This is a genomic window from Flavobacterium poyangense, from assembly GCF_011751075.1.
Taxonomy (GTDB): domain Bacteria; phylum Bacteroidota; class Bacteroidia; order Flavobacteriales; family Flavobacteriaceae; genus Flavobacterium; species Flavobacterium poyangense.
Genome location: NZ_JAALLN010000024.1, coordinates 1 through 57,671, shown reverse-complemented (window position 1 = coordinate 57,671; position 57,671 = coordinate 1). Strand labels below are relative to the sequence as shown.

The following is a 57,671-nucleotide window of genomic DNA, read 5'->3' as shown; positions in this document are numbered from 1 at the left end:
CAGGTGCTATTGGTTGCAATAGGTGCTCTTTTTGGGCAATTCCGTTTCTTTTGGAATTTCGAAAAGAAAATGCTCAAAAATATGGGATTGGGCTTTTTGTTTAAAGATTAAACAGTCGCTACTTCTTTTTCTGAATGTAATAGGTATAAATCCACGTAAGTGTAAACGACGGAATAATATCTGTACCCGGTAAAATCTCTTCCAAAAACGCAAAAAAACCAGCCACTTTCCCTACCCTGCCTTTGTACATATACGTCATTAAAAAACCGGCTAGCGGCGCCCAGATAACATCGGTAAATTCTGCCAGAATCGGTACGAAAAAAGAAAGCATCCCGATCGTATCAAAAAGCAGCCCCAGAAGCAGTTTTCTCTGTTTTTCTTCTTTTATAATAATTTCTTCCGTTTTCATTTCCTTTTATTTTTTTCTTGTTACTGCAAATAGTACACCAAAATCTCCGTCAATGTGAATACGCTTTTCAAATGCGGCCCCAAATCTCACATCTCACATCTCACAACTTAAAATTACTTAATAAATATAAAAAAAACTTCAATAACTCTTCATAAATCATTCTTCATAAAATTCTGTTACAACCCATTTTAATATCGACAGAATCTTTGTTTCTTTGTAGAAACAGTTTCTTAATGATACACGCAAAAAACATACATAAATTCTACGATCAGCTTGAGGTTTTAAAAGGAGTTGATTTGCATATAAAAAAAGGAGAGATTGTTTCTATTGTCGGAGCATCAGGAGCCGGAAAAACGACACTTTTGCAAATTTTAGGAACACTTGACAAACCTTCTAAATCAAAAACTGAAACTTCATTAACCATAAATGGAGAAAATATTTTAGGCCTTAACGATAAAGCATTGTCTAAATTCAGAAATTTGAACTTGGGTTTTATTTTTCAGTTTCACCAGCTTTTACCTGAATTTACAGCATTAGAAAACGTGTGTATTCCCGCTTACATTGCAGGTAAAAAGCCTTCAGAAACAGAAGCAGAAGCCAAAAAACTATTAGATTATTTGGGACTATCGCACCGAATCAACCATAAACCAAACGAACTATCCGGAGGAGAACAACAGCGTGTAGCCGTTGCCAGAGCCTTAATAAACAAACCCGATGTAATTTTTGCTGATGAACCATCAGGAAATCTGGACACCCATTCTGCCGAAAATTTACATCAATTGTTTTTTCAGCTTCGTGATGAATTTGGTCAGACTTTCGTAATCGTTACCCACAACGAAGAGTTAGCCAATATGGCAGACAGAAAACTGATAATGGTTGACGGTTTGATTAGCAATTAGAAGTTAATCAATTCGCTTTACTATTGTCTTCCTGTCAACAGGATTTTACGCATTTCAAGAATTTTCATTTCAATGATGAACCAAAAAGAGCTCAAAGAATTTCTCGACGAAAAAGTCATTCAATACAACAATCTCGATTTTATCGAAAGTGACCCGGTACAGATTCCGCATTTATTCACTCAAAAAGAAGATATCGAAATTGCCGGTTTCCTGAGTGCTACTATCGCCTGGGGAAATCGCAAAATGATTATCAAAAACTCACATACCATGATGGAATTAATGGGGAATACGCCCTATGATTTTGTCATGTCACATACTGAAGAAGATTTAGAAAGATTAGAGAATTTTGTACATCGTACATTCAATGGAAAAGACTTGACCGGTTTTATAAAAGGATTGCAAAACATTTATAAAAACCACAACGGACTTGAAGCTGTTTTTGCTAAAAATCAGGAAAAAGACAATCTACAGAAAAGTATTCATGAGTTTAAAAAAGTCTTTTTTGAAATTGATCATTTGCCACGAACACAAAAACACATTTCAGATCCTTTAAACAATTCGGCAGCAAAAAGAATTAACATGTACCTGCGTTGGATGGTACGTCAGGATACAAAAGGTGTTGATCTGGGCATCTGGAAAAGCATTTCACCAGCCGCTTTATCCTGTCCGTTAGATGTGCATTCGGGCAATGTTGCCCGAAAATTGGGTATTCTAACCCGAAAACAAAACGATGGTAAGGCTTTAACCGAATTAGATTTTAAACTCAGAAAAATGGATGCTTCAGACCCCGTAAAATATGATTTTGCTCTCTTCGGATTGGGGGTTTTTGAAGGGTTTTAAGATAATTAAGTATTAATATAAAAATCTCAACTAACTCTGTGTTTATTTAACCGCGAAGTTCGCGAAGCTGCAGGAGATAACTTTAACGATAAAGCTTTGCGAACTCCTATGCTTGTCAAGATTTTTTTTCACGCAGATTTAGCAGATTTATTTAGATTATTTTACAAAGACAACAAAACAAAAATATCAGCTAAATCTGCTAAATCTGCGTGAAAAAAACTTTTCTTTGCGGTTAAGAAAAGAAAAAGTCTTACACCAACTCTTATCTTAAAAGATTATTTCAAAACAGAATCACAAATTTCATTCAGCAAGTTTTGTCTCATTTTGGAGTTTCTTTGATTCAGTAGTATGATAATACCCCAATTCTCAGCTCTGTTGTAAGCTATAATCGAAGATTGTCCCATAGAATCTCCTGTTTTGATATAAAGTGTCTTTTTTTCGTCTGTACCGATATTTATTCCTAAGCCTAATTCTCTTTTTTCATCTTTATAGTAAATCTTTTCTGTAATTAAAGCTGCTTTACCAATTGTAGTTTCTTTATTTAAAACTGCTTTTAAATATGTAACCATATCAGAAGCACTTGATTTTATTAATCCGGCAGGTGCTGTAACATTCCATTTAAAGAATTCCTGACTACCACCATTTGGGTTATGACCTGTCGTTCTGTTTTTTACATTAAAATCTTTAGTTAATGTATTGGTCAGCTGTAAAGGCTCTATTATTTTATTTCTTAAGATTTCATCGTAGCTCTTACCATATACCTTTTCCAGTATTTGTCCAAGCAAAGTAATGCCGATTGTCGAATAACGGTATTTACCATAATCAGTTAATTCATTACAATTGTTAACTAATGTTGCCAATGTTTTTTCAGTCACACTGTTTATGGGCTGTTGAGGATCTAATTCGATTAACTTTGCAAAATCAATATCGGGTAAACCTGACTGATGTGATGCTAAATCAGAAATTTTGATTTTGTTTTTAAGATTTTTACTTAATACGTATTCTTTAGGAAGATAGCTGTCGATAAAATCGTCTACTTTAATTTTATGATCATTGGCTGCCTGTGCAATTAAGTTTGAGGTTACAATTTTAGTGATCGATGCAATTTCGAAGATGGAATTTTTGTTTATTTCAATTTGACTTTCTTCGTTTAAATTGCCATAAGCCGTATAGTATTCTTCATTGTTTTTGATAAGACCAACGCTAATACCAACATTTGGATTCTTCTTGTAATTATCTTTTATTATCGAATCAATCTTTCTGGAAATGTCTTGTCCGAAAGAAAAGTTGCTAACTAATACTACTACTGCTAAAAATTTTACTGTGGTTTTCATTGTATCGTGTTTTTGATTAAAAATTTATTTCGATACAAAAATGTGATGAATACGAACGCTATGCGACCGAATAAAAATACTCGAACGCATTTGTCAAAAAAAATAAGTACGAATAAATTAAAAACACTAGTACGAGTAATTACAAAGCACTGTTTTGCAAATTTTTACGATAGGCAGTTGGCGTATTACCCGTATGTTTTTTGAAGGCAGTATTAAAAGATGATTTTGAATTAAAACCTACATCATACAGAATTTCTAAAATAGTTACCTTATTTTTTGTAGTATCTTTTAGAATATCCATAGCATTCTCTATCCGATAAGAGTTCACAAAATCGTAAAAATGCTGATCTAACTTATGATTAATTAAAAGAGATAAGTCCCGAACAGGAATTTTAATTCCCACAGAAATATCCTGAATAGTTATCGAAGGATTAAGAAATGGTTTTTCATCAGTCATAAATTTCTTTAATTTTATCAACTCTTCGCTATATTCTTTTTCATTGACATCAACTTGTTCACTCTTCTTTTCTTCTAAAATAATATCGGAAACCAATTTTAGTTTTGAATCAATACTTCTAAACAAACCGGGATTGTTTAATGCTTTAAACAGATACCAACAAGTGATAGGTACCTGAAATACCAGAATACTAATTTTTATTCCTTCGGAGATATTTGGATAGTCTGAAAACTTCAAGATGTTTTTTACGAAAACAATTAAATACAAAGTGGCCAGTACCATTGTAAACTGAAACAACCAATTATACAATTTAATACTAGTACCCGCGTAATTTTCAAGATATAGTTTTTTTGCCTTCCGTAACAGAGTAAAAACGGCAATAAAATAGCCCACTGCCTGAAGTTGAAAAAGAATATGATTAAACTGAAGCTCTATACTAGTTTGACGATTAGTTAGTAGATTAATTTTAGCATCAAGATCTACCGCATAAAAGCGAGGCACTAAAACCAGATTCGCAATTAAAAACGGAAGCAGATGCAGTAAATGTTTTGGTTTAATCTTAAAATCCGAATAACAAACAGATAATACATAGAGGTAAAAAACAGGTATTTGCAAAAAACAAAGTAAATTTCTTAGCATTTCAAAATTTGAAACTCCACTAATTATTAAATCAAACAAGGTTCCACTGGTATCAATTGCGGTTAATAACAGAAAAAAGGCAAAAAGAGAATTACTTACTTTGTGTTTTGTTTTTACCGTTACGAGAAAAAACGCCAGAAATAATAGAATAAACAAAGAAATTACAGTTAAAATAGTTAATACATTAATCTTATCCATTTATTATTTTCTTTTGGTTTTGTTACGATTTATAATTAATTAGCAATACTTTACAACCTAGGAAACACAGGAACTTTATTACCTGAATATTACAAAGCCGTTGCTTTCAAACTTACAAAAAACTTTTATATAAAGTATATCAAAGCGCTTCTATCAAGTTGAAATGACACGCTTAAGGAAATTTGTAGCGATTTGTCTTTCCGGTACGAGGAATCGCACCAGTAATTCGACAAAGATTGGTGATTCACTTCTCGGAGTTTCGTGTGTGACTTCTCCTGCGTCGAAGTAACAGAAGTAGAGGGGTTGGGTTACTAAAAACAGTAAGTCTCACAAATCTGCGCACAGTATGTCATTCCGAAGAATGAGGAATCACACACGCAACTCGTCAAAGATTGGCAAAATTCTGCATAGAACTTCCATGACGATTCTTTATTCTTTATTCTTCAGGATTGACATTATTGTGTAAATATCTGTCTATACTTAAAATACATTAATTTCTACTTAAATTAAACGTGACAGGTTTTAAAAACCTGTCACGTTTGTTGTTTAGGATTATCTATTATTTTAATTTGTTTTTTCAACTCAGGAGATATAATCGATAGTGGGGAAATGAAGTAAATCACTTTAGAAACCCCAACCAGAATGTCGCCAACCTTTGTCTAAGTTGAGATGTGATTTCTCCTTCGCCGAAATTAACACGTTGGAAGAATTAAGTGGTGAATTTGGATTTACATAGCTACTTTAGTTTTTAATTTTTGCATTATTCATTGTTATAATACTCCCTAATATTGCTCTTCTGTTATTATTTCAAAAACATTTTCTTCTGAATTAATTTTTATGAGTGGAAAACTTGGATCATTTTCCCCTGTCAAAATAATTTGTTTTTTCAAAGTTGAACTTACTTTCGTCATAAAGGATAGAATACTTTCAAAGTCTTCATTAGTTTTGATCTCACTTGGTACAATATCAAATTCAATTTCATCAATAAAAAAAAAGTAACAGTTTATTTTTACATTGCCAATTTCGATTGAAACCGTCGAAAATTCAACTTCCCCAGTCTCGTCTTCTAAAAATTTATAAGCTTTCTCTTTGTTAATTTTCTTTCCAAAAAAAGAACTCAAATTATATTCAAAATTTAGCAAATCAATTAATTTCCCCCAATCATCTAAAGAAGTATTATGAACATAAATATCTCTTAATGTGCCGTCAGACTTAAAAATCCAATTAATATTTTCCCAAATATAATTCATATCATTTCTTATAATATTGATTGACAATAGCTTCTTATACAAATCAGTAGTACTCTAATCTAAAGAGATACTTTTTTTCTTCGAGCACTACATATTTTAAGCCAATTTCTATCTTCCTTAAATTTTATTCGACCAAAAATATTCAAAAAATAATGCAACACGGCAAGATGAAACTTTATTTCTTAAATACTTTTAATAATTCAAATACTACCTACAATTATGACTTACTAATACATTAAAGATTTCTTTATCTAAGTTGGTTGATTTGTTTTGATCAATTGAATTAATCGCTTGGTTTGTCATTCCGAAGAAGGAGGAATCACACAAGAAACTCCATACAGAATTTTGCCAATCTTTGTCGAATTACTCGTGTGATTTCTCCTGCGTCGAAATGACACGCTGGAAGAATTAAGTAGTGATTTGTTCCTTCTGTCGCTTGTAACCCGAGTGATAATGAATAGACGAAAATAAATGACACGCTTGGGCAAAAACAAGCCTTCCCCTCCCTAAAATAGCGTATTACACCCTTTACTCTTTATGTTTTTGAAAACCCTAATCACTGAAAATCAAACAATTAAATAGCTGAATTTCTCGAATCATTTGATAATCTAACAATCAAACCGTTATTTTAACGTACATTTGCACAAAATTTAATGTAAATGAGCACTTTCGAACAATTCAATCTTCCAAAATCACTTCAAAAAGCAATAGACGAATTAGGTTTCGTGAAGCCTACTCCTATTCAGGAAAAAACGTTCTCTGTGATTATGTCAGGTCGCGATATGATGGGAATTGCGCAAACAGGTACCGGTAAAACATTTGCTTACTTGTTGCCTCTTTTAAAATTATATAAATTTACCCCAACCAATACGCCAAAGATCGTAGTACTGGTTCCAACCCGTGAACTTGTTGTTCAGGTGGTAGAAGAAATAGAGAAATTAACCAAATACATGTCGGTTAAAACACTTGGAATTTTTGGTGGTGTAAACATTAACACACAGAAAAAAGCCGTTTACGAAGGAGTTGATATTTTAGTTGGAACTCCGGGTAGAACAATGGATTTGGCTTTGGACGCTGTTGTACGTTTTGATGAAACTCAGAAATTAGTTATTGACGAGTTTGACGAAATGCTGAATTTAGGTTTCCGTACACAATTGACCGCTCTTTTGGCGATGATGAAAACCAAACGTCAGAATATTTTATTCTCTGCAACCATGACCGACGAAGTTGATGCTGTTTTGAATGACTTTTTTGACTTTCCGGAAGAGGTTACATTAGCCGCTTCAGGAACTCCCCTTGAAAAAATCACACAGATTACTTATAATGTTCCTAACTTTAATACCAAAGTTAACTTACTGAAACACTTATTAGAAACAGACGAAAGCATGGAACGTGTTTTGGTTTTTGTGAATAATAAAAAGATTTCGGACATGCTTCACACTCGAATTGAAGAACATTTCGAAGGTCAGTTTGGAGTAATTCACTCAAACAAATCTCAAAATTACCGTTTGAGTACCATGGCAGAGTTTCAGGAAGGAAATCTACGCGGATTGATCACCACAGATATCATGGCAAGAGGTTTGGATATCTCAAACATCTCGCATGTTATCAACTTTGAACTTCCGGAATTTCCAGAATTGTACATGCACAGAATTGGTCGTACAGGTCGTGCTGATGCAACCGGGACCGCTATCAGTTTCATATCGCCTCGCGAAGAAGAATTTAAAGTAGAAGCGGAAATTCTAATGAATCAGGAGCTTGAAATTGCTGATTTCCCTGAAGAAGTTGAGATATCTGAGAAATTAATCGAACCTGAAAAAGACCGTCAGCCAATTAAATTCTTAACGAAAAAACCAAAACTTACAGGAGATGGTGCTTTTCATGAAAAAATCAAGAAAAATAAAAAAGTAAATCTTGGAGGTCCTTCAAAAACCAAAAAGAAAACACATGGTTCGGTTAATAGAAACATGTTGAAGACTAGAGACAAAAAGAGAAAAGATCAGAATAAATAGATTTCTTTTTTTTTGAGATACAAAGGCTCAAAGGTGCAGAGGTTCAAAGGTCTTTATAAACTTGGCACACTGTATCTTTGAGCTTTTTTACATTATAAGTTTGAAACTTTTTTACTTAGAAACTCAGAACTTCTATCGAACAGCAAAGTCCTTCGACTTCGCTCAGGAGAACACTCTTTTGACTTCGCTCAGAGTGACAAACCAGATTATTCCGGAAGACTCGTGATTTATTTGAAAAATTAGAAAAAACTTAAGGCCTTTACTACTTAGAAACTCAGAACCTTTGTTCCTTTGTTCCTTTGTTCCTTTGTTCCTTTGTTCCTTTGTTCCTTTGTTCCTTTGAACCTCCAAAAACCTAGATCTTTGTAAAAAGCAACCCAACCGGTGAACACAATTCGATTTTCTTTCCGGTGGCTGTAAGTTTTCCTGTTGCTTTATCTCTTTTAAAAACAACTATATCATTTGTATACTGATGCCCTGCCAAAAGATAATTTCCTGTTGGATCAATAGCAAAATCTCTTGGTCCTTTTCCTAAAGTGCTTACTTGTTCTACTTTTTCAAGGCCTCCGTTTTTAAGAATCTTGTAAACTATGATTGCATTTACGTCTACACGGTCTGATACATATAAAAATTTTCCGTCAGGCGAAATTTTTATGGCTGCTGCTCCGGTACCACCTTTGAAGTCCTTTGCCAGAATACTTGTTTCTGCAATTACTTTTAAACTTCCATTTTTATTATAAGATAAAGTAGTCAGCGTTCCGTCTAATTCCTGAACCAAATAAACCAATTTACCGTCTTTACTAAAAGTTAAATGTCTTGGGCCACTTCCGGCTTTCACATTGACACTTCCTTTTAAAGTTAATATTTTGTTCTTAGAATCTGGATTGTACTGATAAACGAAAACTTTATCCAGGCCTAAATCAGCAGACAAAACATATTTTTTATCAGGAGAAAAACAAACCATATGCACATGCGCCTTTTCCTGACGTGCAACATTGATTCCCTTTCCTTCGTGTTGAATTACTTGTTGCCCTTCGGTAATACTTCCGTCAGGTTTTTTTTTGAACACTGTGATATTTCCACCAGAATAATTCGCAGTAATTACGTTTTTAGCATCTGTAATTAAGTGGCAAGGATCTGCTCCTAACGCATCGCTTTTATTGATAAAATTAACTTTTCCGCTCGCTGAATCATAACCAAAAGCACTCACCGTACTTTGAGTTCCATTTTCGTTTACGGCATAAATAAACTTATTATCCGCCGAAACTGACAAATAACTTGGACTCAAAACATTCTCTGAAGACCCCTTTAACTTAAAATTTCCCGAATCTGCATTAAATTCGTAAACATAAATTCCGTTACTCGGACAAGTATTAGTGTAGGTTCCTACCAATAAATTAAATTTATTCTGAGCCTGTGAACTTGTAAAAACCAACACTGCCCAAAACAACATATATACTCTTTTCATTTTTTATTTTTTTGAATCCGGCTAAAATACTCAATATTCCCAACAGACCATTTTATTTTTATTACAAATGAATTTTTAAAAGTTACATTTTTCACAGAATCTCTATTTTTTAAAACCATATAAGTTATATAAGTAAATTTAAGTTTTACGTAGCTGCCTTTTAACACACAGCAATTACATGAACTTATATAACTTATATGGTTAAAATAAAAAAACAAATTTGTATTTTTGACCAGCATCTTCACGAAAAATCAAACGTAGTGAAGTAAATCGAAGCCAGAATGCATTTTAAACACCCTGAAATTCTATACTTTCTGTTTCTGTTGATTGTTCCAATTTTGGTACATTTATTTCAATTACGACGTTTTAAAACCTCTTATTTTACTAACGTTCGCTTCTTAAAAGAACTTTCTATACAAACCCGAAAAAGTTCGAAAATCAAAAAAAGATTATTACTAGCAACCCGATTGTTACTGTTGGCTTTTGCCATTTTTGCTTTTGCTCAGCCTTTTTTTGAAGCAAAAGACAGTAAAAATGCAACAAACGAAATGTATATTGTTTTGGACAATTCTTTTAGTATGCAGGCCAAAGGAAAAAAAGGAGAACTATTGAAGCGTGCGGTTCAGGAATTACTTGAAAACACGCCAGAAACAGCGCAATTTTCGCTACTCACCAATACCGAAAACTTTTGGAATACCGACATTAAATCATCTAAAAGTGCTTTACAAAATTTAAACTACAGCGCCACTCCGTTTGAACTTTCTTCTATACTGGCCAAAATAAAAGCACACAAATCTGCTCATAAAAAAGATATCGTCATTATTACAGATGCTGTTGGTTTGGCAGAAAAAGAGGTAAAAAATATTGATTTTGAAGAAAAACCATACTTCATAATTCCGGAAGCTGAACAAAAAAATAATGTCGCAATTGACAGCGTTTTTATCAATCAGACTTTAGAAAATTTTTACGAAATTGGCGTGAACCTCTCGGCTTACGGTGAGGATTTTAAGCCTGTTTCAATGGCTTTGTACAATCAGAATAAATTAATTGCCAAAACAATTATCAATTTTGACAACAAGAAAAAGAAAATCAATTTTACGATTCCAAAAGAGGCATTTCATGGTTATGTTACGATTGAAGATAATGGTTTGACGTATGACAACAAGCTTTATTTTAGCATTTCGAAAGCAAAAAAGACTAACGTAATTAGCATTGGTACAGCCGAAAAAAGCAACTTTTTATCCCGAATATATACCTCGCAAGAGTTCAATTACAACAATTACACTATTGGTAGTTTAGATTACAATAGCCTGGAAAAACAAAATACTATTATTCTAAACGAACTAGAAGAAATACCGCAAGCGCTGCAAACCACTTTAAAAGCATTTGTATCAAAAGGCGGTAATCTGGTAATCATTCCATCTGAAAAAACGTCTGTTACGAATTTGAATTCTTTTTTAAACAATTTTGGAAAAATTCAATTCAAAAATTTACAGAACACGAGTAAATTAATTACCAAAATAAACTTTGATCATCCTTTATTCTCGGGTGTTTTTGAAAATAAAATTAGTAATTTTCAATATCCGAAAACAGCTAAATCATTTGATATCTCGAGCCCATATCCGGCCGTTTTATCTTATGAAGACCAAAGTATATTTTTAACCATGGTTCAAAATCCGGTTTCGGGAGTTTCTGTTTTTTCAGCTCCGATTAATACGGAAAATTCAAACTTCCAGCAATCACCGTTGATTGTACCACTTTTTTACAAAATGGGGCAAAACAATCAAAAGACTGGAGTTAATGCCTTGACTATTGGTAATAATCAGCCCTATTTTGTAGATGTGCTATTGACAAAAGATGCGATTTTGGAAGTAAAAGGAAATGATGATTCTTTTATACCGATTCAACAGGTATTAAACAACAAAGTAAAATTAGTCTTCAATGATTTCCCTGAAACGGCCGGAAATTATAGCATTTTTGATAAAAAAAACTGGGTAGAAAACCTGAGTTTCAACTACAATCGAAGCGAAAGTGATTTAAGTCAGGTCCATACCAATCTGGTTTCCGATTATAAAACTGCCGATACGATTTCGACTATTTTTAACACCCTACAAACTGAGCGAACGGACAGCCAACTTTGGAAATGGTTTGTTATCTTTGCACTGTTATTTTTAGCATTAGAAATGGCCATTATCAAATTTGTGAAGTAATTCAGTATGTGATTTCTCCTTCGTCGAAATGACAGCTGCTAATACTATACTGCATTACTGCATGGAATATTGGATGCGATTTCTCCTTCGTCGAAATAACAAACAACACGATTAAAAAACAGCTCAGTACAAAATAAATTTATCTACATATGAAAATAATCATCAGAAGCGCCAAAATTATCGACTCTAAAAGTCCGTTTCACAACAAGACCGTTGATCTTTTAATTGCAGATGGTATTATAGAAAAAATAGGAACTTCAATTCCTGAGACTGCGGACGCCAAAGAAGTACAATTTGACAATCTGCACCTTTCGCAAGGCTGGTTCGACAGCAGTGTTTCTTTTGGAGAACCCGGTTACGAAGACAGAGAAACCATCGCAAACGGACTAACTGTTGCTGCCAAAAGTGGTTTTACAGGCGTTGCCTTACAACCGAACTCCTTCCCTATTATCGACAATCAATCGCAAATTAATTTTGTAAAAAGTAAAGCCATTGGTTTTGCTACAGAGCTTTTCCCAATCGGCGCTTTAACCAAAGCAAGCGAAGGAAAAGATATGGCAGAATTATTCGATATGAAAAAATCAGGTGCTGTAGCTTTTGGCGATTACAACAAAAGTCTGGACAATGCCAATTTGCTAAAAATCGCTTTACAATACGTACAGGATTTTGATGGTTTGGTACTGGCCTATTCCCAAGATGTTAACCTCAAAGGAAATGGTGTAGTAAACGAAGGAATCGTTTCAACAAAATTAGGTTTGAAAGGAATCCCAAATTTAGCCGAAGAATTACAAATTTCAAGAAATCTGTTTTTACTGGAGTATACCGGAGGAAAATTACATATCCCTACCGTTTCTACAGCAAAATCAGCTGCGATGATCAAAGAAGCAAAAGCAAAAGGACTTAATGTAACTTGTAGTGCCGCTGTTCATCATTTGGTTTTAAACGATGAAAAACTGGAAGGTTTTGACACACGTTATAAAGTAACTCCACCATTAAGGGCTGAAAGCGACAGAGCAGCTCTCGTAAATGCAGTTCTTGACGGAACTATCGATATGATTACTTCCGATCATAATCCGATTGATATTGAATTTAAGAAAATGGAATTCGATACAGCTAAAAACGGTACAATCGGACTTGAAAGTGCTTTTGGAGCCTTACTGACTGTTTTACCTCTTGAAATTATAGTTGAAAGGCTAACCCTTGGAAAAGCCGTTTTCGGAATTGATAACGAGGTCATTGCCGAAGGTTCTAAAGCTAATTTTACTTTTTTCACACCAGAAGGCCGTTCCACTTTCACAAAAGAAAACATCCTTTCAAAGTCTAAGAACTCTGCATTCTTAGGAACTGAAATAAAAGGAACCGTGTACGGTGTTTTAAATCAAAATCAACTTGTTATCACAAAATAATTACAATGAATAATTCAATCGAAGAGGGAAAAACAGCCGCAATTACCAGCTATATTTTAATCATTGGGGTGCTAATTGCCATGTCTATGAACTCGGAAAATAAAAATAGTTTTGCTTCGTTTCATATTCGTCAGGCTTTGGGATTGTCTTTGACCTTTATCTCTTTAGGAACGATCATCAGTAACTTTGACAGCTTTTTTATCACTTTCCCGATGTGGATTTGTATTTCTGTTCTGTGGGGTTATGGTATTTTTAGTGCTATCCAGGGACATACAAGGCCAATTCCTTTAGTTGGAGAACTTTTTCAAAAATGGTTTAAGTCTATTTCTTAGTTAAATTCCAAATTTTTAAAAATCCAAATTCCAATTGCTGTGGCAATTACAAATTATAATACTTTGTCGGACTCACTGAAGCTGATAACTAAAACTGAGACTGAGAGCCGAAACTGAAAACTTACACAAAAATGAATCTATCCCTAGAATACAAAATACAAGAACCAAAAGTTATTTTAGAAAAAAATCCGGTTTTACTTTTATTACACGGTTATGGCAGTAACGAAGCTGATTTATTTTCGTTTGCCACAGAACTTCCGGATCATTATTACATTATTTCTGCCAGAGCACCTTACGATATACAATATGGTGCCTATGCCTGGTATGCGATTAATTTTGATGCTGATCAGAACAAATTTTCTGATAACGAACAAGCCAAAACTTCACGTGATATCATCGCAATTTTCGTTGATGAGTTAATAGCTAACTATCCAATTGATGCCAATGATGTTACTTTAGTAGGGTTTAGCCAAGGTTCTATTTTGAGTTATGCGGTGGCACTATCGTATCCGGAAAAAATTCAAAAAGTAGTTGCGATGAGCGGTTATTTTAATTTCGAAATTATTAAAGAAGGTTTTGAGAAAAACGATTTCAAAAATCTAAAAATATTTGCTTCTCATGGCACCGTAGATCAGGTCATTCCGATTGACTGGGCCAGAAAAACACCTGCTGTTTTAGAAAAATTACAAATTCCTGCTGTTTATAAAGAATATCCTGTTGGACATGGTGTGGCTCCTCAGAATTTCTTTGATTTTAAGAATTGGTTGGCGATTGAGTAGTTTTTAGTGCCAATCGCAGTCACAATCTAAGAAAATAACTTAGTTGATTTTACAATTAACTATGAAAAACAACTGTTTTAAAAATTGCCCCTAATTTACCTCGAATGAATAAAAAATTACTCTTATTATTTTTCTTTAGTGTCCAAATTGGTTTTTCACAACAAATAGAATTTGGAGCAAATGTCAGTTATGGCTTTAGCAATATTGCCAATTCAAGAACAACTGAAGGGCGAGCCGTAATCGGAAATGCATTATGGAACATCAAAGAAGGTTTTTCTGTACTGTACTATTTTGGTGATCCTCATAAAAAAGTAACAAATGGTATTCACTTTGAATATGTAAATAGCACAAGAGGTTCTAAAAGCGATTCTTTTTCCAGAGCAAAATATACCATCAACTCGAAATCATTCAACCTGAATTATAGAAGAGCAGGTAGTCTCGGCAACAATTTTGGTATTTATGCAGATTTAGGTTTTGGCTATAATATCCTTGACAACACCAACAGCTACAAAGGCGAAGTAGATGAAACCGTAGCCTTTCCAAGAATCAAGGAAAATCTAATTATAAAAAATAATGAATTTACTTTTATATTTGCAATTGGAGCTGACAAACTAATCCTAAAGGACAATTTTGCTGTTTTTATTGAAATAAATGGTGAAGGTGGAATAACAACAATTAATAGCAATTCAGGATCTTATAGAACACAATCTCTTGGGTTTTCAACTGGAATACGATATATATTAAAAACAAAAAAGCAGCAATAAGGTAATAATGAGTTAATTTATATAAGAATATTTTTTTTGATACTCAGTCAAAACTTAAATTATTAAATCTATATGGTAACTACAAAACTCGAAAACCCCGCATTAATCTTAATCGACATTCAAAAAGGATTCGAAGATATCGCCTACTGGGGAGGAGACCGAAATAATGTTACTGCAGAACAAAAAGCCGGAGAACTTCTGGAAATCTGGAGAGGCAAAAATTTGCCGATTTTTCATGTACAGCATTGTTCTTCTAATCCGAATTCCATTTTGAATGCGACACATCCGGGCAATGATTTTCAGGATGTTGTAAAACCAATTGAGGGCGAAACCATCATCAAAAAAAATGTAAACAGTGCTTTTATCGGAACGAACTTAAAAGAGTTACTCGATACTGCAAAAATTACAAATCTTGTTATTGTAGGATTAACAACAGATCATTGTGTTTCAACTACCACAAGAATGGCCGGAAACTTTGGTTATACTGTGTACTTAGCTTCTGATGCAACAGCAACCTTCAATAAAAAAGGTATTAACGGAGAAGACTTCTCTGCAGAAATCATTCATCAAACCGCATTAGCAAGTTTAAACGAAGAATTCGCTCAAGTTGTAACGAGCGACTTTATTAAGCAATTAGTAAATTAAATCTAAAATCAGGATTAAGATATACCGTTTTTCTTAACCGCAAAGAGCACAAAGGATTACGCAAAGGTCGCTAAGCCCTGCGAACTTTGCGTAATTCTTTGCGGCCCTTGCGGTTAAACTTTTCTAACCACATCTAGTACTCAAGCTAAAGCAAGAGGCTATTCAAAATAAAAAGTGAGATGTAACTTGGTTCACCCATTTCACATCTCACTTTTTACATCTTCACACTCCAAAAATTGGAATTTGGAATTTGGAATTTCAAAAATTGGAATTTCCCAACCCTATATTCCAGTATAAATTATCTTTCCTGCTTTTTTCAAAACATATCCTTTCCAAGGTATTAATTCGTAATCGTCTTTTACCCACGAATCCCCTTCTGATTTTCTTTCTAAAATAATGGCCTCTTTTTGCGTATCCAGAAAAAGTTCTGCTTTATTCCCTTCAAAAATCACATAAGCCACTGTAGAATATGTTTTTCCGTCTTCGGCGTGGGCCAGCTGCGTTCCAATTTCAAAAAGTCGGACACATTCTTTCTTTACAATTGACCAGGTGTAACCGGCAGAACCTTTGCACCCATGTTCATCACTATCACCACCAACCACTTTAGGTTTTGCTTCTTCCTGTACCGTTTTGGATTCCTGAGAAACTTTCTTATTGCAAGAAAAAGAAAGTCCGATAATAATTGCTAGCAAAAATAGTTTTTTCATAATTTCGTTACTTTAAATTACTGAATTACAAAAGAGTATCTCTCTTTATTTTTGATACAACAAAGACTGATTTATTTCAAAAGTAATACTTTCATCAGTATTAACAAAGTATTTTAATAAGACTTCACCCCACAATTCACCATTACTGTAATCAGCAATAATCCATCTGTGGTTCAGGATCTTTATTTTATTGATAACAAACTTTTTTCCATCAATCATATCCTGTCCCGTATACGGATTTCCGTTTGGATTCGAATTTAAGTCCAATAATTTTTCAGTCACAACCGGAATCAATTTTTCGTACTGAATAATTTTTCCTCCTGTAGCACTGTTATCAAAATAGTTTTGTGCATTTTCATTATTTTCTAAAGAAAAATAATCTGACTCTGCCAGTTTTGTTGAAACCAAACTTATGCTGTCTCTAAGTTTCTTGGTCGTTTTCTCGTATCTTTCCTGCTCAAATTTAACTTCGCGACTATAAAACATATAGGTAAAAACATTCATTAATATCGCAAGGATAAAAAGGTAAAGCATCAGGGATTTTTTCATTTTATAATATAATTAAATTGTAATTTCTAAATTATCGTAAGCCAGAAAAACGTTTTTAGGCAACTGTTTTTGCACTTCTTCGTGAAAGCCCAAAACATGGCTGATATGCGTTAAATAAGCTACTTCAGGTTTTACTAAGTCAATAAAATCTAAAGCTTCCTGCAAGTTAAAATGCGTATCATGTGGCTCGACGCGCAACGCATTCACCACCAAAACTTTCAGATTTTTTAGTTTTTCAACTTCGATATCTTCTACAGTCTTAACATCCGTCAGATAAGCAAAATCATCTATTCGATAGCCAAAAACCTGTAAATCACCGTGCATTACATTTATCGGGATTGCCATTTTATCTCCTACAGCAAAAGGTTCGTTGTTTTTTACTTCGATGGTTCTAACGCTTGGAGCCCCGGGATATTTATTTACGGTTTCAAAAACATATTCAAAACGACGTCTTAAATTGTCGATTACGCGCTGATGTGCATAAACAGGAATTTCACCCTGTCTGAAATTAAACGGTCGAATGTCGTCTAATCCGGCAGTGTGATCTGCATGTTCGTGTGTAAATAAAATGGCATCGAGCTTTCTGCATCCGCAAGTAAGCATTTGTTGCCTAAAATCAGGTCCACAATCTACAACGTACGAATGTTCGCCCCAAGTGATCCAAATAGACACGCGAAGTCTTTTATCCTTAGCATCAGTGCTTTTACAAACTGGATGATCGACCCCAATGATTGGGATGCCTTGAGAAGTGCCGGTTCCTAAAAAATTGATCTTCAATTGAACTTATTTTTTTTACAAAAATAGGATTATTTCTCTTTCATTAGAAGCCTAATTTGCTAACTTTGTAACAAATCTATTTAAAATAAAATGGGTACAGAAATAAAACTCAAAGGTGACAAGGTCATCGAACAGATTCCTTCTATAAAAGACAAAGCTTTACGCATTAATTTAAACGAGAATATTTACGGGACATTTGCTGAAATCGGTGCTGGACAAGAAACCGTTAGACACTTTTTCAGATCCGGAGGTTCATCGGGAACAATTGCAAAAGCAATGTCTGCCTATGACAAAGATTTTAGTGATGCTGTTTACGGAATTGAAAGTGACGGAAGATATGTTACCGAAAACCGTCTAAAAAAAATGCTGACTTTTGAAGGAGAGCTTATTGAAGAACGTTTGAGCCGTGAAAAACACCCAAACAAACTTTTCTTTAGTTACGCAAATACCGTTGCAACTATTGATTTTGCCAAGCAATTTAAAGGTCATGGTTGGGTTGGAATCCGATACCAAATTGAACCGGACGAAGCTTACAACGAAATTATTCTACACATTCGTTTTAAAGAAACCGATGCAAGACTACAACAGGAAACACTTGGAATTTTAGGGGTAAACTTAATTTACGGTGCTTTCTACAAATACAACGATCCAAAACGATTACTTCGCTACTTATACGATCACTTAGACAAAGACCAACTTGAAATTGATACGATTAACTTCTCAGGACCTCGTTTTGCAGATGTTGACAATCGTTTAATGAGTTTACAATTGGTTAAAAACGGAATGACTGATGCCGTAATGTTTAACCCGGAAGGAAAAAACATTTTACCGGCTGCAATTTTATACAAAAAGAACCTTTTAGCTTTAAGAGGAAGTTTCCGTCCGGTTACGAAAGTAAATATGGACATGTATGAGAAGTCATTAAAAATGTTCCTCGAAGAAAATAAAGTCGATAAAGACAATACTTTAGTAGTTTTTGAAATTACGCTTTCGAATTTGCGTTCAGATGGTGAAATTGACGAACGTGACTTTATGGACAGAGCCGAATTACTTTGTTCTTTAGGTCAAACCGTTATGATTTCGAATTTCCAGGAATATTACAAAGTAGTTGAATACTTTGCTAACTATACCAAAGCCCGTATGGGATTAGCAATGGGAGTTAACAATTTAGTTGATATTTTTGATGAGAAATATTACCGTCATTTAAGTGGAGGAATCCTTGAAGCGTTTGGAAAATTATTCTACCGCGATATGAAAGTTTTCTTGTATCCGATGTTAGATGAAAACGGCGTTCTGATGAATTCAACCAACTTAAAAGTACACCCAAGAATGAAAGAACTGTACAAGTTCTTTAAATTTAACGGAAAAGTGGTTGATGTTGTTGATTACGACCCACACAATCTGGAAGTTTTCTCCCGTGCGGTTCTGAAAATGATCAATCAGGGAAAAACCGGCTGGGAACATATGTTACCTCCGGGTATCGCAGAAATTATAAAAGAACATCATCTTTTTGGTTATCATCCCGAGAAGGAGTTAAACAAAACGAACTAAATAAAAATCCCCGTAAAAAGAATTTCTTTACGGGGATTTATTTTTTTGTTTCAGGTTTCAAGTTTTTAGAGATTTCCGTTTATTTTAAAGATAAATCTTCGAAACTTGCGATTAGTTTTTCACGCAGATTTTGCAGATTTAGCTGATTCTTTTTTTTAATAATGTAATCCGCTAAATCTGCAAAATCTGCGTGAGAAAAAAACTTTGCGAACCTTGCGTAAATCTTTGCGATCTTAGCGGTTAACCAACAAAAACTATTTCAAAATCTGCGCTGCGTGTTCTTTCGTTTTAACTTTTTCGATTACTTCGTCAATGATTCCGTTTTCATCGATTACAAAAGTAGTTCTGTGGATTCCGTCATATTCTCTTCCCATAAACTTTTTTGGACCCCAAACTCCAAAAGCATTGATTACAGACTTATCTTCATCGGCAATTAATGGAAAAGGAAATTCGTATTTATCTTTAAACTTCGCTTGTGCTTTCTGACTATCAGCACTTACACCCAGAAGTTCATAATTATTAGCTTTAAAACGCTCGAAGTTATCTCTTAAATCACAAGCTTCAGCCGTACAACCCGGCGTACTGGCTTTTGGATAAAAGAAAACTACTAATTTTTTACCTGCGTAATCCGCTAGTTTATGTGTTTTTCCTTCCTGATCTGTTCCTGAAAATTGAGGTGCTTTATCTCCTTTTTGTAATGTTGTCATATCTTATTTTTTGTGAAATGTGATTTGTGAAATGTAAAATGTGAGATGTGATTTGTAAGATGTGAGAGTCGGATTCTTAAATTTTTAATTTTAAACTTCTCACATTTTACAAATCACATTTCACAAATAACACTTCACTAGCAAAATTATGCTATTTTTACGGAACTAAAAATACGGAAATGAATAAAGAAGCTCGCGTACAATTTGTTATAAATACGTTAAAAGAACTCTACCCCACTATACCTATTCCTCTTGACCACAAAGATCCTTATACTTTATTGATTGCCGTTTTATTGTCGGCACAATGCACTGATGTACGTGTCAATCAAATTACTCCATTGCTTTTTGCCAAAGCAGACAATCCGTACGATATGATTAAGATGTCGGTGGAAGAAATTAAAGAAATCATTCGCCCTTGCGGGTTATCACCGATGAAATCAAAAGGAATTCATGGCTTATCGCATATATTGATTGACAAACATGACGGAAAAGTTCCGCAAAGTTTTGAAGCACTTGAAGAATTACCGGCCGTAGGTCATAAAACAGCAAGTGTGGTAATGTCTCAGGCTTTTGGAGTTCCCGCTTTTCCGGTTGACACCCACATACACCGACTGATGTACCGATGGAACCTTACCAACGGAAAAAATGTCGTACAAACTGAAAAAGACGCCAAAAGATTATTCCCAAAGGAGTTGTGGAACGACCTGCATCTTCAGATGATTTGGTACGGACGTGAGTATTCACCGGCACGTGGATGGAGTTTAGAAAAAGACATTATCACCAGAACGGTTGGGAAAAAGTCTATTATAGAGGAGATGAACAAAGTCTAGTTTTAACCGCGAAGGCCACAAAGGTTTACGCAAAGTTCACTAAGTTTTTTTATCTGAATGAACAATTCTTTTCATACCCAAAAAACAAAATTCCAAATTCCTCTTAAAAATTGGAATTTGGAATTTTTGATTTTTTGGAATTTGGGATTTATAAAATTTTAAATTTTAAAACTCCCCTACATGCCTCCTTTCAACAAATCATACTCATTTGTCATATCAAGCGATTTATAAACCCCTAAAAGCGTTTTTGTAACTGACGCATTTTTAGGCTCAATAAGAAGCGCTTTTTTAAGATATGGTATTGCACTTTTAACTATATCTTCTTTTTTAGCATTTAACTTGTCATACTTTTGCATTTCTGAAGGACTGGTCCCTAAGGCCGCAATTTCGTCTGCTAAAATCTTTTTCTGCTCCAATTTTAAGTAGGCAAGATTAATATAGGCATCGATACAATTAGGATCCAAATCTAAAATACCATTGTACGTCATTTCCGCTTTTGCAAAATCTTTTTTCTCCAGATAGGCATAAGCCAGGTTTTTATTAACCTCTATCTTTTTTGAAGGAACGGACTCTGTTCTTGGCTTTTCGTAAAGTCCGGACTGAATAGCTGATTCTCTTGCTTTCGGAGAAATAAAACTATCCTCTTCTTTTGTTTTTTTGTTCGTAGCATAATAAAGAATTCCTTTTCCTGAAAACTTAATCTTTTTTAATTGCTCGTAATATTTTATTGCCGAATCAAAATCTTCTCCGTTTATAGAAGCCGCTGCCGCATTATACAAGTTCAATGTATCTTTTTTATCAAACAAGTAAACTTCATAACTTTTTTTGGCGCTTTCTTTAAAATTACCGGCTTTAAAATCATTCATCGCGCCGTTAACGAGATTAGATTTCATTTGTTTCAATGCGGTATTCGCTTTTATACTGGATTTATATTTTCCGGATTCATTTTCATACAGAAGAACATCCTGATAAGCTTGTGAAGCTAAGGTGAAATTATTAGCTGCATCTATATTTTTAGTAGCTAAATCCTTTAATACATTACCTTTTAAAAAATAAAAATCAGATTTATCTTCATCGGATGCATTAAGAATAAGATACTCTGTTTTATTCAATATCGTAATCGCATTTTGAGAGTTGCCTTTTTCAAAAACGGATTGAGCTTCTTTTATTTGCGCATTTTGAGAATACACACCGGCATTTACCAGTAGTATGGATACTATAATAAATTTTATTTTCATTTGAGATTAAGTTTGATTTTTAAAAATAGATTTTGGGCCATATTTCGCGACCAATTTTTAGCAGTATGCCAGATTTAAAAGTTGTCTTCAAAATATTTAAATAAAATATTTTGCAAGCTTCCGAACAAAACAAGATCGCTTCATACCCGGTAACTTTCTTTTAAAAAAATTGTGTCTTCCTTTTAATATCCGCTCGTGGATTTAAAAGTGTATCAAACTAAACAAATTAATTAGGGTAGTTTTTTATCATGCTGAATAGTTTAGGGGTTAAACATCTTTTATCACTTCTTAATCATAATTACAGAAAAAATATCATTTTAACAATATTTAAGCTATAAACATTTTTTAATCAATAAATTTTTAAAGAGAATATATTTTTAACTAAAATAAAATTAAAAACTGAATGCACAAATAAAATACCGGCAATTTTTTAACTAAAATATAACATTTAGTATAAAGAAAGTTATAACCTACAAAAAACAACTAATTAAGAAAGTTTTTAACTGCAAAACAAATCGCTTGCATTGCATTTGTAATGCGATATGATTTTTATTCTTCAAAGTAGAATAAATTCAAAAATAGAAGAACTCATTGCCAACCCTTCGACTTCGTTCAGGAGGCACTTCGACTTCGCTCAGTGTGATACTTTGGATTTGTTAGGAAGGCAAAGAATATTAGCAAACTTACGATTCCCAAAAAACCTGAAACCTGAAACCTGAAACCTGAAACTTGAAACTATAAACAAAAAAAAACTCACTATCTGTACTTACATACCTATAGTGAGCTTTCAACCAAAACGACCAGTTGGTTTTTCTTTTAAAATGTGTATCCGATCAAAGTATCGGACTGTTTAATTCGCTATTATCTCAAAACTTTTGCCTTCTACTTTCACAACAGTAAGAGCTTGTGAATAGCTTAACAAAAAAGAAACAACTTCTTTTTTAGGTTTTAGGTCTTTAGAAGCTAACGCTTTTTTAGAGTAAATTTTCGCCATACTATAAGAATCATTTGTTTTATAGTATAACGGGCTAATACTCAAAATAGTATTAGTTGGTTAAAATAATTTGATGTTTGTCAATTATTTTTCTCAAATTCATTAATGCATAACGCATTCTTCCTAATGCGGTATTGATGCTTACGCCGGTAAGTTCTGAAATTTCCTTAAAACTCATGTCCTGGTACATACGCATTACCAAAACTTCTTTTTGATCTTCCGGAAGTTCTTCGATTATCTTTTTCAAATCAACCTCTACCTGATCAAAAATCATTTTATTTTCAATTGTTAATGAATTGTCAGACATCACAGAAAAAATAGAAAACTCTTCTGTTTCTCTGTACATTGGCATTTTTTTGGTTTTACGAAAATGATCTACAATTAAGTTATGCGAAATACGCATCACCCAAGGCAAGAATTTTCCCTCTTCGTTATAGGAATTGCTTTTAAGGGTTTTGATTACCTTAATAAATGTATCTTGAAAAATGTCGTTTGAAATATCTCTATCAGCAATCTTCGAATATATAAAACCATATATCTTAGACTCATGTCTTTTTATTAATGTCGCCAAGGCGTTTTCATTGCCTTCGATATAATTTTTTACTAATAGACCGTCTGGAATATGCAGATCAACCATAATACTACTTTTTTAGTTTCTGTTTAAAATTTGGAGTAATTTTTTCTAAAAAGTAATTTTATGTAATAGGCGGATCTTTTTTTGAGTTATGTTAATATTTTGTTCAAATTTAACAAATAATTATTCTAAAAAGCAAATTCGAACAACAAATTATTGATAATAAAAAGGTCATTATTGCAAATTAAAATTAAATTTTCTCTGCAAAGTACTTAAAATCACCAAATAACAGGGCTCTTTTTAACATTTAAAAAACCAAAAAAATACAACCTAAGACACTCATTTCAAACAAGTTAACTTTTAACTTTTTGTACTATTAATAGTACTTCTGCTTCTATTAACAAACACTGTAATTCCTTTTAAACACACCCGCATCCTTAATCTCAGTCCTTTCAAACTTGTCCCCGATGACTAAATTGAAAATGGCACAAAAAGTCTTTTCAAAGAACTCTGTATTTTCATTTTTCTCCTTAGGTACAAAAATCATAAACTCAAAGTAATGTCTGCAAAAAGCATGAAAGAAGCTCTAAATTGTTAAAATTTGGATCAATTTCCCTAGCAAAACTCAAATCAAAATTGATTACTTTTGTAAAAATTGACTTTTTTTATGCAAATCGACCTTTCTACACTCGACCCGAAACATAATATTATTATTAAAGGTGCACAAGTACATAACTTAAAAAATGTAGATGTAGCTATTCCAAGAAACAAACTTGTTGTTATTACAGGACTTTCAGGATCCGGAAAATCAAGTTTAGCTTTTGATACTTTATATGCCGAAGGGCAGCGTCGTTATGTAGAGAGTTTATCTTCTTATGCACGTCAGTTTTTGGGTCGTTTGGACAAACCGAAAGTCGAATATATTAAAGGTATTGCGCCTGCAATTGCGATTGAGCAAAAGGTAAACACTACCAATGCCCGATCAACTGTAGGAACATCGACAGAGATTTACGATTATATGAAACTGCTGTATGCCCGAATTGGTCGTACTTACTCTCCGGTCTCCGGTCAGGAAGTAAAGAAAAATACGGTAACAGATGTGGTTTCAGACGTAAAAACACTGGAATTAGACAGCAAATGGCTTTTATTAGCCCCAATTCATCTGGAAGAAGGAAGGCAATTGGAAGATAAACTAAAAGTGCTTCTTCAACAAGGTTTTGCCCGTATTCTGGTCAATAATGAAATGGTTCGTCTGGATGAGTTTGCCGAGGCAGAGCTACATCAGTTCGACAATAAAGATGTGCTGCTTATCATAGACAGAATCGTTGTAAAAGAGGAAGAAGAATTCTACAATCGTTTGGCAGATGCTATACAAACCGCTTTTTTTGAAGGGAAAGGTATTTGTTATCTACAGGAATTAAACTCAGACCGACGCTTTTCTTATTCTAATAATTTTGAATTGGATGGCATTACGTTTTTAGAACCGAATGTTCATTTATTCAGTTTCAACAACCCTTATGGTGCTTGTCCGGTATGTGAAGGTTATGGAAATATTATCGGAATAGATGCTGATCTGGTTGTTCCTAATACTTCTTTATCAATTTTCGAAAGCGCCATTTATCCCTGGAGGGGCGATAGCATGAGCTGGTACAAAGACGAACTGGTTAAACATGCTTATAAATTTGATCTTCCTATTCACAAACCCTATTTTGAGCTTTCGGAAGAGCAAAAAGAGTTGATCTGGACCGGAAATCAGTATTTTCAGGGACTAAATGATTTCTTTAAAGAGTTAGAAGAGAAAAATTATAAAATTCAGAATCGCGTAATGTTATCCCGCTATCGCGGAAAAACAAAATGCCATGTTTGTCGTGGTAAACGTCTGCGTGAAGAAGCATCTTATGTAAAAATAAACGGAAAAACAGTTTCTGACTTAGTCGACTTACCGATTAAACATTTGGTTACTTTTTTCAAAAATATTGAGCTAAACGTTTACGAACAGCAAATTGCAAAACGTTTGATGATCGAAATCAATAATCGTTTATCCTTTCTAACCGAAGTGGGTCTGGATTATCTTACTTTAAACAGAAACTCGGCAACACTTTCGGGAGGAGAATCACAACGAATTAATTTAGCTACCTCTCTTGGGAGCAGTTTGGTTGGATCTATGTACATTTTAGATGAGCCAAGTATTGGTTTGCATCCAAAAGATTCAGAGCGCTTAATAAAAGTCCTGCTTTCACTTCGTGATCTGGGCAATACCGTTATTGTAGTGGAACATGATGAAGATATCATGAAAGCGGCCGATATGATTATCGATATCGGTCCTGAAGCCGGTACTTTTGGCGGGCATCTTGTAGCGCAAGGCACTTATCCCGAAATTCTGCAATCAGAATCTCTGACGGCAAAGTACTTAAATGGTGATCTTGAAATTACAGTTCCGCAAAAAAGACGAAAATTTAAAAATCATATCGATATCATCGGCGCCAGAGAAAACAACTTAAAAAATATCAATGTTACCTTTCCTCTGGATGTTTTAACGGTCGTTACCGGTGTTTCCGGAAGTGGAAAAAGTACGTTAATAAAGAAAATTTTGTTTCCGGCCATGCAGAAAACGCTCGAGAGCGCATCTGAAAAAGCGGGACAGTTTACTGAACTAAAAGGCTCTTTTTCTCAAATAAAACATATTGAGTATGTCGATCAGAACCCGATTGGGAGAAGTTCGAGATCAAATCCTGTTACTTATATCAAAGCCTATGATGATATTCGTGATTTGTATGCCAAAGAAAAACTGTCTAAAATAAGAGGTTATCAGGCAAAACATTTCTCCTTTAATGTTGATGGCGGACGATGTGAAACCTGCAAAGGAGAAGGCTCCATTAATGTTGAAATGGTCTTTATGGCCGATGTGCAGCTACCCTGCGAAACTTGTGGTGGCAAACGCTTTAAAAAAGAAGTCTTAGAAATTACTTTCGACGACAAAAACATCAACGATATTCTTACTATGACGATCGATGATGCCATTGCCTTTTTTGAAAGAAACAAACAAACTAAGATTACTCAAAAATTACAACCGCTTCAGGACGTAGGTTTAGGTTATGTACAACTAGGACAATCTTCTTCTACTCTTTCGGGAGGAGAAGCACAACGTATTAAACTAGCTTCCTTTTTGGTAAAAGGCGCTACAAAAGACAAAGCTTTATTTGTATTTGATGAACCAACGACCGGTTTACATTTTCACGATATTAAAAAATTACTCGCCTCGTTTGAAGCGCTAATAGAAAAAGGACATTCAATAATCGTTATTGAACACAATCTGGATCTTATCAAATGTGCGGACTGGATCATTGACTTAGGCCCCGAAGGAGGAGAAAACGGTGGTCATTTACTGGCCGTAGGAACTCCCGAGGATATTGTAAAGGTAAAAGAATCCGTGACGGGAGTTTATTTGAAAGACAAGTTGTAGTTTTTCATCAGTTTTATGTGATTTAGATAGGCAACATGCTGTGTGAATCTCCCAATGTCATATCGAATGAGGAATCACTAACATTTTGCTGTCATTCTGAAGAATGAGGAATCGCACTAGTAATTCGACAAAGATTGGCAACGTGCTGTGTGGTCTCTTACTGTCATTCCGAATGAGGAATCACGAACGTTTTGCTGTCTTCCGAAGAATGAGAAATCACACTAGTAATTCGACAAAGATTGGCAACGTGCTGTGTGGATCTCCTAGTTTGATTTCTCCTTCGTCGAAATGACATAAAAAAATCACTTATATGGAGACCATTTCTGTCCCAAAATATTTTGATCCCGATAACACAAAACAAAAAAAAGACCAGAAATATAATTTCTGGTCTTTTTTTTACTACTAGCAACTATGCTACTTTAAGCGACTAAACATTTTTCTTCAAAGGGAAATCCATCTTCATCTATAGCAACTAATATTTTTTTCTGTTTTGAAGCCTCGAGCGTAAGGTAAAGCCATGCAAATGACCATAACCCCAAAGTCAGACAAAAAATCGTAAAATTCAAACCGTGATTGACTACTTTTCCACCTTTTGAAAGTACTGCAAAAAGCTGTTCATCATTTCTTTCTTCTAACGTAAATCCTTTATGAACCTTATTCGATATCATATTAGAAAATACCTGCAAGCTTTGTTCCTGACTAAGTTGATTGTGTTTCATAATTACCAAATTAAATTAATCCCAATACTACCGCTCTCATTGTTAATTTTTCTTAATTACTATAAATTACTCCGATCTAACAAAACACCATTAATTTATATTTATTGCATTTTATTAGATATTTTTAACCATACGAATTAAACTGCTATTAAATTCTCACCTAAAGTTAGTTTTTAATAAGCGAATAACAAAACAAAAAACTGTTAAAATTTCAACACTTTCATCTGCTTATCAGCAACTTAACTTTTATTTTTCACATTAAAAGACGGCGTCTCATAATCCGATTTTAAATAATTCTCGGGAATTGTTGTTGTGTTTCCGTCCCTTAACGCTTTATAGTGTGGAGACATGATCTCTATACCGGCAGCATTAAAAGAGTCCTGAATATTTTGATGCAACGAAGAATAAATCCGTGGTTGGTTTGTAGGTTCTTTAGTATAAACGTTTATTTGATAGGAAACGTAAAAATCATCCAGACTGGTTTGCAATACAAAAGGAGCCGGAGTTTGTTCTGTCATCTCTGTTTTTAGGGCTGCTTCAATCAAAGCTTTATGAATATCTTTCCACGGTACATCATAGCCAATTGTCACAGTGGTATGAATCAAAAGACCATTTGAAGCATTTTTTGTGTTCGCCGAGAAATTAGTTGATGTACTCGATAATACTGTCGCATTCGGAATCGTAATATCTTCAAACTTCGGTGTTCTTACCCGGGTAACCAAAGCTGTTTTTTCGATTACTTCGCCGCTTACATCACCAATCTTAATAAAATCACCAATTTTAAATGGACGCATATACGTAATAACCAGTCCTGCTACCATATTGGCAATTGCATTTGAAGATCCCAATGAAAACAAAACCCCCACAAATACCGAAACTCCTTTGAAAATTGGAGAATCTGAACCCGGCAGATACGGAAAAATAATAACCAGCATAAATGCCATCATTAAAAACCGAATAATATTAAAGGTCGGCATTGCCCAATCACTGTAAAAACCATCTATTTTTATGTTTTCCTTTTTTATCTCATCAAAAAAGAATTTTATAATTTTCAGCGCGTATTTAAATATGACAACAATAACTATAATGGCAAATAAACTTGGCAAAAAGCCCAGAAACCCCAAAAAAGCAAGTTTGGCAGGAGAAAGCACCCAACGAAGTAATGTAGTTGTATAATCTTCTGTAGCCGGAAAAATACTAAACAACAACGGCAAAGAGAAATAAACAATCAAAATCAGCGCGATAACCTTGATGAATCCGTAAAGACGCATCATGACGAATTGCTGCTTTTGAGGCGAAAGCATCGTAATATTATTATAAACAAATCCTTTAAAGTATCTGTCGCTGTTTTTTAAAATATAAAGTTTTATTCTATTAAAAATCTTACCGGCAAAAAACAGTATAAATCCAACAATCAGAATAAGCAGTACCGTATATCCTAATCTTTTAGGCAGTTGAGAATGATTTTCATTCTGATTAAGAATCGCTTTTTTAATTAAGCTTAAGTTACGCTTTGCAATATACGCCGTCGATTGTTTTTCGACCTTGGCATCAATATCTAAAATAGACATAATGACGATATCCCCCTTGTACATGATATCCTGAGTAATGTCTGAAGGGACAATCCTGATCGAATCGGCTTCAAAAAAAGCCTCTTCATAAAGTTTCTTTATTTTTTCCGTTATAGCATTTGCACGATTCTCGGCAGAAAAGGATCCCACTTTATTATAAACATAGAAAAGTGTGTCCTTAAAAGGGCTTACAGGATAACCTTTTAATTTAACTGAATCAATAGCTTTTATCGGTTCTTGTTGCTCCTTTTTCTGAGCAATACCAACAGAAGAAAAGAGCGCAGTATAGAGTACTAAAAAACAAACTAATCTCTTCTTCATATCCTATTGAAAATAAATTGATTATCCTTTTAACAAATATAAAAACAATTAAGATTACTTTAACATTTCTTTTTTACTTTCTCTAGAATGACACTTAAATTTTAATTCCGATTTTCTTTGAAAGATTCTTAATAACCTGATTGATTTCGGGTGAGATATTAAACTTATAATTGAAGTACACGTAAAAAACAGTCACTATAATGGATTTCAATGTAATACTAATAAGCGGATAAAAAGGAAATTCCCAAAAATAAAACACTAAAAACAAGGCAAATGTTATTAAAATACAATGTATGGTTTGTTTGGTAAACGGATACAAATGAAGTCTCTTAACCACAAATTGCAATTTAGCCAGACTGTACAGAGTAATAGATAATAAAGTAGCGAACGCTGAACCGAATATTCCCCAATACGGAATAAAAATCATGTTTAAAACGAAGGTCAAAAGCACTAGAAGGAGCCCTAAATATAACACCATTCGGTAGTATTTGGTGTTAAAAATAATTGCATTATTATTTCCTAAAATCAAATCAAAATACTTCGATAACCCGATCATAAATACAACCGGAATTCCTTCGCTGTATTCTTTAGGAACCAATTCGTATAACTGGTTGATGTTTACAAAAATACAAAGCATTACAAAACCACCAACAAACTGTAGGTTTATAGAGGTTTTTTTGTACAAACCATTCAACTCATCATGTTTGTTTTCATGCATTAATTTCGCTGTAATTGGGTACACAATCTGATGCATCGCACGACTTGGAACAGAGATTACCAAAGCGATATAAGTCGCAACAGAGTAATAGGCTATATTCTCAATTTTCATATATTGATTCAGCATCAATTTATCTCCATCTAAAAGCAAATTTGCTACACTTCCCGATAAAATAATAAAGAAAGTATATTCCATTACGCTTTTTACATTCTCGGGAATTGTAATCTGAAAATTAGGTTTTTTAATGTAAAAGGCATAAAACATAGTAACCAGAAAGGCTATAAAATAAATTACTGCCGTCACGTAAACAAATTGTACTAAGGTGATCCAATTAAAATACAAACCAACCAGCGCAAAAGTAGACAACAATCTTATCCCTACTTCTTTAATAAAATTGCCAAAGACCGAATGCATATGCACCCTTGCCCAGGCATAAAAAATTTCAAAATACGCCATACAAATCCCGATAAAGGGAATTAAAAGCATAAATTCCTTTACAACAGGGTTTTCTTTAGAAACAAAAGCCGTAATATCGTCAAAGAAAAGCAAACCAATAATTCCTAACGGAATACACATCAAGATAGGAAATAATGCCGTAAAGGAGAGAAACTGTTCTCTTTCTTCTTCTGTTTTATACTGCGAATAAAATTTAACTAATGTATTTTGCATTCCGATAGCAAACAATGGCATGATTACATTAGCGGCAGAAAGTACATAATTGGTTAAAGCATAATAAGTAGCTCCTAAAAAAACAGGATATAAATAAAGCGTGTTGATAGCTCCAATACCGAAGCCTATATAAGTAATTATGGTGTTTTTGAAAGACTGATTTAAGACAATGCCCATTTGTAATTTTAGATTGTAGAGTTCCGGTCGTTGATTAATTATTCGCTAATCAACTGTACTAGCTGTTTGGTCAGGTTTTTTCTGGAATATTGTTGTAAACCAACGCCATTTGCTTGTAATTTCCCTTCCAAATATTGATTATAAAAGTCCAAAATTACACTTTTTAGTTTCGTTTTTTCAGAATAATCAAAAAATACGCCTGTATTTGTTTCCTTTATAATGTCTGAGAAATCAGAACCCTGCGGCCCTATTGCAATGATCGGCCTGTTTGATACCATATATTCAAACAATTTACCCGGGATAATACTTCTGGTATCTTCAGAATTAATTTCTATCAGAAGCAAAACCTGTGATTTTTTCTGATGTGCAATAGCTTCGTTATGGGAAACATATCCTAAAAGATTTAGATAAGCTCCCAAATTAAACTCCTTAATTGCATCGAGTACTTCCTGACTTACAGCGCCTATTAATTTTAATTCTAAATGTGATTTAAAATCCGGAACTTCCTCGAGCAATTCAGTCAGACTTTCCCATAAAAAACGGGGGTTTCGATCTGACAAAAACGATCCAATATGCGCCAAAGTAAACTTGGTATCTAAAGTTTGTTTTTCAACATTTTCGATATCGTAACCATTTGTGATTACCGAAATAGGTTTATTAGTGATGGCCTGAAATTCGGTTTTGGTCGTTTTACTAGTTACAATAATCGTATCGGCCGAATTAAGCACTTTATGCTCTAATTTTTTATGCTTTTTTGCCGCATAAGCAGACAAACGCAATGCTTTATGGTATCCAATTGTAGTCCATGGATCGCGAAAATCAGCAAACCATTTTACATTTAGTTTCTCTTTTAATTCCAAGCCGATTAAATGCAAACTATGCGGTGGACCGGAAGTTACAATGGTATCTATATTATTTTCCTTAATATATTTTTCAAGATAAGAAACAGAAGGTTTCACCCATAAAACACGGGCATCTGGAATAAAAAGATTCCCTCTGACCCACAGAAAAAGTTTATCCAGAAAAGTTTGCTTTTTCTTCTGTGGAAAGATTCCTGAACTGATTTTCTTTGTTTTATTTTTAGAAAAAAGAGCCGCCAATTGGTAAGGCTCCATAATTTTATTTTTAAGAACAATTACCTGATCTGAAACTTCACTAACCAAACCTTCATCAACTATCGGGTAGGTTGGGTTCTCCGGAACATAAACGATAGGCTGAACATTAAATTCTGGCAAATATTTCACAAATTTCAACCAGCGTTGCACACCAGGTCCTCCGGCAGGTGGAAAATAATAGGTAATGATTAAGAGTTTTTTAGATTCTGGTTTCAATTTATTTCTTATTCTTTTTATTCAATTCTTCTATATCCAACTGATCTTTTAATCGGTTAGTTGCCCTTTTTGCAATCATTAAATTATCGTAGTCAATAAAATAGACCGGTATTCCTTGTAAAAAAGCTATAGTAGCGTTTTCATACAAATCCCCAAATTTCACCTCTTCCAAGCCTTTAACTGAAGTCATTACATCTAATCTCAAATCGTAAGAAATAGTAAAATCCGTATATCCTGCTACAAACTGCATCGTTTCAATTTGAGGAAAATCGCCTATTCCGATTTCTTTAAAAGCTGCACGAAGATTTAATCTATTTTCAATAGAATCTTCAATCATTATATCAATATCTCCTGTATTTCTTGTATATCCGTAAATATTAACGGCCAAACCTCCAATAGTAATGTAGCGAACATTCTTTTCATTGAAAATTTTCCAAATATTTAGAATTTCTTGGAGCATTATTTTTTCTTAATAATTTTTGGAGCATGTTTTAAGGCATACGAAAGTTCTACTAAAGCCATAAAACGCTCTATTCTTTCCGTATACAACTTCTGCAATTCAGTATCAGCTGCAGTAGAATTCACTTGAGGCAATTGCTTTTTCGTTACATCAGTAGTTTTCATATAATTTTACTTTGTATGTAAAATTACTCTTTTCCTTTCATAATAAATCCCTCCAATCAATAATAGCAACATTCCGATTGAGCTTATTAAGGTAATTGTACTTCCGGTTTTTACAACCTGAGGTTCAAATTTAAACTCTATAGTATGTTTTCCACCCGGAATTTCCATGGCTCTTAAAACATAATCTACAGGGAAATGATCTGTCAATTGTCCGTCGATATAAGCATTCCAACCATTTTTATAATACATTTCAGAGAAAACAGCCAAACCGTCTTTTTTGTTATCTGATTGGTACTTAATATAATTTGGCTTGTATACTACTGCTTTAATCGTTCCTGTCGTGTCCCATTGCTTTTTTAAACGCGCGCTTCTGAATTTACCTTCGTGCTCACGAACATTAAAAACAGCTACTCTTTTGGTATCGATATCGTCTAATGCTTTCATAACATCATCCGGTTTATTTACAAGTCTTACAGAGCTTACAAACCAGGCATTACCATTAGTATTAGGATTTACTGTCGGGAATTCCTTTCCTTCTTTATCGGTCTGGATAATATATTTTACATTTAGCATATCCAGAACTTCCATATTGTTTTTCGCGATTTGATAATCAAACAACTGTTGAATTCTTCTTGGTTTTGCGGCATGATACCCACCCAATGAATGGTGAAAGTAAGAAGCACGGGCACTTGACATGTTTCCGTTTACTTCAAAAACCCTATAATGTGTTGTATCTTTTAAAATCTGAGCATCAGAAGGCGTTTCCTGGAACGGAGCTGCAATTTCTACCGGACTAACAAAATCTTTTGCTGAAACGTATTTTTTATCGACAAAGAACAAATCAAAAATCATTAAAATACCCACAACAATTAAAGTTGTATTTTGCGAGAATTTGTTTTTAATAAACAACCACAGAATTCCAAAAGTCACTACGATAAAAAAGCCTGATCGCAATAAATCTGCTGAATACAAACTCATTCTGTCTTCTTTTAGCGCCTCAACGAAATCCGGTCCGTAGCTTTCTAAGAAATAACTATCACTACTTCCTGAAAAATGAAACATGCTTTTAGCAAATACTAAAATCAACAAAATTCCAAGACCAAAAACTCCGGTTTGCACCAATGCTTTCTGTTGTAGTTTTGGTTCTTCTTTAGCTTTAAAAAACGATTGTAATCCCATAACAGCCAAAACAGGGAAACACAATTCAAGTATTACCTGAATAGACGAAACGGCTCTGAATTTATCGTACATAGGAACGTAATCGATAAAAAAGTCTGTTAATAAAGCAAAGTTTTTTCCCCATGAAAGCACTAAAGAAAACAATGCTCCCGTAAGAAAAACGTATTTAATTTTTCTGTCATCAATAAACAATGCCAAAACCGCCAAAAAGAAAACTACAACCCCAATATAAGCAGGAGCGGCAACAATTGGCTGATCTCCCCAATAGGTTGGCATACCGGATACAAAATCCTGCGCTTGTTCTGATGGAACTCCTTTTTCGAGCATAAAAGAATACATACGGCTGTCAGTACCCACGTTTTCATGGTTTGAACCTCCAAAAAGTCTTGGCGCAATCAAGTTCAGACTCTCTGCAATTCCGTAACTGTATTCTGTGATATACTCACGGCTTAATGCATTTTCATTGGTTTTTCTTGTTCCGTCCGGATTAAAAGTCAATTCACTATTGCTACGTGTACTAAATTTAGCATATTCACTGGTTGCCAACAAATTGGTCGCATTGGCCCCAATAGCAAAAATACCTGCAACCAGCAAAACACCAAATGAAATTAAAAGAGGCTTGTATTCTTTATTTTTAATGAAATTAAATCCATAATACCCCGAAAGGATCAGTAGAAAAATCAGTAAATAATAGGTCATCTGAAAGTGATTGGCATTAACCTCCAACGCCACTGCAAACATGGTGAGCAAACCTCCCCAAATGTATTTTTTCTGAAAAACCAGTATAAATCCGGCAATAACCAATGGCATATAGGCAATAGCATGTGCTTTTGCATTGTGCCCCACTCCTAAAATAATAATTAAATAAGTCGAGAAACCAAATGCCAATGCACCGATAAAAGCTTTTAAAGGATCGGTTTTTAAGACCAATAGCAGTCCGTAAAAACCTAAAAAGTATAAAAACAGATAATCGGCAGGACGTGGTAAGAAACGCAATGCATCGTCTAATTTCCCAACATAATCGTTAGGATAATTTGCTCCCAGCTGATAGGTTGGCATCCCGCCAAAAGCAGAATTCGTCCAATAGGGCTCAGCATGTTCTGTAGCTCTAAAATCATTTTGCTCCTTTGCCATTCCGGTATATTGAGCAATATCAGATTGGAAAATTTGTTTCCCCTGCAGAACCGGGTAAAAATAAATTAAGGAAACGAGAATAAAGCCCAATACAACAAGGGCGTGCGGATAGAACTTATTTACTATTTTCAATTTAGGCAAGTTTGGTTAAATGATGAATCCAGTTTTTTCAGGACACAAACTTAATCTATTTCTTCGTAATCAACATACTCTCCCACTTTTTTGGTTTCGCGGGGATTTTTCGCATTCGCAGTATCAACAATTATCTCATCTGTATTGCGTTGCGTGTTTTGCCATGAATTGCTCTGGCTATATTGTTGTTGTCTCTGAAAATTCTCTCCTGCTTTTTCTACAGCCTTTTTAACCAACACAGGCAAAAAGATTCTAGCTAAAAATTTAAAAATATAATAAAAAGCCAAGATGTAAAAAATAGCTTTTATTAAACCTGAAAAAGATGCTTCTTGCATAATTGTTTATTTTTTTTTCAAAATTAAGAAATCTGTCGTTTAAAATTAAAATATCAATCTTAAATAAATAATAAAATATGTACATTTGAAATGCGTTATTACTTTTTAATCAAAAATTACGTTTATGTTAAAAGTTAAAAACTTATTTCTTACTGCTATTTTTTTTACACCACAATTGTTTTTCGCACAATATACTGATATCATTAATTCTAACCGCCCGGGTGAGACCATGTCTGCCTTCGCTGTTGGAAAATCTGTTATTCAGGCCGAAATTGGCTTTTACGGAATAAAAGAAAAGCATGATTTATTAAATTATGACGCAAATGGTTTTGGTACCGATTTAACATTCCGCTATGGTGCATTTCTGGAAAAACTGGAATTTGTACTTGATTTACAGTACCAAATGGAAGCTTATAATTCGCCATACAACAACCATAAAAGAAATAACTTCAGACAAACTGTTTTAGGAGCGAAATATCTAATTTATGATCCTTTTAAAAACTACGAAAAAACAAAAAACATATACAGCTACAAAGCCAATCATAGCTTTAACTGGCATCAACTAATACCGGCAGTATCTCTTTTTGCAGGAGCTAATTTTGTTGGCTCAAACAATCCGTACTCTTTTTCTCCTGAATCCAGCATTTCTCCAAAAGTAGTCTTGATTACTCAAAATCAGTTTGGTGGCGGAAAATGGGTCTTTGTAACCAATATTATTGCCGATTACATCACAACAGATTACCCTAGTTATGGTTATGTATTAACTTTAACACACGGATTCAACAACAAATGGTCCGGTTTTGTTGAAAATCAGGGGTATAAAAGCGATTTTTACAGCGATGCCATTGTGCGTGGTGGAGCAGCCTATCTAATTAATCCAAACTTACAGGTTGATGCTTCTATAAGTACTAATTTTAAAGACACTCCCTCAATATTATACGGAGGAGTTGGAGTTTCATGGCGTTATGACGGAAAATATAAAGAAAATCAAACAGAAGCTAAAAGACAGGCCAGAAAAAATAAAAAAGACCCTAAATCTAAAAAAGAAACAGATTATCAGGCACAAGAAAGAAAACGTAAATCTAAATACGAATAAAAATTTAATAACTTAAATCTCCAAACAAAGAGATATTTCATCCATACAATCTTAATGATTACAATTAAAGAAGCCAAAAGCAAAAAAGAATTAACAGACTACATCAAATTCCCATTTTCGTTATACAAAAACAATCCGTATTGGGTTCCGCCTATTATTGCTGACGAACTGGAAACTTTTGATAAAACTAAAAATCCCGCTTTTGACAATGCCGAAGCTTATTTCTATCTGGCCTACAAAAACAACGAAATTGTAGGTCGAATAACCGCCATTATCAACTGGTCAGAAGTTAATGATCAGCACAAAAGAAAAGTTCGTTTTGGCTGGTTTGACGTTATCGATGATCTGGAAGTTACCAAAGCGTTATTAGAGAAAGTATATGAATTAGGAAAACAAAACAATCTGGAATATGTTGAAGGTCCAATGGGCTTCTCTAATTTAGATAAAGTTGGAGTACTGACTGAAGGATACGACCAAATGGGAACCATGATTACCTGGTACAATCACCCTTATTACGTAACCCACTTTGAACAATTAGGTTTTCAAATCGAGAAAGAATACCTCGAAAATTCCTTTCCGTTTTCTAATGTGAAGCCTGAATTTTTTCTTAAAGCGCAGGAATTAATCAAAAAAAGATACAGCTTAAAATCACTTACGTTTACCAAGACAAAAGACATTATGCCACACGTGGACAAAATGTTTGATTTGTTTAACGAGTCCTACGCAAGCTTAGCTTCGTTTGTTGCTATTTCCGATGTTCAAAAAGAATATTTCAAAAAGAAATACATCAGTTTTATCAATCCCGAATACATCAAATTTGTGGTTGATAAGGACGAGAATTTAGTCGCTTTTAGTATTGTAATGCCTAGCTTTTCTGAGGCTTTACAAAAAGCGAAAGGAAAACTTTTCCCTTTTGGCTTTTACCATCTGTTAAAAGCCAGAAAACAGAGCAAAGATGTTGTTTTCTACCTAATTGGTGTACATCCCGACTATCAAAACAAAGGTGTTACTGCCATTATATTTGATGAATACTATAAAACGTTCTCAGAAAAAGGAATTGTAAATTGTATCAGAACTCCGGAATTAGCCGAAAACACTGCGATCCAACTTATCTGGAAAAACTTTGATCCAAAAGTACACTGCCAAAGAAAAACATACAAAAAAGATCTTTCCTAAATATTTTATATAATTATTTTATATAATTATAATAAACCGGACAGGTTTTAAAAACCTGTCCGGTTTGTTAAAATATAAATAAATTTATTTTATTCTACCTTACAATCTACTTTGGTCAATGCGTTTTTCTGATCAAATTTTAGTTTTGTTTTGTCTTTAAACGTTACCCTATCATTTGACTCGACAACGTCTCCGTATCCTTCAATAAAAGCCCCGTCTTTTTGCAGAAAAACAACTTCTCTAACAGACGAAAGTCCTTCTGACATAAAGGTATAGTCCGCAATCAACGTATCCCCTTTCATATTACCGATAATCGTTCCGTTATTTTTATCTTTTCCCGATAAAGCATAACTCAATTTCCCGTTAACTTCCTGATGTGAATTAACATTAAAACTAAGTTCTACTATACTATTATTGGCAATCGAAGCATAACATTGGTCTCCCGAAGGCGCTACAGCTTCTGCTTCTTTTGGTGGATTTGGTGCAATTTCTACCGGTTCAGCTACTTTTTTACAAGAAGCGAAAACAGCTAAAGTAATTATCGTTAGTACAAGTATTTTTTTCATAATTATAAATTTTAGGGTTTATAATTATAAATTTAAATCAAATAAAAAAAAATCCATTCTGTGTAAGAATGGATTTTTTTACATAATTCCCATAAGAGAATTTTATATTTAAGAAACATCAACAGTTGTTCTTTCTGCAATTTCTTTATATGTTCCGTTTACCAATTTTTCACGAATGGCTTCAAAAGCCGTTAGCGTTTCCTCAATATCTTCTAATGTATGAGAAGCAGTCGGAATCATTCGAAGTAAAATAATTCCTTTTGGAATAACCGGATAAACTACAATAGAAAGGAAAATACCATAATTTTCTCTTAAGTCATTTACCATAACCATTGCTTCAGGAATACTTCCTTCTAAATAAACCGGTGTAATACAAGTATTTGTATCACCAATATTGAATCCTTTTTCTTTTAATCCGTTTTGTAAAGCATTTACATTCTCCCAAAGTTTATCTTTTATTGCAGAAGAGTTACGCAACAATTCCAAACGTTTTAATGAACCGATTGTCTGAATCATTGGTAGTGCTTTTGCAAACATTTGCGAGCGTAAATTGTATTTTAAATAATCAATAACTGTTTTATCTGCCGCTACGAAAGCACCAATATTTGCCATAGATTTTGCAAAAGTCGAAAAGTACACATCTATACCATCCTGAACTCCCTGCTCCTCACCTGCTCCGGCACCTGTTTTACCAAGCGTTCCAAAACCATGTGCATCATCGACCAATAAGCGGAAATTGTATTTTTGTTTCATTGCAACAATTTCTTTCAATTTCCCTTGTTGTCCACGCATTCCAAAAACACCTTCGGTAATAAATAAAATACCACCACCTGTCTCCAGAGCCATTTTTGTTGCTCTTTGCAGGTTTTTTTCCATACTTTCAAGATCATTATGCTTGTAAGTAAAACGCTTACCCATGTGCAAACGAACTCCGTCTATAATACAAGCATGAGAATCTACATCATAAACAATAATATCATTTTTAGTCACCAGAGCGTCAATGATAGATACCATTCCCTGATACCCGAAATTCAACAAATAAGCCGATTCTTTCATTACAAAAGCAGCCAGTTCGTCTTCTAATTGTTCGTGGTATTTTGTGTGACCGGACATCATACGGGCACCCATTGGATATGCCGCGCCAAATTGAGCTGCAGCATCAGTATCTGCTTTACGAACTTCCGGATGATTTGCTAAACCCAAGTAATCATTTAAACTCCAATTTAAAATATTTTTACCATGAAAAGTCATTCTTGGTCCCAACTCTCCTTCTAACTTTGGAAAAACATAGTAACCTTCTGCCTGAGAAGCCCATTTTCCTAGAGGTCCTTTATTATCCTGAATTCTTTCGAATAAATCTTTTACCATAATATAATGAAGTAATATTTTTTTAATTGTAAACGCGAGCAAAAATAAATATTTATTCTCGGTTATCATAATAATTTAAAAATGAATCGGATTCAATACAATACTTTAATAAATTTTAAGAAAAAAAGCCAATAATTTGCAATTAATATCCTACAAATAAATCTTAGCACTACCCAAATCCGTAATTTATACCTGTTATAAATTCCACGTAACCGAATAAAATTGTTTTATTTTTTAGTACTTTTAAAAGCATTTTTAAAATGAAGATTATAAATTCTAATAGCTAAAAAATGGCTTTAAGCACCTCAAAAGATTTAAAACTAGCCGTTCTTATCGATGCCGACAACGTTCCTTACAGCAATGTAAAAGGCATGATGGAAGAAATAGCAAAATTTGGCACCCCAACCACTAAACGCATTTATGCCGACTGGACCAAACCAAACGCCAACGGATGGAAAGGAGTCTTACTTGAACACGCCATTACTCCAATACAACAATACAGTTATACGGTAGGTAAAAACTCCTCCGACTCAGCCCTGATAATCGATGCCATGGACCTGCTTTACTCCGGAAAACTGGATGGCTTTTGCATTGTTTCGAGCGACAGTGATTTCACCCGTTTAGCTATCCGGCTGCGAGAATCCGGTATGAAAGTGATTGGTATAGGAGAAAAGAAAACACCTAACTCTTTTATTGTTGCCTGTGACCGATTTATTTACATTGAAGTTTTAGACAGCGCAACTCAGAAAAAGAAAACCAAAGTCGCTACTACCGATATTAAAAAACCGGTTGAAAAGCCTGCCGAAAAAGCACTTCACAAAATCGACAAACAAACTATTGAACTCATCGAAGCTACCATCGAAGACATCGAAGACGATGACGGCTGGGCATTCCTGGGTGATGTAGGAAATTTGATTGTAAAGAAAAAACCCGAGTTTGACCCTAGAAACTATGGTTTCTCAAAACTTACACCGATGCTGAAATCCTTAACTGATATTCTCGAAATTGACGAAAGAGAATCAGACAAAAAAGGCATTAAACACGTATACGTTCGTTTGCGTTTCAACTAATTACCAAACTGTTCCATCTTAATTTCAAAAAAACATGAGAAAAAAATTCTTTATATACGGGTTCTTATTGTTTCTACTTGTTGCGACCGTCTATTATTATACAGATCGTGGTTTTTTACTCGTTATTATCTTACCTATCCTATTAGTCGTTGGAATCTATAACGCTGTTCAAACCAAACATGCCATCCTGAGAAACTTTCCGGTTTTAGGTTATTTCAGGTATTTATTTGAAATGATTGCTCCCGAAATTCAACAATATTTTATTGAGAGATCTACAGACGGTAAACCTTTTTCCAGAAATCAACGCTCGCTGGTCTACCAAAGAGCCAAAAATATTGATTCAAATTCCCCTTTTGGAACACAATTAAATTTAAATCAGGACAGCTACGAAGGAATCAAACATTCAATTTTCCCTGCTAAAGTCAATGACCAACTACCACGCGTATTAGTAGGCGGAAAAGATTGCAAACAACCTTATCTAGCTTCTTTACTGAATATATCTGCCATGAGTTTCGGTTCTTTAAGCGAAAATGCCGTTCGCGCTCTAAATATTGGTGCACAAAAAGGTAAATTTTACCAAAATACAGGAGAAGGCGGATTAACAGACTTTCATTTAGAAGGCGGAGGAGATATTACCTGGCAAATTGGAACCGGTTATTTTGGATGTCGTACTCCGGAAGGGGCTTTCAGTCCTGAAAATTTTAAAGAAAAAGCCAATCATCCGAACGTAAAAATGATCGAAATAAAGCTTTCTCAAGGTGCAAAACCGGGTCACGGCGGAGTGCTTCCGGCAGCTAAAAACACCGTTCAAATTGCTAAAATAAGAGGAGTTATTCCGCATACTTTAATTCTTTCACCGCCAAGTCACAGTGCCTTTTCTGACGCTAAAGGATTAGTTCATTTTATTGCGCACTTACGTGAATTATCGAATGGCAAACCTATCGGTTTTAAATTATGTATCGGAAACACAGCCGAATTTGAAGCCATTTGCCATGAAATGATCGCAGAAAACATTTACCCTGATTTCATTACAGTAGATGGTGCAGAAGGTGGTACAGGAGCCGCACCCTTAGAATTTGCTGATGGTGTCGGAATGCCTTTTGAACCTGCTTTGATATTCGTAAACAAAACATTGGTCGGGTTAAACATTCGCGACAAAATACGCATTATCGGCAGCGGAAAAATCATATCGGGTTATTCTATTCTGCATGCTGTTGCATTGGGCGCAGACATGTGTAATAGTGCCCGTGGATTTATGTTTTCTTTAGGTTGTATTCAGGCATTGCGTTGTCATAATAACGAATGTCCTACCGGTGTTGCAACCCAAAACAAAATGCTGATGAAAGGTTTAGTAGTTACGGATAAGTCAGATCGTGTCTATCATTTTCACAAAAACACTTTACATGCCGCAAATGAACTTCTTGCTGCAGCCGGCAAAAAAAGCTTCGCCGATGTAGACATTAATATCTTTATGCGCGGAGATGAATTTAGTAATTTATCAGACAGTTACTTCCCGGATAATCTTACGAATGTAACCAAACACTAAAAGTTCTCTTTGCGGTTGGTTTTTTTAACCGCAATAGACGCAAAGATTTTTCTTTATGCTGAGACGCAAAGTTTCTTTTTATACACGCAGATCTGGCAGATTAAGCCGATATTTTTGCTCTCTGATTTCGATAAAAATATTTCGAATAAATCTGCTAAATCTGCGTGAAAAAATTGCTCTGCAAACATAGGAGATCGCAAGGCTTTGCAGATAAAAAACTGACGTCTTTTAGCAGGTTCAATTTTCAACATCAATCATCAAACTCTTAGCGCACTTTGCATAAAACTTTGTGGTCTCCTATGTCCGTAGTATTTTTTTTCACGCAGATTTAGCAGATTTATTCAGATTGTTTTTATCGAAAAAAACAAAACAAGAATATCGGCTTAATCTGCCAAATCTGCGTGAAAACGACTTTTCTTTGCAGTTAGATTTTTAATTCCAAAAGCTACATAATTTTTATACAAAACAAGCGTTCACTAAGTAAATAATTCCGGTCTATTCAAAGAAAAATGACTATTCCACAAACCTGAAACTTGAAACCTGAAACAACTCTCTTCTCATTCCCCTAAGACTCCCCATCAACTACATTACTATTTCAATAAAACCGCAATGGCTTCTTTATTCAGAATCTCTTTTGCCAGAACGGTATTATCGTTTGCTAAAAAATAAACATCAAATCGTACTCCTTCTTCGATTAACTCTTTTGGAATTTGATCTTTATTTATCATTTCCTTTAATAATATAGGAAACGATCCACTGGCTGCCAATTTATTAGGGTCGTTTTGTTCTAATTTGGTCTCAAATCGAAGTTCAATCTTATTGTCGTTTATGTAACCTCTTGCGGTAGTCAGCGTCACGTTTTCTGCCTTAAAACTTTTGGCAGCGCCATTGTAAGCAACCACATACTCCTGAAGTTTTTGTTTTGTGTTTTTACAACTTACCAGCATTACCATAATACTAATCGCAAGCAAAACCCTGCTTATTTTCTTGATCATAATTTTTATTTTTTACCTCTTGGCCTTAAAGTTTCTCAAGATACTAATAATCCTTCTAATATATAAAAACTTATAAAGAAACTGCGTCTTTTAGCTTTTGTCTACAGCAAATCTGTCCCCTTTTTATATCTTTGTTTAACTCAAAAGCAATTAATACAGAAATTGAAAAAATTAAGAATCTGCTATGCGCTCGTATTTCTTTTCGTAATCTGCCTTGGAATACTGTCAAGAAAAACTACGCTAATTCCGTTGTATTTTGGAGACGTACTCTATGCCATAATGATGTATACCTTAATTAGAATTGTATTTATTCGTAAAAAAGCATACTCGATTATACTTCTTTCTTTATTAATCTGTTATAGTATCGAAATCTTTCAGCTTTGTCAGCAAGACTGGATTATTGCACTTAGAAAGACACTTTTCGGAAGATATGTTTTAGGACAGGGATTTTTATGGAGTGATCTTTTGGCTTATACTTTTGGAATTACAATTGCCTTTATAATAGAAAAACTTACTTTAAACTATACTACTTATGAATCTCGTTTTCGCTTCAAACAACAAAAATAAAATCAAAGAAATACAAAGCATCCTTCCGGATACTATAAAAATATTAAGTCTTGAAGAGATCGGCTGCTATGAAGACATTGCCGAAACCGCAGACACCATAGAAGGCAATGCAATTCTAAAAGCTGATTATGTCACAAAAAACTATGGCTATGATTGCTTTGCAGATGATACAGGACTTGAAGTTACAGCATTGAATGGCGTTCCGGGTGTATATTCCGCACGTTATGCAGGCGAACATCGCGATGCCAATGACAATATGGATAAACTTTTAGATGCTTTATCTGACCAATCTGACCGCAGCGCACAGTTCAAGACCGTTATAACATTAAATCTAAAAGGAGAACAACATCTTTTTACCGGAATCGTAAAAGGAAATATCACACTCACTAAAGCAGGTAGTGAGGGCTTTGGATACGATCCGATCTTTCAACCGGAAAACTATACCGAAACTTTTGCCCAACTGCCTTTAGAGATCAAAAACAAAATCGGTCATCGCGGAAAAGCAACACAACAACTAATTGATTTTCTGAATTCGGCAAAATAACCGTTTAAAATACAACATTTTAAACTCAAAAAATCACATTTCACGACGTATTTTTTTCCTGTTTTAACAATTTCTAACTCAAAATGATTTCATAATATTTATAACTTTTTGATAATCAAATCATAACAAATCTATAATTCTTAAAATAGCATTAGTTTATCTGAATAATTAACAGTAATTTTGCACCCTATTTTAAAAATACATATGAATAAATTTGAACAATTAGGATTGAATGAATCGTTACTGAAGGCGATTTTAGATCTAGGATTTGAAAATCCGTCAGAGGTACAGGAAAAGGCGATTCCCCTATTATTGGAAAAAGACACAGATATGGTTGCGTTGGCTCAGACAGGGACAGGGAAAACGGCAGCTTTCGGTTTTCCGCTAATTCAAAAAATTGATGCTGACAACAGAAATACACAAGCATTAGTTTTATCGCCAACACGAGAACTTTGTTTACAGATTACCAACGAACTTAAAAACTACTCAAAATACGAAAAAGGTATTAATGTGGTAGCAGTTTACGGCGGGGCTAGTATTACAGAGCAAGCCAGAGAAATTAAGAGAGGAGCTCAGATTATAGTAGCTACTCCGGGGAGAATGCAAGACATGATCAACAGAGGTTTAGTAAACATTAAAAGCATAGACTACTGTGTTCTTGATGAGGCAGACGAAATGTTGAACATGGGATTTTATGATGATATCTGCTCTATTTTATCAGATACACCAGACGAAAAAAGTACATGGTTGTTCTCTGCAACTATGCCACAAGAGGTTGCCAGAATTGCAAAACAATTTATGAGCGAACCTGTTGAAATTACAGTAGGTGCTAAGAACTCAGGTTCTGCAACTGTTTCTCACGAATTTTACTTAGTAAATGCACGTGACCGTTACGAAGCTTTAAAACGTTTAGCCGATGCAAATCCGGATATTTTCTCTGTGGTTTTCTGTCGTACTAAAAGAGACACACAAGCTGTAGCTGAAAAATTAATTGAAGACGGATACAGTGCTGCTGCATTGCACGGAGATTTATCTCAGGCGCAACGTGACGGTGTAATGAAATCTTTCCGTGGAAGACAAATTCAGATGCTTGTTGCAACTGACGTTGCTGCACGTGGTATTGACGTTGATAACGTAACACACGTTGTAAACTACCAATTACCTGATGAAATTGAAACGTACAACCACCGTTCAGGACGTACTGGTAGAGCCGGAAAATTAGGAACTTCTATCGTTATTGTTACTAAAAGTGAATTACGTAAGATTTCTTCTATTGAAAGAATCATCAAACAAAAATTCGAAGAAAAACCAATTCCTTCAGGAATCGAAATCTGCGAAATTCAATTATTACACTTAGCTAATAAAATTAAAGATACTGAGGTAGATCACGAAATTGACAATTACCTTCCGGCAATCAACAACGTTCTTGAAGGTTTATCTAAAGAAGAGTTGATTAAAAAGATGGTATCTGTAGAATTTAACCGTTTTATCGCTTACTATAAAAAGAACAGAGATATTTCTACTCAATCTGGAGAAAGACGCGAAAGAAATGATTCTGAGCCAAGAGAATTCAATAACAACGGAGCAGTTCGTTATTTTGTAAACATCGGTTCAAGAGACAACTTCGATTGGATGTCACTTAAAGATTACCTGAAAGAAACATTAGACTTAGGTCGTGATGACGTTTTCAAAGTAGATGTAAAAGAAGGTTTCTCTTTCTTCAACACTGATCCTGAGCACACAGAAAAAGTTATGGAAGTATTAAACAACGTACAATTAGAAGGACGTCGTATTAATGTTGAAATTTCTAAAAATGACGGTGGCGGAAGACGTGACCATAACGGACGTTCTGGTGGCGGAAGAAGTTCAGGTCCAAGAAGAGAAGGAAGTTTTGCACCAAGACGTGAAGGTTCTGGTGGTGGCTTTAGAGGCGACAGAAACTCTTCCAGAGAAGGTGGTTTCAGAAGCGACAGAAACTCATCAGCTCCAAGAAGAGAAGGTGGTTACAGAAGTTCAGCTCCAAGAAGCGAAGGTGGTTCAGACAGAGCTCCAAGACGTTCTGAAAGCTTTGGTGATTCGCCAAGACCAAGAAGACCAAGAAGAGATTAATTCTCTTTGTTAATTTTCTGATAATTATATTTAGATACTGCGAAATATTTGATCTTGATTCACTACTTTTAGTGCTTTAATCCAGGATATGAAATATTTCGCAGTTTTCTTTTTTACACTACTATCTACTATTGCTTTTGCACAAGACACCCCCTCTACAATACCACAAAGAGTTTCGGGCTACATTATTAACGACAATAGCAAACAACCTCTTTCAAGTGTTAATATTATAAACACTAACAAAGTAAGAGGCGCAAAATCTGATGAAAAAGGATATTTTGAAATTGATGTACAAGTCAATGACACCCTTCACTTTTCGATTTTAGGATTCCAATCACTTCGTATCAGAGTAACGAATGACTGGATAAAAAATAAAGTAACCAGAATTCAGCTTACCGAAAAAGCAATCGCTCTTGAAGAAGTTGTTATTGCTCCCTTTAGCTTAACGGGTTATCTTGAAGTTGATTCTAAATTAATTCCGACTAAAGAAAACTATCGCTATAGTATTTCAGGTCTTACACAAGGGTACGAAGCCGGTGAATATTCTCCAAATGCATTTGGAAAAGTACTGGGCTCTATCTTTAATCCTGCGGATATGCTTTATAATTTTTTCGGAAAAAACGGTAAGGAGCTCAGGAAGCTTAAAGAAATGAAAAAAGACGATACTGTTCGAAACCTTTTAGAATCGAAATACGACCGCGAGACTGTTTCTGTATTACTGGGAATCAGTAAAGATGAAATCCCCGAAATCATGCACCGTTGCAACTATTCTGATTCTTTTATTCAAACCGCAAACGATTTGCAAATTATGGATGCTATCAGTGCTTGTTATGAACAATACAAAGTATTAAAACGAAATTAAGTTTTCACCATTATAAAATCAATCCTCAATTATCTAATTGGGGATTTTTTTATTTTAGGCATTATTCTTCCAAAATAATGGCATCACAACAAATAATTGATTAAATTAGACATTATACATCTCTTAAAATCGTCTTCGATTTTAAAAATCAATTTAAAATGACAAATATAACAGATAAGATTCTGGATTTTATAGACCTGCACAAAGGAGAAGAAGACAAAAAAACAGTAGTACAAAATATTACCAGTACGGTATCTTTTAGAGGATCGAATCTTTGGATTTTAGTCTGCGCTATCATTATTGCATCTGTCGGATTAAATGTAAACTCAACTGCAGTTATAATTGGAGCCATGCTTATTTCTCCATTAATGGGACCAATCGTTGGTGCCGGATTCGGCTTGGGAATGTATGATTTTGAATTATTAAAAAAATCCGTTAAAAATCTTTTAATCGCTACAATAGCCAGTTTAGCCACTTCGACAATTTACTTTTACATAAGCCCTTTTAAAGAAGCACAATCTGAGTTACTGGCGAGAACTTCTCCTAATATATATGATATCTTAATTGCCTTTTTTGGAGGTTTGGTCGGAGTAATAGCCGTAACCAGAGTCGAAAAAGGAAACCCTATTCCGGGTGTCGCCATTGCTACGGCTTTAATGCCTCCTTTGTGTACCGCCGGTTATGGTTTGGCATTAGGCAATTTTAAGTTTTTCTTAGGCGCAATGTACCTGTATACAATCAATTGTGTTTTTATCTGTATCGCCACTTTTGTCATTGTAAACTACCTAAAATACCCAATAACCAAACAGCTTAATACGGTACATCAAAAACGGGTTAAATACATTATTACGATTCTGATTTTATTTATGATAATTCCCAGCATCTATTTTGCCTATCAGTTATTCATTCAAAAAAATTATACTTTTAAAACAGAAACATTTATTCAGAAAGAATTTCTAAATAACGATTACCCTATTATCTACAAAAACATTGAATACAATACGAATCCTAAAAAAATCGAATTAGCATTTTTAACCAAAAAATTTAGCGATAGTGAAATCATCAGTTTAAATAAAAAATTGGTCGATTACGATCTGAAAAATACCCGACTCGTTATCAAACAGGACACTTTTAATCTGGCAAAAGACATCATGAAAAAAATCAACACCAGCCAAAACTTAGTCGATCAAAAAGATGTCTTAATTAACGATTTAAGAAATCAATTGTCCCAATATCAATTCAAAAATCTTCAAATAGGAAGCGAAGCCAAAATTCTCTTTCCATTTGTTACCTCGCTGTCTATTGGAAATTATTCAACCGAAAACAAAGACAGCAAAACCAAAATTATTCCGATAATTCTCTTTCAGAGTAAAAAGGACATTACTCCGGAAAACAAAGAAAAACTAAAATCCTGGCTAAAAGTGCGACTTCAAAAGGATTCAATAGAAGTATACAGACAAACTGTACCCGAAATAAAAACCCTAAAAAAATAAAGCTATGTCAAAAGGTCTAGATTCCAAAAAAGCAGCAAAAAAAGAACCGTTAAAAACGGCTAAAGAAAAAAAAGCAGAAAAGCGAGAAAAGAAAAACAACCCTAAACGAGATTAACAATAGTATTCGGTCGCAGTCGCAGTTTTTTTAGTATATAACAGATAACCATGGCTGTAAACTAATACTAAACACTTATTTAATTGGAGATTTTTTGTTTAAAACCATAAATCTTAATTACGAACCAACAAACAAGAACTATGTCTACAATACCTTTTCAAACTATTGATTGGAGCCAAATTGCGAAAACTGAACATAAAGGCGAAACCGGAAAGGCATTTTGGCAAACTATACAACTAGGGAACTTACGCGTTCGAAAAGTTACTTATTCTGAAAATTACCTTGCAGATCACTGGTGCCAAAAAGGACATATTGTACATTGCATCGAAGGAGAATTTATCAGCGAATTAGAAAATGGAGAAAAATTCATTCTCTCTAAAGGAATGACCTACATTGTTTCTGACGATGTAAGTTCACACCGTTCCATAACAACCAAAGGAGTTGAATTACTGATAATTGACGGAGATTTTTTAAAATAACACTCCTTAAACAAAATTAACAATAGTATTCAGTCGCAGTCGCAGTTTTCAGTATACAACTGGTAACCGCGACTACAAACTGATACTAAAATTTATTTAATCGGAATATTAGACAGAATCTCCAATACAAATTTCCAATATTTTTTAGCAGAAGAAATACTTGCTCTTTCGTCCGGAGAATGCGCTCCGTGAATGGTTGGCCCAAAAGAAATCATATCCATATTCGGATAATTTGTTCCTAAAATTCCACATTCAAGACCAGCATGACAAGCTACTACTTTTGGCTTTTCATTATTTTGTTTTTCGTAAATCTCTTTTAATACTTCTAATATTTCTGAGTTTACATTTGGTGTCCAACCCGCGTAAGAACCTGTAAGTTCCACTTCGCAACCTACCAATTCAAATGCAGAACGCAATGCATTTGCCAAATCAAATTTTGAAGTTTCTACAGAAGAACGTGTTAAACATCCGATCGAAATCTCACCGTCTTTTACGATTACTCTGGCAATATTATTTGATGTCTCAACTAAATCTTCCATATCGGCACTCATTCTGTAAACCCCATTATGAGCAGCATAAATAGCACGAATAATTCCTTCCTGAACCCCTAAATCCATTACTTTTTCAGGCAAATCACATTTCACTATTTCAATAGAAAGGTTTGGCTCCGTTGTTTTATACTCAGCCTTAATATCGTTGATGATTTCCTGCATATCAAAAATGTAAGCTTCATCAAACATTTCAGAGATAATCACTTTAGCCACACTTTCTCTTGGAATTGCATTTCGCAAACTACCTCCATTTATTTCAGCCACCTGCAAACCAAAGTTCTCAAAGGCATCAAACAACAAACGGTTCATAATTTTATTAGCATTCCCTAACCCTTTGTGAATATCCATTCCTGAATGACCTCCGTTAAGCCCTTTTACGGTAATAATATGCCCAACAGAACCTTCCGGAACTTCTTCTTCATGATAACTTCTGGTAGCTGTTACATCAATTCCTCCGGCACAACCGATATCAATTTCATCATCTTCTTCCGTATCTAAATTCAATAAAATCTGTCCCTGAAGAATCCCTCCCTTTAGGTTTAAAGCTCCTGTCATTCCGGTCTCTTCATCTATTGTAAACAAAGCTTCAATAGCAGGATGCGGAATATCTTTACTTTCTAAAATGGCCATAATAGTAGCTACTCCTAACCCATTATCTGCGCCAAGTGTAGTGCCACGAGCACGAACCCAGTCGCCATCAACATACATATCGATTCCCTGTGTATCGAAATCAAAAACAGTATCAGCATTTTTTTGGTGCACCATATCAAGGTGTCCCTGCATCACAATCGCTTTGCGGTTTTCCATTCCCGCTGTTGCCGGTTTTCTAATAATTACGTTACGGATATCATCTTCAAAAGTTTCTAAACCTAAGCTATTTCCAAAGTTCTTCATGAACTCGATCACTCGTTCTTCTTTCTTTGACGGACGTGGAACCGCATTCAGATCAGCGAATTTATTCCATAGCGCCTTAGGTTCCAGATTTCTTATTTCCTGACTCATTATTTTGTGTTTGAAGTTTAACAATTAAGAGCTTCAAAGTTAAGAAAGTATTACCTCTTAAAAAAAAGTATCTACTATTCAATTTACAAATAAAATCAATCAATGGGCGTTGCTTCTAATTAACAAACAAAGGTTAACACAAATAATAAATTTTATTAAATTTATAGAAATTTTCTTACTTTTAATTATTACTTTTTAATTTATAAAATAAAACTCATTGTATGGAAATCCTTTTTTCAGAATTTACAGTTTCCGCTTTTATCTTCAATATCATTTGCAGCATCCTTGCGTCCTTCATTTTTATATTTACTCTTTTGATCTTTCTAAAGCCTAAATTTGAAATAGTGCCACTAATAGCAAAAAACGATAGCCCCTTTGATAAGACCAATCAAATTTGCTTTTCTTTCAAAATTATTAACAAATCCTTCTTTGGCGCTTATGATATCGAAGCCAGAACCAATTACTATTACATCATACAAGGAGAAAACGGCATTATCAACAAGATCTTTTCTAAATTTGAACTTAAAACAAATAAGGTCAATTACGTTCCCGGTTATATTCCATTCAACAAAAAATATGGCAATAACTGTATTCAATTCCTCACCTATGAAAATTTATCCGAAAAAATGAAATCCTCCACTACACACATACAATTTCAAATTACTGCACGCCATAGTCTAACAGGTCTTAGCAATATTTTCACCTATGAATTTGTCCGTAAAAATGCTATCAAAGAAGGTAAATTTAAGGAAGGAAACTTTAAAGAAGTTTTAAAATGTTAATTAACTTTTTATAACGATAATAATGTCATACTTTTATGTATTATTAATCTTAATATAAAATAGTCATGAAAAACGATATCATTGCTATGTAACCGCTACCAAAGAATTAATTCCTAAAAAATACAAACAAAAACCGAAGCCGCTTCGGTTTTTCTGTTTTTTATTACCTCCAATCATTATAAATGTAGCTCTCCTCTGTTTACGATTTGCAAGAATATCAAAAATCCCTTATAAAAAACTAATAATTGTATTTATATTTACGTATTCAAAATTTACATTGTGAAGCGAAAATACATTCTACCTTTATTACTTCTCTTACAGTTTATTCTATTAAAGATTCTTCCTTTTTTCCCGGAATCCATCGAACGCTTTTACAGCAATGGTCTGTACCTGAAAATAGCTCATTTTTCACGAATCTTTTTAGGTCATATTCCTTTTTCAGTAGGCGACTGTATTTACTTTGTTTTGATCGTTTTATTAATTCGCTGGATTTGGAAAAACCGTAAAACATGGAAATCAAATTGGAAAGATCATCTTTTAAGAGCATTGAGTGTCATATCTATATTTTACTTTTTCTTCCATCTTCTTTGGGCACTCAATTATTATCGCGAACCTCTTTTTGAAAAAATCAAAATCAAAAGAGAATACACTGATGCGGAGCTGTTAGTCTTTACTAAAAAATTGATAGCAAAAACAAATGAAATTCAATTTCAGATAACCAAAAAAGACAGTTCCAAAGTTGTTTTCCCTTATTCGCAGGAACAAGCTTTTCAGATGAATCTAAACGGCTATCAAAATCTTGCGAAAGAGCACCCCTATTTTACTTATCAAAATCTAAGTATCAAAAAGTCTCTTTTTAGCCTACCTTTGACTTATATGGGATTTGGAGGCTATCTGAATCCGTTTACCAATGAAGCACAGGTCAATGACTTATTGCCCATGTATAATTTTCCGGCAACAAGTTGTCACGAAATGGCACATCAGATAGGGTATGCGAGCGAAAGCGAATGCAACTTTATCGGCGTTTTGGCAACCGTTAAAAATGATAATTTATATTACCAGTATTCCGGTTATAGTTTTGCTTTGCGCTATTGCCTTGGCATTTGGCAGGCTAAGAATGAACCTCTTTTTAATCAATTAAAGAAAACGGTTCATGTTGGCATTTTAAAAAACTATCAGGAAAGTCAGGATTTTTGGAAACAATATGAAACCCCTATTGAAACCGGTTTTCATATTTTTTATGATAATTTCCTAAAAATAAACCAGCAAAAAGACGGTATGGAGAGCTACAGTAAATTTGTTGATTTGATGGTTAATTATTACAAAGGAAAAGATTTTTAATTGAAGTGTGTAACAAAAATTACCACAACACTACTAATACCTTATGAGCGAAAATCTAGAACAGTCATTTGTTGTGCAATTGCAGGCAAATCAGAATATAATCCACAAGATTTGTAGATTATATACTGCTGGCGAAGATGCTCATAAAGACTTGTTTCAGGAAATTACTATTCAATTATGGAAAGCCTATCCTAAATTTAGAGGTGATAGTAAATTTTCGACCTGGACGTATCGCGTTGCTTTAAATACCGCCATTACCTTATACCGAAAAACCAAAAGAACCATATCTACTGTAGATTATGAAAGTCATCAGCATTTTGTAAAAGATGTTGATTACAACTATGAAGAGGAAGAACAAATTAAACTGATGTACAAAGCCGTTTATCAGCTTAATGACATTGAAAAAGCACTAGTTTTTATGTATTTAGAAGACAAAGATTATCAAGAAATAGCCGAGACCTTGGGGATCAGCGAAGTGAATGCACGTGTGAAAATGAACAGAATAAAGGGGAAACTTAAAAAAATACTAAATCCTTAAAAATTATTATGAAAGAACTGGATTTATTAAAAAAAGACTGGAAAAAGAATGCTGATTCTTTTGAACAAATTTCAGAAAATGAAATCTACAAAATGATACACAAAAAATCGTCTTCCATTGTGAAGTGGATTTTGATTATCAGTATTTTGGAAATTTTATTCTGGACCGTTTCAAACTTATTTTTCAGTACTGATGAGATGTTAATTAAGATAAAACATCCCGAAATGATTTTTTACCTTGCTGTTTTAACGTACTTCAATTATGTAGTTGTTTTAATTTTCGTCTATTTTTTCTACAAAAATTATAAAACAATATCGACCACAGGATCTACCAAACTCTTAATGAGTAGTATACTGAAAACCCGAAAAACGGTTCAATATTATGTGTGGTATAATTTAGCAATGGCTGTACTAAGTTCAATAATCAGCTTCTTTATTGCATTTGTATACAATCCGGAAATGAACTTTTTAAGAGAAAAATTAGCCACAAACGGTAAAGCAATGTTTGCTATGGGCGGAATTTTAGTCTTGGTTACATTAGCTTTCTTAGGTTTGTTCTGGTGCTTTTACAGATTATTGTACGGAACACTGCTACGCAGATTATACGCTAATTATAAAGAATTGAGAAAGATTGATTTGTAGATTTTTCTGGAGGTGCTAAGGTTCTGAGTCGCTAAGATTCTGAGTTTTTTTAGTAGTAAATATTAAACTATAACTTCTTTTCCTTAAAGATCTTTAAAATGCATAATAAGTATTCCAGAAACCTGAAACTTTTCAAATCTAAAATCTAAAATCAGAAATCTAAAATTCTAATACCCCCATCTTCTCATTTGATTCAATTCTTCCTGCATTTTTAATTCTTCGGCAGGGATTACTTTTAAGAATGACGGGTGTTGCTCGATGGCATATTCTACTTTTTCTACGATTTCATCAATTGTATCATTTTCATAATCAATATCAAGAGGTTCTTTGATTATAAAGGACTGTAAAATACCTTTCTTTTTCATTCGCAATCCTTTTTTATCAAATGAACGACGAAAACCGTCAATCACAATAGGAATCACAACAGGTTTATGTTGTTTTATAATATGAGCCGTTCCTTTTCTAACGGGTTTAAACGATTTTGTAGTTCCTTGTGGGAATGTGATTACCCAACCATCTTCCAACGCAATTTTAATATTTTCGGTATCATTGGGGTTTACTTCTCTTTTTTCGGTAACATCAACTCCTTTGGCACGCCAGGTTCTCTCTACTGTAATTGCACCAACGTAGGCCAAAATTCTTGGTAATAAACCGGCTTGCATTGTTTCTTTGGCTGCAACGTAATACAGGTTCATTTTGGGTTGCCATAAATAACCAATATTCTTAATCGTGTCCTGACGACCTGATAAACTGGCATTAAAAACATGAAACATAGCTACAACATCAGCGAAATACGTTTGGTGATTGGATATAAACAAAACATTGGTATCCGGTAATGTCTTTATGATTTCGGATCCTTCAATCTGTAATTCATTAAAACCTCTATATCTTCGGTGCGTCATGGCACCCAAAACACGGATTAACCATTTCTTGATGAATAATATATGTCCGAAAGGATTTCGTTTAAACAATCCCATAGCTGTGTATTGTATTTTTTAGTTAAGTTCGCAAACTTACAAAAATTATTCTTTTACAAATACTATTAAGCAATTTCTAAGACAAATGCTTATCGTTATGAATATCAAATTGTTAATTCATTGTTTTCAAGTATTGCCTTCAAAAGTCAATTTTAAAACATCTCGCAATTCACTTAATATCATCGCTGTTGCCCCCCAAACGATATGATTTTGAATATTAAATGCCGGAACCAGAATATTGGATCCATAAGAAGTTGACAACGTGGCTTCGATTATAATTTCGTCATTTAAAAAAACGGAAAGAGGCAGTTCGATAATATCTGCAACCTCTCTGACATCCGGATAAAAGGAAAGCTCTTCTGAAGCAACTCCCAAAAAAGGATGTACCATAAAATTACTTGGCGGTATAAACACGGGAGTAAATTCCTTAATTACATTTATCTTTTCAGGCAAAATACCTACTTCTTCATGTGTCTCCCTTAAAGCTGTTGTCGCAAATCCTGCATCAGTCATTTCGTATTTTCCACCGGGAAAAGCAATTTGCGAAGAATGAACTCCGTTGTAAGCATTTCGGACTATTAAAACCAAATGCGTTTTGCCTTTTTTAGGGTAAAATAGCATCATAACGGCTGCTATTCTGGGATTTATCGCTTCTGTATTGAGGTTTTTCAATGCTTCTACCCGTTCCTTTGGGGCCATCTTCAAATGAGCCTGAATAGCCGGCAACTCAACCGGGATTATAGTAGGAACATAGTGCAAAAAATCTTGAAAATCCATATTATAACGTTACGAATACTTTTAAATAATATCTAAAGATAGCTTAGAATTTATCACCCTACAAATTTTAATGTAAACTACTTCCGAAAATCTTTATGCCCATATAAAAAATATACTGCAGTGACAGCCCATTCTCTAAGCGAATATAAAAGTCGTAAAAAACTAATTTATAATTCACCTATTTATCTGCTACTACTGTGATCTCACCAGCAAACGAAACAATATGAAATTTTACAGTTCCTCAAATCTATCCAAATACCGTCGAGAACATATTCCGATAGATTTGCACAGAACCGGAGCAAGAATGACTGTGAATCTTCAAAATATTAATGTAAATTTGACTCGCGAAACGTCAAAGCTGATACCTGCTAATTACCAAGTATTTAACGACAGACCCAATGGAGATTCCAATGGTAAACCAACCCATCTTATCGTTGTTTTATCTCCAATACCGATGAAATCTTACATAAAGCAGGTATAAATAGTACGTTATTCGCAAATAAATTTGAACTTAAATCGTAAAATAGTCTCGACTATACCCGTTTTTAAAAATGTACAGTAAAGAAGAATCACAGCGAATAAAAAGAGAATTTTGGGTGGCTTTTGCCGAAAAATACCCTCGTAAATGGGTACTTTATGATACCAAAATCAAAGATTTCTCTTTTAAATTTTACGTAGACAATAAAAAAGCACAGGTTTTTATTGATATCGAACAGCGAAGCGATGAGAAAAGAAATGCCTATTTTGAAAAACTGGAAGCTCTAAAAAATATTCTGGAAGAAGAATTCATCAAAGATTTGGTTTTCGAAAAAGAGTATACGCTTGAAAGTGGCAAAACCATTAGTCGAATCTGGGTGGAAAAAACCGGTGTTGGTTTTAGTAATCGCAATAATTGGGATACTATTTTTGATTTTTTCTTTGAAAAGATGAATGCTCTTGAAATGTTCTATCTCGAATACGATGAATTTATTAAGGATATCGAGTAGTTTTTATGATAAATAAATTAAAAAAAATAAACCCGACAGTTTTTTGAAACCTGTCGGGTTTGTTTTTTTATTGTCTTGTCCTGAAAAAGGTTGACTACAATCCAATTAATTATGTCAACAGAAAGGAAAGTTCTAAAAAAAGTAATGC

At 34.1% G+C, this 57,671-nt stretch carries 55 protein-coding genes (1 of these 55 running past the window's edge); 29 read left to right on the top strand and 26 right to left on the bottom strand.

Annotation, left to right across the window (positions count from 1 at the left end; all coding sequences use genetic code 11):
* A protein-coding gene (locus tag G3A47_RS21210; protein ID WP_166926072.1) for a DUF6787 family protein crosses the window boundary here: on the top strand, nt 1–111 show its 3' end. 192 nt of this gene lie to the left of the window's left edge; the window shows 111 of its 303 coding nt (coding positions 193–303); its start codon lies off the left edge, out of view; the stop codon is at nt 109–111.
* Nucleotides 112–118: 7 nt separating this feature from the next.
* Here the strand turns inward: G3A47_RS21210 and G3A47_RS21205 are convergent, their stop codons facing one another.
* Nucleotides 119–409 carry a hypothetical protein gene (locus tag G3A47_RS21205; RefSeq protein WP_166926070.1) on the bottom strand — a complete coding sequence of 97 codons (291 nt, stop codon included), beginning with the start codon at nt 407–409 and terminating at the stop codon, nt 119–121.
* Nucleotides 410–642: 233 nt separating this feature from the next.
* On the opposite strand from G3A47_RS21205, the gene G3A47_RS21200 reads away from it, so the two are divergent.
* Together G3A47_RS21200 and G3A47_RS21195 are read left to right on the top strand one after the other, a co-directional pair.
* A complete protein-coding gene (locus tag G3A47_RS21200) occupies nt 643–1,308 on the top strand; it encodes an ABC transporter ATP-binding protein (protein ID WP_166926068.1) in 666 nt (221 codons plus the stop codon).
* A gap of 75 nt (nt 1,309–1,383) precedes the next feature.
* The gene (locus G3A47_RS21195) at nt 1,384–2,148 is read left to right on the top strand and encodes a TIGR02757 family protein (RefSeq protein ID WP_166926091.1); all 765 of its coding nucleotides are present in this window, start codon (nt 1,384–1,386) and stop codon (nt 2,146–2,148) included.
* 275 nt (nt 2,149–2,423) lie between these two features.
* On the opposite strand, the gene G3A47_RS21190 is transcribed toward G3A47_RS21195, so the two are convergent.
* The 3 genes from G3A47_RS21190 to G3A47_RS21180 all read right to left on the bottom strand — a co-directional run bounded on the left by G3A47_RS21190 (nt 2,424) and on the right by G3A47_RS21180 (nt 6,026).
* Entirely contained in the window at nt 2,424–3,482 is a 1,059-nt protein-coding gene (locus tag G3A47_RS21190; RefSeq protein WP_166926066.1) for a serine hydrolase domain-containing protein, read from the bottom strand.
* A gap of 139 nt (nt 3,483–3,621) precedes the next feature.
* On the bottom strand, nt 3,622–4,776 hold the full coding sequence (locus tag G3A47_RS21185) for a helix-turn-helix domain-containing protein (protein WP_166926064.1): 1,155 nt from the start codon (nt 4,774–4,776) through the stop codon (nt 3,622–3,624).
* 782 nt (nt 4,777–5,558) lie between these two features.
* A complete protein-coding gene (locus G3A47_RS21180) occupies nt 5,559–6,026 on the bottom strand; it encodes a hypothetical protein (protein ID WP_166926062.1) in 468 nt (155 codons plus the stop codon).
* 659 nt (nt 6,027–6,685) lie between these two features.
* Here G3A47_RS21180 and G3A47_RS21175 point away from each other — a divergent pair.
* Nucleotides 6,686–8,038 carry a DEAD/DEAH box helicase gene (locus tag G3A47_RS21175; RefSeq protein WP_166926060.1) on the top strand — a complete coding sequence of 451 codons (1,353 nt, stop codon included), beginning with the start codon at nt 6,686–6,688 and terminating at the stop codon, nt 8,036–8,038.
* Between the two features lie 355 nt (nt 8,039–8,393).
* Here G3A47_RS21175 and G3A47_RS21170 read toward each other — a convergent pair whose 3' ends face one another.
* On the bottom strand, nt 8,394–9,506 hold the full coding sequence (locus G3A47_RS21170) for a lactonase family protein (RefSeq protein WP_166926058.1): 1,113 nt from the start codon (nt 9,504–9,506) through the stop codon (nt 8,394–8,396).
* A 281-nt stretch (nt 9,507–9,787) separates the two neighbouring features.
* On the opposite strand from G3A47_RS21170, the gene G3A47_RS21165 reads away from it, so the two are divergent.
* The 6 genes from G3A47_RS21165 (at nt 9,788) to G3A47_RS21140 (ending at nt 15,642) form a co-directional block, all read left to right on the top strand.
* The gene (locus G3A47_RS21165; protein ID WP_166926056.1) at nt 9,788–11,716 is read left to right on the top strand and encodes a vWA domain-containing protein; all 1,929 of its coding nucleotides are present in this window, start codon (nt 9,788–9,790) and stop codon (nt 11,714–11,716) included.
* 149 nt (nt 11,717–11,865) lie between these two features.
* Nucleotides 11,866–13,122 carry a dihydroorotase gene (locus G3A47_RS21160; RefSeq protein WP_166926054.1) on the top strand — a complete coding sequence of 419 codons (1,257 nt, stop codon included), beginning with the start codon at nt 11,866–11,868 and terminating at the stop codon, nt 13,120–13,122.
* Between the two features lie 5 nt (nt 13,123–13,127).
* A complete protein-coding gene (locus tag G3A47_RS21155; protein ID WP_166926052.1) occupies nt 13,128–13,454 on the top strand; it encodes a hypothetical protein in 327 nt (108 codons plus the stop codon).
* A gap of 131 nt (nt 13,455–13,585) precedes the next feature.
* Nucleotides 13,586–14,233 (top strand): alpha/beta hydrolase, encoded by a 648-nt coding sequence (locus G3A47_RS21150; RefSeq protein ID WP_166926050.1) that lies wholly within the window; start codon nt 13,586–13,588, stop codon nt 14,231–14,233.
* 104 nt (nt 14,234–14,337) lie between these two features.
* Nucleotides 14,338–14,997: a hypothetical protein gene (locus tag G3A47_RS21145; RefSeq protein WP_166926049.1), complete on the top strand. Its 660-nt coding sequence runs from the start codon at nt 14,338–14,340 to the stop codon at nt 14,995–14,997.
* A gap of 72 nt (nt 14,998–15,069) precedes the next feature.
* A complete protein-coding gene (locus G3A47_RS21140; protein ID WP_166926047.1) occupies nt 15,070–15,642 on the top strand; it encodes a cysteine hydrolase family protein in 573 nt (190 codons plus the stop codon).
* A 281-nt stretch (nt 15,643–15,923) separates the two neighbouring features.
* Here the strand turns inward: G3A47_RS21140 and G3A47_RS21135 are convergent, their stop codons facing one another.
* The 3 genes from G3A47_RS21135 to G3A47_RS21125 are packed head-to-tail and all read right to left on the bottom strand — an operon-like array spanning nt 15,924 to nt 17,675.
* Nucleotides 15,924–16,349 (bottom strand): hypothetical protein, encoded by a 426-nt coding sequence (locus G3A47_RS21135; RefSeq protein WP_166926045.1) that lies wholly within the window; start codon nt 16,347–16,349, stop codon nt 15,924–15,926.
* Nucleotides 16,350–16,394: 45 nt separating this feature from the next.
* Nucleotides 16,395–16,898, bottom strand: a complete 504-nt coding sequence (locus tag G3A47_RS21130; protein ID WP_166926043.1) for a hypothetical protein — start codon at nt 16,896–16,898, stop codon at nt 16,395–16,397.
* A gap of 12 nt (nt 16,899–16,910) precedes the next feature.
* On the bottom strand, nt 16,911–17,675 hold the full coding sequence (locus G3A47_RS21125; protein WP_166926041.1) for an MBL fold metallo-hydrolase: 765 nt from the start codon (nt 17,673–17,675) through the stop codon (nt 16,911–16,913).
* 90 nt (nt 17,676–17,765) lie between these two features.
* Here G3A47_RS21125 and G3A47_RS21120 point away from each other — a divergent pair, with 90 nt between their 5' ends.
* Complete coding sequence (locus tag G3A47_RS21120; RefSeq protein ID WP_166926039.1) at nt 17,766–19,226, top strand: TonB-dependent receptor; 1,461 nt, start codon at nt 17,766–17,768, stop codon at nt 19,224–19,226.
* A gap of 254 nt (nt 19,227–19,480) precedes the next feature.
* Here G3A47_RS21120 and bcp read toward each other — a convergent pair whose 3' ends face one another.
* A complete protein-coding gene (gene bcp, locus G3A47_RS21115) occupies nt 19,481–19,933 on the bottom strand; it encodes a thioredoxin-dependent thiol peroxidase (RefSeq protein ID WP_166926037.1) in 453 nt (150 codons plus the stop codon).
* A 179-nt stretch (nt 19,934–20,112) separates the two neighbouring features.
* On the opposite strand from bcp, the gene G3A47_RS21110 reads away from it, so the two are divergent.
* A complete protein-coding gene (locus G3A47_RS21110) occupies nt 20,113–20,763 on the top strand; it encodes an endonuclease III domain-containing protein (RefSeq protein ID WP_166926035.1) in 651 nt (216 codons plus the stop codon).
* Nucleotides 20,764–20,939: 176 nt separating this feature from the next.
* Here G3A47_RS21110 and G3A47_RS21105 read toward each other — a convergent pair whose 3' ends face one another.
* The 3 genes from G3A47_RS21105 to G3A47_RS21095 all read right to left on the bottom strand — a co-directional run bounded on the left by G3A47_RS21105 (nt 20,940) and on the right by G3A47_RS21095 (nt 23,632).
* A complete protein-coding gene (locus G3A47_RS21105) occupies nt 20,940–22,001 on the bottom strand; it encodes a tetratricopeptide repeat protein (RefSeq protein ID WP_166926033.1) in 1,062 nt (353 codons plus the stop codon).
* Nucleotides 22,002–22,851: 850 nt separating this feature from the next.
* Entirely contained in the window at nt 22,852–22,995 is a 144-nt protein-coding gene (locus tag G3A47_RS21100; RefSeq protein ID WP_166926031.1) for a hypothetical protein, read from the bottom strand.
* A 52-nt stretch (nt 22,996–23,047) separates the two neighbouring features.
* Nucleotides 23,048–23,632: an RNA polymerase sigma factor gene (locus tag G3A47_RS21095; protein ID WP_166926029.1), complete on the bottom strand. Its 585-nt coding sequence runs from the start codon at nt 23,630–23,632 to the stop codon at nt 23,048–23,050.
* A gap of 604 nt (nt 23,633–24,236) precedes the next feature.
* Between G3A47_RS21095 and uvrA the strand changes: the two genes are divergently transcribed.
* Nucleotides 24,237–27,032, top strand: coding sequence for an excinuclease ABC subunit UvrA (gene uvrA, locus G3A47_RS21090; protein WP_166926027.1), 2,796 nt, complete (start codon nt 24,237–24,239; stop codon nt 27,030–27,032).
* Between the two features lie 419 nt (nt 27,033–27,451).
* Here uvrA and G3A47_RS21085 read toward each other — a convergent pair whose 3' ends face one another.
* The 8 genes from G3A47_RS21085 to G3A47_RS21050 form a co-directional block, all read right to left on the bottom strand.
* On the bottom strand, nt 27,452–27,751 hold the full coding sequence (locus G3A47_RS21085; protein ID WP_166926025.1) for a hypothetical protein: 300 nt from the start codon (nt 27,749–27,751) through the stop codon (nt 27,452–27,454).
* Nucleotides 27,752–27,990: 239 nt separating this feature from the next.
* Nucleotides 27,991–29,643, bottom strand: coding sequence for a mechanosensitive ion channel family protein (locus G3A47_RS21080; protein WP_166926023.1), 1,653 nt, complete (start codon nt 29,641–29,643; stop codon nt 27,991–27,993).
* 94 nt (nt 29,644–29,737) lie between these two features.
* On the bottom strand, nt 29,738–31,207 hold the full coding sequence (locus G3A47_RS21075) for an oligosaccharide flippase family protein (protein ID WP_166926021.1): 1,470 nt from the start codon (nt 31,205–31,207) through the stop codon (nt 29,738–29,740).
* A 38-nt stretch (nt 31,208–31,245) separates the two neighbouring features.
* On the bottom strand, nt 31,246–32,538 hold the full coding sequence (locus tag G3A47_RS21070) for a glycosyltransferase family 4 protein (RefSeq protein ID WP_166926019.1): 1,293 nt from the start codon (nt 32,536–32,538) through the stop codon (nt 31,246–31,248).
* Between the two features lies 1 nt (nt 32,539).
* The gene (locus G3A47_RS21065) at nt 32,540–32,998 is read right to left on the bottom strand and encodes a DUF6036 family nucleotidyltransferase (protein ID WP_166926017.1); all 459 of its coding nucleotides are present in this window, start codon (nt 32,996–32,998) and stop codon (nt 32,540–32,542) included.
* Nucleotides 32,998–33,162, bottom strand: coding sequence for a hypothetical protein (locus G3A47_RS21060; RefSeq protein WP_166926016.1), 165 nt, complete (start codon nt 33,160–33,162; stop codon nt 32,998–33,000). Before G3A47_RS21060 ends, G3A47_RS21065 begins: the two co-directional genes overlap by 1 nt.
* 6 nt (nt 33,163–33,168) lie before the next feature.
* Nucleotides 33,169–35,607 (bottom strand): YfhO family protein, encoded by a 2,439-nt coding sequence (locus G3A47_RS21055; protein WP_166926014.1) that lies wholly within the window; start codon nt 35,605–35,607, stop codon nt 33,169–33,171.
* Nucleotides 35,608–35,657: 50 nt separating this feature from the next.
* Nucleotides 35,658–35,942 carry a DUF4834 family protein gene (locus G3A47_RS21050; protein ID WP_166926012.1) on the bottom strand — a complete coding sequence of 95 codons (285 nt, stop codon included), beginning with the start codon at nt 35,940–35,942 and terminating at the stop codon, nt 35,658–35,660.
* Between the two features lie 124 nt (nt 35,943–36,066).
* Here G3A47_RS21050 and G3A47_RS21045 point away from each other — a divergent pair, with 124 nt between their 5' ends.
* Nucleotides 36,067–37,038, top strand: a complete 972-nt coding sequence (locus G3A47_RS21045; protein WP_166926010.1) for a transporter — start codon at nt 36,067–36,069, stop codon at nt 37,036–37,038.
* Between the two features lie 54 nt (nt 37,039–37,092).
* On the top strand, nt 37,093–38,214 hold the full coding sequence (locus tag G3A47_RS21040; protein ID WP_166926008.1) for a GTP cyclohydrolase: 1,122 nt from the start codon (nt 37,093–37,095) through the stop codon (nt 38,212–38,214).
* Nucleotides 38,215–38,303: 89 nt separating this feature from the next.
* Here the strand turns inward: G3A47_RS21040 and G3A47_RS21035 are convergent, their stop codons facing one another.
* Nucleotides 38,304–38,780, bottom strand: a complete 477-nt coding sequence (locus tag G3A47_RS21035) for a hypothetical protein (protein WP_166926006.1) — start codon at nt 38,778–38,780, stop codon at nt 38,304–38,306.
* A 108-nt stretch (nt 38,781–38,888) separates the two neighbouring features.
* Complete coding sequence (locus G3A47_RS21030; protein ID WP_166926004.1) at nt 38,889–40,148, bottom strand: aminotransferase class I/II-fold pyridoxal phosphate-dependent enzyme; 1,260 nt, start codon at nt 40,146–40,148, stop codon at nt 38,889–38,891.
* Nucleotides 40,149–40,438: 290 nt separating this feature from the next.
* Between G3A47_RS21030 and G3A47_RS21025 the strand changes: the two genes are divergently transcribed.
* Complete coding sequence (locus G3A47_RS21025) at nt 40,439–41,218, top strand: NYN domain-containing protein (protein WP_166926002.1); 780 nt, start codon at nt 40,439–40,441, stop codon at nt 41,216–41,218.
* 34 nt (nt 41,219–41,252) lie between these two features.
* Nucleotides 41,253–42,764, top strand: coding sequence for an FMN-binding glutamate synthase family protein (locus tag G3A47_RS21020; protein ID WP_166926000.1), 1,512 nt, complete (start codon nt 41,253–41,255; stop codon nt 42,762–42,764).
* 590 nt (nt 42,765–43,354) lie between these two features.
* Here G3A47_RS21020 and G3A47_RS21015 read toward each other — a convergent pair.
* Nucleotides 43,355–43,759, bottom strand: coding sequence for a hypothetical protein (locus G3A47_RS21015; RefSeq protein ID WP_166925998.1), 405 nt, complete (start codon nt 43,757–43,759; stop codon nt 43,355–43,357).
* Nucleotides 43,760–43,921: 162 nt separating this feature from the next.
* Here G3A47_RS21015 and G3A47_RS21010 point away from each other — a divergent pair, with 162 nt between their 5' ends.
* From G3A47_RS21010 to G3A47_RS20985, 6 genes are all read left to right on the top strand, one after another.
* Complete coding sequence (locus G3A47_RS21010; protein ID WP_243860532.1) at nt 43,922–44,326, top strand: ribosomal maturation YjgA family protein; 405 nt, start codon at nt 43,922–43,924, stop codon at nt 44,324–44,326.
* A complete protein-coding gene (locus G3A47_RS21005; protein ID WP_166925996.1) occupies nt 44,292–44,870 on the top strand; it encodes a non-canonical purine NTP diphosphatase in 579 nt (192 codons plus the stop codon). Before G3A47_RS21010 ends, G3A47_RS21005 begins: the two co-directional genes overlap by 35 nt.
* Nucleotides 44,871–45,074: 204 nt before the next feature.
* On the top strand, nt 45,075–46,979 hold the full coding sequence (locus G3A47_RS21000; RefSeq protein ID WP_166925994.1) for a DEAD/DEAH box helicase: 1,905 nt from the start codon (nt 45,075–45,077) through the stop codon (nt 46,977–46,979).
* An 88-nt stretch (nt 46,980–47,067) separates the two neighbouring features.
* Complete coding sequence (locus G3A47_RS20995) at nt 47,068–47,841, top strand: carboxypeptidase-like regulatory domain-containing protein (protein WP_166925992.1); 774 nt, start codon at nt 47,068–47,070, stop codon at nt 47,839–47,841.
* A gap of 158 nt (nt 47,842–47,999) precedes the next feature.
* Nucleotides 48,000–49,334 carry a DUF389 domain-containing protein gene (locus G3A47_RS20990; protein ID WP_208328382.1) on the top strand — a complete coding sequence of 445 codons (1,335 nt, stop codon included), beginning with the start codon at nt 48,000–48,002 and terminating at the stop codon, nt 49,332–49,334.
* A 255-nt stretch (nt 49,335–49,589) separates the two neighbouring features.
* Complete coding sequence (locus tag G3A47_RS20985; protein ID WP_166925990.1) at nt 49,590–49,928, top strand: DHCW motif cupin fold protein; 339 nt, start codon at nt 49,590–49,592, stop codon at nt 49,926–49,928.
* 92 nt (nt 49,929–50,020) lie between these two features.
* Here the strand turns inward: G3A47_RS20985 and G3A47_RS20980 are convergent, their stop codons facing one another.
* The gene (locus G3A47_RS20980) at nt 50,021–51,481 is read right to left on the bottom strand and encodes an aminoacyl-histidine dipeptidase (protein WP_166925988.1); all 1,461 of its coding nucleotides are present in this window, start codon (nt 51,479–51,481) and stop codon (nt 50,021–50,023) included.
* Between the two features lie 344 nt (nt 51,482–51,825).
* On the opposite strand from G3A47_RS20980, the gene G3A47_RS20975 reads away from it, so the two are divergent.
* The 4 genes from G3A47_RS20975 to G3A47_RS20960 all read left to right on the top strand — a co-directional run bounded on the left by G3A47_RS20975 (nt 51,826) and on the right by G3A47_RS20960 (nt 54,783).
* Nucleotides 51,826–52,263 carry a hypothetical protein gene (locus G3A47_RS20975; RefSeq protein ID WP_166925986.1) on the top strand — a complete coding sequence of 146 codons (438 nt, stop codon included), beginning with the start codon at nt 51,826–51,828 and terminating at the stop codon, nt 52,261–52,263.
* A gap of 279 nt (nt 52,264–52,542) precedes the next feature.
* Nucleotides 52,543–53,604, top strand: a complete 1,062-nt coding sequence (locus tag G3A47_RS20970; protein ID WP_166925984.1) for a DUF3810 domain-containing protein — start codon at nt 52,543–52,545, stop codon at nt 53,602–53,604.
* 43 nt (nt 53,605–53,647) lie between these two features.
* Nucleotides 53,648–54,142 carry an RNA polymerase sigma factor gene (locus tag G3A47_RS20965; protein WP_047778797.1) on the top strand — a complete coding sequence of 165 codons (495 nt, stop codon included), beginning with the start codon at nt 53,648–53,650 and terminating at the stop codon, nt 54,140–54,142.
* An 8-nt stretch (nt 54,143–54,150) separates the two neighbouring features.
* Nucleotides 54,151–54,783: a hypothetical protein gene (locus G3A47_RS20960; protein ID WP_166925982.1), complete on the top strand. Its 633-nt coding sequence runs from the start codon at nt 54,151–54,153 to the stop codon at nt 54,781–54,783.
* A 167-nt stretch (nt 54,784–54,950) separates the two neighbouring features.
* On the opposite strand, the gene G3A47_RS20955 is transcribed toward G3A47_RS20960, so the two are convergent.
* Both G3A47_RS20955 and G3A47_RS20950 read right to left on the bottom strand, forming a co-directional pair.
* Nucleotides 54,951–55,760, bottom strand: coding sequence for a lysophospholipid acyltransferase family protein (locus tag G3A47_RS20955; RefSeq protein ID WP_166925980.1), 810 nt, complete (start codon nt 55,758–55,760; stop codon nt 54,951–54,953).
* Between the two features lie 126 nt (nt 55,761–55,886).
* Complete coding sequence (locus G3A47_RS20950) at nt 55,887–56,537, bottom strand: NUDIX hydrolase (protein WP_166925978.1); 651 nt, start codon at nt 56,535–56,537, stop codon at nt 55,887–55,889.
* A gap of 223 nt (nt 56,538–56,760) precedes the next feature.
* Here G3A47_RS20950 and G3A47_RS20945 point away from each other — a divergent pair, with 223 nt between their 5' ends.
* Both G3A47_RS20945 and G3A47_RS20940 read left to right on the top strand, forming a co-directional pair.
* Nucleotides 56,761–57,018 carry a hypothetical protein gene (locus tag G3A47_RS20945; protein WP_166925976.1) on the top strand — a complete coding sequence of 86 codons (258 nt, stop codon included), beginning with the start codon at nt 56,761–56,763 and terminating at the stop codon, nt 57,016–57,018.
* Between the two features lie 70 nt (nt 57,019–57,088).
* Entirely contained in the window at nt 57,089–57,523 is a 435-nt protein-coding gene (locus G3A47_RS20940; RefSeq protein ID WP_166925974.1) for a DUF4268 domain-containing protein, read from the top strand.
* Nucleotides 57,524–57,671: the final 148 nt, after the last annotated feature.

Coding starts and splice junctions, on each gene's coding strand:
- G3A47_RS21205 (WP_166926070.1), bottom strand. CDS start 409: ATGAAAACGGAAGAAATTATTATAAAAGAAGAAAAACAGAGAAAACTG.
- G3A47_RS21200 (WP_166926068.1), top strand. CDS start 643: ATGATACACGCAAAAAACATACATAAATTCTACGATCAGCTTGAGGTT.
- G3A47_RS21195 (WP_166926091.1), top strand. CDS start 1,384: ATGAACCAAAAAGAGCTCAAAGAATTTCTCGACGAAAAAGTCATTCAA.
- G3A47_RS21190 (WP_166926066.1), bottom strand. CDS start 3,482: ATGAAAACCACAGTAAAATTTTTAGCAGTAGTAGTATTAGTTAGCAAC.
- G3A47_RS21185 (WP_166926064.1), bottom strand. CDS start 4,776: ATGGATAAGATTAATGTATTAACTATTTTAACTGTAATTTCTTTGTTT.
- G3A47_RS21180 (WP_166926062.1), bottom strand. CDS start 6,026: ATGAATTATATTTGGGAAAATATTAATTGGATTTTTAAGTCTGACGGC.
- G3A47_RS21175 (WP_166926060.1), top strand. CDS start 6,686: ATGAGCACTTTCGAACAATTCAATCTTCCAAAATCACTTCAAAAAGCA.
- G3A47_RS21170 (WP_166926058.1), bottom strand. CDS start 9,506: ATGAAAAGAGTATATATGTTGTTTTGGGCAGTGTTGGTTTTTACAAGT.
- G3A47_RS21165 (WP_166926056.1), top strand. CDS start 9,788: ATGCATTTTAAACACCCTGAAATTCTATACTTTCTGTTTCTGTTGATT.
- G3A47_RS21160 (WP_166926054.1), top strand. CDS start 11,866: ATGAAAATAATCATCAGAAGCGCCAAAATTATCGACTCTAAAAGTCCG.
- G3A47_RS21155 (WP_166926052.1), top strand. CDS start 13,128: ATGAATAATTCAATCGAAGAGGGAAAAACAGCCGCAATTACCAGCTAT.
- G3A47_RS21150 (WP_166926050.1), top strand. CDS start 13,586: ATGAATCTATCCCTAGAATACAAAATACAAGAACCAAAAGTTATTTTA.
- G3A47_RS21145 (WP_166926049.1), top strand. CDS start 14,338: ATGAATAAAAAATTACTCTTATTATTTTTCTTTAGTGTCCAAATTGGT.
- G3A47_RS21140 (WP_166926047.1), top strand. CDS start 15,070: ATGGTAACTACAAAACTCGAAAACCCCGCATTAATCTTAATCGACATT.
- G3A47_RS21135 (WP_166926045.1), bottom strand. CDS start 16,349: ATGAAAAAACTATTTTTGCTAGCAATTATTATCGGACTTTCTTTTTCT.
- G3A47_RS21130 (WP_166926043.1), bottom strand. CDS start 16,898: ATGAAAAAATCCCTGATGCTTTACCTTTTTATCCTTGCGATATTAATG.
- G3A47_RS21120 (WP_166926039.1), top strand. CDS start 17,766: ATGGGTACAGAAATAAAACTCAAAGGTGACAAGGTCATCGAACAGATT.
- bcp (WP_166926037.1), bottom strand. CDS start 19,933: ATGACAACATTACAAAAAGGAGATAAAGCACCTCAATTTTCAGGAACA.
- G3A47_RS21110 (WP_166926035.1), top strand. CDS start 20,113: ATGAATAAAGAAGCTCGCGTACAATTTGTTATAAATACGTTAAAAGAA.
- G3A47_RS21105 (WP_166926033.1), bottom strand. CDS start 22,001: ATGAAAATAAAATTTATTATAGTATCCATACTACTGGTAAATGCCGGT.
- G3A47_RS21100 (WP_166926031.1), bottom strand. CDS start 22,995: ATGGCGAAAATTTACTCTAAAAAAGCGTTAGCTTCTAAAGACCTAAAA.
- G3A47_RS21095 (WP_166926029.1), bottom strand. CDS start 23,632: ATGGTTGATCTGCATATTCCAGACGGTCTATTAGTAAAAAATTATATC.
- uvrA (WP_166926027.1), top strand. CDS start 24,237: ATGCAAATCGACCTTTCTACACTCGACCCGAAACATAATATTATTATT.
- G3A47_RS21085 (WP_166926025.1), bottom strand. CDS start 27,751: ATGAAACACAATCAACTTAGTCAGGAACAAAGCTTGCAGGTATTTTCT.
- G3A47_RS21080 (WP_166926023.1), bottom strand. CDS start 29,643: ATGAAGAAGAGATTAGTTTGTTTTTTAGTACTCTATACTGCGCTCTTT.
- G3A47_RS21075 (WP_166926021.1), bottom strand. CDS start 31,207: ATGGGCATTGTCTTAAATCAGTCTTTCAAAAACACCATAATTACTTAT.
- G3A47_RS21065 (WP_166926017.1), bottom strand. CDS start 32,998: ATGCTCCAAGAAATTCTAAATATTTGGAAAATTTTCAATGAAAAGAAT.
- G3A47_RS21060 (WP_166926016.1), bottom strand. CDS start 33,162: ATGAAAACTACTGATGTAACGAAAAAGCAATTGCCTCAAGTGAATTCT.
- G3A47_RS21050 (WP_166926012.1), bottom strand. CDS start 35,942: ATGCAAGAAGCATCTTTTTCAGGTTTAATAAAAGCTATTTTTTACATC.
- G3A47_RS21045 (WP_166926010.1), top strand. CDS start 36,067: ATGTTAAAAGTTAAAAACTTATTTCTTACTGCTATTTTTTTTACACCA.
- G3A47_RS21040 (WP_166926008.1), top strand. CDS start 37,093: ATGATTACAATTAAAGAAGCCAAAAGCAAAAAAGAATTAACAGACTAC.
- G3A47_RS21035 (WP_166926006.1), bottom strand. CDS start 38,780: ATGAAAAAAATACTTGTACTAACGATAATTACTTTAGCTGTTTTCGCT.
- G3A47_RS21030 (WP_166926004.1), bottom strand. CDS start 40,148: ATGGTAAAAGATTTATTCGAAAGAATTCAGGATAATAAAGGACCTCTA.
- G3A47_RS21025 (WP_166926002.1), top strand. CDS start 40,439: ATGGCTTTAAGCACCTCAAAAGATTTAAAACTAGCCGTTCTTATCGAT.
- G3A47_RS21020 (WP_166926000.1), top strand. CDS start 41,253: ATGAGAAAAAAATTCTTTATATACGGGTTCTTATTGTTTCTACTTGTT.
- G3A47_RS21015 (WP_166925998.1), bottom strand. CDS start 43,759: ATGATCAAGAAAATAAGCAGGGTTTTGCTTGCGATTAGTATTATGGTA.
- G3A47_RS21005 (WP_166925996.1), top strand. CDS start 44,292: ATGAATCTCGTTTTCGCTTCAAACAACAAAAATAAAATCAAAGAAATA.
- G3A47_RS21000 (WP_166925994.1), top strand. CDS start 45,075: ATGAATAAATTTGAACAATTAGGATTGAATGAATCGTTACTGAAGGCG.
- G3A47_RS20995 (WP_166925992.1), top strand. CDS start 47,068: ATGAAATATTTCGCAGTTTTCTTTTTTACACTACTATCTACTATTGCT.
- G3A47_RS20990 (WP_208328382.1), top strand. CDS start 48,000: ATGACAAATATAACAGATAAGATTCTGGATTTTATAGACCTGCACAAA.
- G3A47_RS20985 (WP_166925990.1), top strand. CDS start 49,590: ATGTCTACAATACCTTTTCAAACTATTGATTGGAGCCAAATTGCGAAA.
- G3A47_RS20980 (WP_166925988.1), bottom strand. CDS start 51,481: ATGAGTCAGGAAATAAGAAATCTGGAACCTAAGGCGCTATGGAATAAA.
- G3A47_RS20965 (WP_047778797.1), top strand. CDS start 53,648: ATGAGCGAAAATCTAGAACAGTCATTTGTTGTGCAATTGCAGGCAAAT.
- G3A47_RS20960 (WP_166925982.1), top strand. CDS start 54,151: ATGAAAGAACTGGATTTATTAAAAAAAGACTGGAAAAAGAATGCTGAT.
- G3A47_RS20955 (WP_166925980.1), bottom strand. CDS start 55,760: ATGGGATTGTTTAAACGAAATCCTTTCGGACATATATTATTCATCAAG.
- G3A47_RS20950 (WP_166925978.1), bottom strand. CDS start 56,537: ATGGATTTTCAAGATTTTTTGCACTATGTTCCTACTATAATCCCGGTT.
- G3A47_RS20945 (WP_166925976.1), top strand. CDS start 56,761: ATGAAATTTTACAGTTCCTCAAATCTATCCAAATACCGTCGAGAACAT.
- G3A47_RS20940 (WP_166925974.1), top strand. CDS start 57,089: ATGTACAGTAAAGAAGAATCACAGCGAATAAAAAGAGAATTTTGGGTG.